This window comes from Streptomyces sp. CLCI03 (genome assembly GCF_053615355.1).
Genome location: NZ_JBSIFU010000001.1, coordinates 1 through 55,275 on the forward strand (window position 1 = coordinate 1; position 55,275 = coordinate 55,275).

General features: G+C 70.0%; 54 protein-coding genes and 5 pseudogenes. 21 read left to right on the forward strand and 38 right to left on the reverse strand.

What is annotated here, in order from left to right:
- Window positions 1-533 precede the first annotated feature (533 nt).
- The 6 genes from ACWG52_RS38665 to ACWG52_RS38690 all read right to left on the reverse strand — a co-directional run bounded on the left by ACWG52_RS38665 (window position 534) and on the right by ACWG52_RS38690 (window position 6,176).
- Window positions 534-1,130, reverse strand: a complete 597-nt coding sequence (locus ACWG52_RS38665) for a hypothetical protein (protein WP_390140266.1) — start codon at window positions 1,128-1,130, stop codon at window positions 534-536.
- Complete coding sequence (locus ACWG52_RS38670) at window positions 1,130-2,716, reverse strand: helix-turn-helix domain-containing protein (RefSeq protein WP_390140264.1); 1,587 nt, start codon at window positions 2,714-2,716, stop codon at window positions 1,130-1,132. Before ACWG52_RS38670 ends, ACWG52_RS38665 begins: the two co-directional genes overlap by 1 nt.
- Before the next feature lie 215 nt (window positions 2,717-2,931).
- Entirely contained in the window at window positions 2,932-3,396 is a 465-nt protein-coding gene (locus tag ACWG52_RS38675) for an ATP-binding protein (protein ID WP_453129116.1), read from the reverse strand.
- A gap of 57 nt (window positions 3,397-3,453) precedes the next feature.
- Entirely contained in the window at window positions 3,454-4,395 is a 942-nt protein-coding gene (locus tag ACWG52_RS38680; protein ID WP_389814606.1) for an ornithine cyclodeaminase family protein, read from the reverse strand.
- Window positions 4,392-5,525, reverse strand: coding sequence for an aminotransferase class I/II-fold pyridoxal phosphate-dependent enzyme (locus ACWG52_RS38685; protein WP_389814609.1), 1,134 nt, complete (start codon window positions 5,523-5,525; stop codon window positions 4,392-4,394). The genes ACWG52_RS38680 and ACWG52_RS38685 overlap by 4 nt, the downstream gene beginning before the upstream one ends.
- Before the next feature lie 6 nt (window positions 5,526-5,531).
- Complete coding sequence (locus tag ACWG52_RS38690; RefSeq protein WP_389814611.1) at window positions 5,532-6,176, reverse strand: helix-turn-helix transcriptional regulator; 645 nt, start codon at window positions 6,174-6,176, stop codon at window positions 5,532-5,534.
- Between the two features lie 298 nt (window positions 6,177-6,474).
- On the opposite strand from ACWG52_RS38690, the pseudogene ACWG52_RS38695 reads away from it, so the two are divergent.
- Window positions 6,475-7,134, forward strand: a pseudogene (locus ACWG52_RS38695) (sulfite exporter TauE/SafE family protein); the annotation flags it as partial.
- A gap of 314 nt (window positions 7,135-7,448) precedes the next feature.
- Complete coding sequence (locus tag ACWG52_RS38700; RefSeq protein WP_453129117.1) at window positions 7,449-7,916, forward strand: hypothetical protein; 468 nt, start codon at window positions 7,449-7,451, stop codon at window positions 7,914-7,916.
- A gap of 47 nt (window positions 7,917-7,963) precedes the next feature.
- Here the strand turns inward: ACWG52_RS38700 and ACWG52_RS38705 are convergent, their stop codons facing one another.
- Complete coding sequence (locus ACWG52_RS38705) at window positions 7,964-8,632, reverse strand: response regulator (RefSeq protein ID WP_390140262.1); 669 nt, start codon at window positions 8,630-8,632, stop codon at window positions 7,964-7,966.
- The gene (locus tag ACWG52_RS38710) at window positions 8,629-9,756 is read right to left on the reverse strand and encodes a sensor histidine kinase (protein ID WP_389814630.1); all 1,128 of its coding nucleotides are present in this window, start codon (window positions 9,754-9,756) and stop codon (window positions 8,629-8,631) included. The genes ACWG52_RS38705 and ACWG52_RS38710 overlap by 4 nt, the downstream gene beginning before the upstream one ends.
- A gap of 196 nt (window positions 9,757-9,952) precedes the next feature.
- Between ACWG52_RS38710 and ACWG52_RS38715 the strand changes: the two genes are divergently transcribed.
- Window positions 9,953-10,375 (forward strand): DUF6223 family protein, encoded by a 423-nt coding sequence (locus tag ACWG52_RS38715; RefSeq protein ID WP_389814633.1) that lies wholly within the window; start codon window positions 9,953-9,955, stop codon window positions 10,373-10,375.
- A 27-nt stretch (window positions 10,376-10,402) separates the two neighbouring features.
- Here the strand turns inward: ACWG52_RS38715 and ACWG52_RS38720 are convergent.
- Window positions 10,403-11,236 (reverse strand): annotated as a pseudogene (locus tag ACWG52_RS38720) (APC family permease); the annotation flags it as partial.
- Window positions 11,237-11,814: 578 nt separating this feature from the next.
- On the opposite strand from ACWG52_RS38720, the gene ACWG52_RS38725 reads away from it, so the two are divergent.
- The 7 genes and pseudogenes from ACWG52_RS38725 to ACWG52_RS38755 all read left to right on the forward strand — a co-directional run bounded on the left by ACWG52_RS38725 (window position 11,815) and on the right by ACWG52_RS38755 (window position 17,280).
- Complete coding sequence (locus ACWG52_RS38725) at window positions 11,815-12,918, forward strand: bifunctional DNA primase/polymerase (protein WP_389814636.1); 1,104 nt, start codon at window positions 11,815-11,817, stop codon at window positions 12,916-12,918.
- Window positions 12,915-14,429, forward strand: coding sequence for a DNA primase family protein (locus tag ACWG52_RS38730; protein ID WP_033220429.1), 1,515 nt, complete (start codon window positions 12,915-12,917; stop codon window positions 14,427-14,429). Before ACWG52_RS38725 ends, ACWG52_RS38730 begins: the two co-directional genes overlap by 4 nt.
- Window positions 14,426-14,800, forward strand: coding sequence for a DUF6009 family protein (locus tag ACWG52_RS38735; RefSeq protein ID WP_389814639.1), 375 nt, complete (start codon window positions 14,426-14,428; stop codon window positions 14,798-14,800). The genes ACWG52_RS38730 and ACWG52_RS38735 overlap by 4 nt, the downstream gene beginning before the upstream one ends.
- A gap of 251 nt (window positions 14,801-15,051) precedes the next feature.
- A pseudogene (locus tag ACWG52_RS38740) lies at window positions 15,052-15,204 on the forward strand (IS21-like element helper ATPase IstB); the annotation flags it as partial.
- Between the two features lie 49 nt (window positions 15,205-15,253).
- On the forward strand, window positions 15,254-15,940 hold the full coding sequence (locus ACWG52_RS38745) for an Imm51 family immunity protein (RefSeq protein ID WP_453129118.1): 687 nt from the start codon (window positions 15,254-15,256) through the stop codon (window positions 15,938-15,940).
- Window positions 15,941-16,138: 198 nt separating this feature from the next.
- Window positions 16,139-16,816 carry a hypothetical protein gene (locus ACWG52_RS38750; RefSeq protein ID WP_453129119.1) on the forward strand — a complete coding sequence of 226 codons (678 nt, stop codon included), beginning with the start codon at window positions 16,139-16,141 and terminating at the stop codon, window positions 16,814-16,816.
- The gene (locus tag ACWG52_RS38755; RefSeq protein ID WP_389814647.1) at window positions 16,816-17,280 is read left to right on the forward strand and encodes a protein kilB; all 465 of its coding nucleotides are present in this window, start codon (window positions 16,816-16,818) and stop codon (window positions 17,278-17,280) included. Before ACWG52_RS38750 ends, ACWG52_RS38755 begins: the two co-directional genes overlap by 1 nt.
- A gap of 243 nt (window positions 17,281-17,523) precedes the next feature.
- Here the strand turns inward: ACWG52_RS38755 and ACWG52_RS38760 are convergent, their stop codons facing one another.
- The 20 genes and pseudogenes from ACWG52_RS38760 to ACWG52_RS38855 form a co-directional block, all read right to left on the reverse strand.
- The gene (locus ACWG52_RS38760; protein WP_390168937.1) at window positions 17,524-17,946 is read right to left on the reverse strand and encodes a hypothetical protein; all 423 of its coding nucleotides are present in this window, start codon (window positions 17,944-17,946) and stop codon (window positions 17,524-17,526) included.
- Between the two features lie 73 nt (window positions 17,947-18,019).
- Window positions 18,020-18,289: a hypothetical protein gene (locus ACWG52_RS38765; RefSeq protein WP_389814653.1), complete on the reverse strand. Its 270-nt coding sequence runs from the start codon at window positions 18,287-18,289 to the stop codon at window positions 18,020-18,022.
- 84 nt (window positions 18,290-18,373) lie between these two features.
- Window positions 18,374-18,802, reverse strand: a pseudogene (locus ACWG52_RS38770) (response regulator); the annotation flags it as partial.
- A 62-nt stretch (window positions 18,803-18,864) separates the two neighbouring features.
- Complete coding sequence (locus tag ACWG52_RS38775; protein ID WP_390168939.1) at window positions 18,865-19,107, reverse strand: hypothetical protein; 243 nt, start codon at window positions 19,105-19,107, stop codon at window positions 18,865-18,867.
- A 79-nt stretch (window positions 19,108-19,186) separates the two neighbouring features.
- Window positions 19,187-19,366, reverse strand: coding sequence for a hypothetical protein (locus ACWG52_RS38780; RefSeq protein WP_033220407.1), 180 nt, complete (start codon window positions 19,364-19,366; stop codon window positions 19,187-19,189).
- A gap of 59 nt (window positions 19,367-19,425) precedes the next feature.
- The gene (locus tag ACWG52_RS38785) at window positions 19,426-20,688 is read right to left on the reverse strand and encodes an ABC transporter permease (protein WP_389814659.1); all 1,263 of its coding nucleotides are present in this window, start codon (window positions 20,686-20,688) and stop codon (window positions 19,426-19,428) included.
- The gene (locus ACWG52_RS38790; RefSeq protein WP_389814662.1) at window positions 20,685-21,569 is read right to left on the reverse strand and encodes an ABC transporter ATP-binding protein; all 885 of its coding nucleotides are present in this window, start codon (window positions 21,567-21,569) and stop codon (window positions 20,685-20,687) included. Before ACWG52_RS38790 ends, ACWG52_RS38785 begins: the two co-directional genes overlap by 4 nt.
- A gap of 44 nt (window positions 21,570-21,613) precedes the next feature.
- Window positions 21,614-22,885, reverse strand: coding sequence for a YcaO-like family protein (locus ACWG52_RS38795; protein ID WP_390140254.1), 1,272 nt, complete (start codon window positions 22,883-22,885; stop codon window positions 21,614-21,616).
- Window positions 22,882-25,392, reverse strand: a complete 2,511-nt coding sequence (gene lanKC / locus ACWG52_RS38800; protein ID WP_453129120.1) for a class III lanthionine synthetase LanKC — start codon at window positions 25,390-25,392, stop codon at window positions 22,882-22,884. The genes ACWG52_RS38795 and lanKC overlap by 4 nt, the downstream gene beginning before the upstream one ends.
- Window positions 25,393-25,405: 13 nt before the next feature.
- Window positions 25,406-27,049 carry a daptide biosynthesis intramembrane metalloprotease gene (gene mpaP / locus ACWG52_RS38805; RefSeq protein WP_453129121.1) on the reverse strand — a complete coding sequence of 548 codons (1,644 nt, stop codon included), beginning with the start codon at window positions 27,047-27,049 and terminating at the stop codon, window positions 25,406-25,408.
- Window positions 27,050-27,235: 186 nt separating this feature from the next.
- Window positions 27,236-27,388 carry a daptide-type RiPP gene (locus ACWG52_RS38810; protein ID WP_167745545.1) on the reverse strand — a complete coding sequence of 51 codons (153 nt, stop codon included), beginning with the start codon at window positions 27,386-27,388 and terminating at the stop codon, window positions 27,236-27,238.
- Between the two features lie 75 nt (window positions 27,389-27,463).
- Window positions 27,464-27,619 (reverse strand): daptide-type RiPP, encoded by a 156-nt coding sequence (locus ACWG52_RS38815; protein ID WP_167745544.1) that lies wholly within the window; start codon window positions 27,617-27,619, stop codon window positions 27,464-27,466.
- Window positions 27,620-27,679: 60 nt separating this feature from the next.
- The gene (locus ACWG52_RS38820; RefSeq protein ID WP_350934537.1) at window positions 27,680-27,829 is read right to left on the reverse strand and encodes a daptide-type RiPP; all 150 of its coding nucleotides are present in this window, start codon (window positions 27,827-27,829) and stop codon (window positions 27,680-27,682) included.
- 168 nt (window positions 27,830-27,997) lie between these two features.
- Window positions 27,998-28,153, reverse strand: a complete 156-nt coding sequence (locus ACWG52_RS38825) for a daptide-type RiPP (RefSeq protein WP_167745542.1) — start codon at window positions 28,151-28,153, stop codon at window positions 27,998-28,000.
- A 90-nt stretch (window positions 28,154-28,243) separates the two neighbouring features.
- Complete coding sequence (mpaC, locus tag ACWG52_RS38830; protein ID WP_389814677.1) at window positions 28,244-29,443, reverse strand: daptide-type RiPP biosynthesis dehydogenase; 1,200 nt, start codon at window positions 29,441-29,443, stop codon at window positions 28,244-28,246.
- A gap of 4 nt (window positions 29,444-29,447) precedes the next feature.
- Window positions 29,448-30,716 (reverse strand): daptide-type RiPP biosynthesis aminotransferase, encoded by a 1,269-nt coding sequence (mpaD, locus tag ACWG52_RS38835; protein WP_389814680.1) that lies wholly within the window; start codon window positions 30,714-30,716, stop codon window positions 29,448-29,450.
- A complete protein-coding gene (mpaM, locus tag ACWG52_RS38840; protein WP_390168941.1) occupies window positions 30,713-31,525 on the reverse strand; it encodes a daptide-type RiPP biosynthesis methyltransferase in 813 nt (270 codons plus the stop codon). The genes mpaD and mpaM overlap by 4 nt, the downstream gene beginning before the upstream one ends.
- Window positions 31,522-32,559, reverse strand: a complete 1,038-nt coding sequence (gene mpaB / locus ACWG52_RS38845; RefSeq protein ID WP_389814686.1) for a daptide biosynthesis RiPP recognition protein — start codon at window positions 32,557-32,559, stop codon at window positions 31,522-31,524. The genes mpaM and mpaB overlap by 4 nt, the downstream gene beginning before the upstream one ends.
- A gap of 91 nt (window positions 32,560-32,650) precedes the next feature.
- Window positions 32,651-33,631 (reverse strand): LLM class flavin-dependent oxidoreductase, encoded by a 981-nt coding sequence (locus ACWG52_RS38850; RefSeq protein WP_386194270.1) that lies wholly within the window; start codon window positions 33,629-33,631, stop codon window positions 32,651-32,653.
- Window positions 33,632-33,674: 43 nt separating this feature from the next.
- On the reverse strand, window positions 33,675-33,980 hold the full coding sequence (locus ACWG52_RS38855) for a hypothetical protein (RefSeq protein WP_389814689.1): 306 nt from the start codon (window positions 33,978-33,980) through the stop codon (window positions 33,675-33,677).
- A gap of 301 nt (window positions 33,981-34,281) precedes the next feature.
- On the opposite strand from ACWG52_RS38855, the gene ACWG52_RS38860 reads away from it, so the two are divergent.
- Entirely contained in the window at window positions 34,282-35,283 is a 1,002-nt protein-coding gene (locus ACWG52_RS38860) for a helix-turn-helix transcriptional regulator (RefSeq protein WP_453129122.1), read from the forward strand.
- Between the two features lie 259 nt (window positions 35,284-35,542).
- Here the strand turns inward: ACWG52_RS38860 and ACWG52_RS38865 are convergent, their stop codons facing one another.
- The 3 genes from ACWG52_RS38865 to ACWG52_RS38875 form a co-directional block, all read right to left on the reverse strand.
- Window positions 35,543-36,436, reverse strand: a complete 894-nt coding sequence (locus ACWG52_RS38865) for an IS982 family transposase (RefSeq protein WP_389816087.1) — start codon at window positions 36,434-36,436, stop codon at window positions 35,543-35,545.
- 168 nt (window positions 36,437-36,604) lie between these two features.
- A complete protein-coding gene (locus ACWG52_RS38870; RefSeq protein WP_389814693.1) occupies window positions 36,605-37,330 on the reverse strand; it encodes a DUF4241 domain-containing protein in 726 nt (241 codons plus the stop codon).
- Window positions 37,331-37,436: 106 nt separating this feature from the next.
- A complete protein-coding gene (locus ACWG52_RS38875; protein WP_390140242.1) occupies window positions 37,437-38,369 on the reverse strand; it encodes a hypothetical protein in 933 nt (310 codons plus the stop codon).
- Window positions 38,370-40,509: 2,140 nt separating this feature from the next.
- Here ACWG52_RS38875 and ACWG52_RS38880 point away from each other — a divergent pair.
- The 4 genes from ACWG52_RS38880 to ACWG52_RS38895 all read left to right on the forward strand — a co-directional run bounded on the left by ACWG52_RS38880 (window position 40,510) and on the right by ACWG52_RS38895 (window position 42,719).
- Window positions 40,510-40,641: a hypothetical protein gene (locus tag ACWG52_RS38880; protein WP_389814703.1), complete on the forward strand. Its 132-nt coding sequence runs from the start codon at window positions 40,510-40,512 to the stop codon at window positions 40,639-40,641.
- Window positions 40,638-41,375, forward strand: a complete 738-nt coding sequence (locus ACWG52_RS38885; protein ID WP_389814705.1) for a dienelactone hydrolase family protein — start codon at window positions 40,638-40,640, stop codon at window positions 41,373-41,375. Before ACWG52_RS38880 ends, ACWG52_RS38885 begins: the two co-directional genes overlap by 4 nt.
- Before the next feature lie 348 nt (window positions 41,376-41,723).
- A complete protein-coding gene (locus ACWG52_RS38890; RefSeq protein WP_389814708.1) occupies window positions 41,724-42,263 on the forward strand; it encodes an NUDIX domain-containing protein in 540 nt (179 codons plus the stop codon).
- A gap of 273 nt (window positions 42,264-42,536) precedes the next feature.
- Window positions 42,537-42,719, forward strand: a complete 183-nt coding sequence (locus tag ACWG52_RS38895) for a hypothetical protein (protein ID WP_389814711.1) — start codon at window positions 42,537-42,539, stop codon at window positions 42,717-42,719.
- Here ACWG52_RS38895 and ACWG52_RS38900 read toward each other — a convergent pair.
- From ACWG52_RS38900 to ACWG52_RS38915, 4 genes are all read right to left on the reverse strand, one after another.
- Window positions 42,713-43,093 (reverse strand): STAS domain-containing protein, encoded by a 381-nt coding sequence (locus ACWG52_RS38900; protein ID WP_390140241.1) that lies wholly within the window; start codon window positions 43,091-43,093, stop codon window positions 42,713-42,715. The two genes, ACWG52_RS38895 and ACWG52_RS38900, sit on opposite strands and share 7 nt — an antisense overlap.
- Before the next feature lie 288 nt (window positions 43,094-43,381).
- Window positions 43,382-43,579 (reverse strand): hypothetical protein, encoded by a 198-nt coding sequence (locus ACWG52_RS38905; protein ID WP_389814716.1) that lies wholly within the window; start codon window positions 43,577-43,579, stop codon window positions 43,382-43,384.
- A 192-nt stretch (window positions 43,580-43,771) separates the two neighbouring features.
- Window positions 43,772-43,969: a hypothetical protein gene (locus ACWG52_RS38910; protein WP_389814719.1), complete on the reverse strand. Its 198-nt coding sequence runs from the start codon at window positions 43,967-43,969 to the stop codon at window positions 43,772-43,774.
- Window positions 43,970-44,142: 173 nt separating this feature from the next.
- Window positions 44,143-45,201, reverse strand: a complete 1,059-nt coding sequence (locus ACWG52_RS38915) for a helix-turn-helix transcriptional regulator (protein WP_389814721.1) — start codon at window positions 45,199-45,201, stop codon at window positions 44,143-44,145.
- Between the two features lie 613 nt (window positions 45,202-45,814).
- Between ACWG52_RS38915 and ACWG52_RS38920 the strand changes: the two genes are divergently transcribed.
- The 4 genes from ACWG52_RS38920 (at window position 45,815) to ACWG52_RS38935 (ending at window position 50,555) form a co-directional block, all read left to right on the forward strand.
- Window positions 45,815-47,200, forward strand: a complete 1,386-nt coding sequence (locus ACWG52_RS38920; RefSeq protein ID WP_389814723.1) for a cytochrome P450 — start codon at window positions 45,815-45,817, stop codon at window positions 47,198-47,200.
- Window positions 47,197-48,471, forward strand: coding sequence for an MFS transporter (locus ACWG52_RS38925; RefSeq protein WP_389814725.1), 1,275 nt, complete (start codon window positions 47,197-47,199; stop codon window positions 48,469-48,471). Before ACWG52_RS38920 ends, ACWG52_RS38925 begins: the two co-directional genes overlap by 4 nt.
- Before the next feature lie 17 nt (window positions 48,472-48,488).
- A complete protein-coding gene (locus tag ACWG52_RS38930) occupies window positions 48,489-49,511 on the forward strand; it encodes an aspartyl/asparaginyl beta-hydroxylase domain-containing protein (protein ID WP_389814727.1) in 1,023 nt (340 codons plus the stop codon).
- Window positions 49,512-50,036: 525 nt separating this feature from the next.
- Window positions 50,037-50,555: a pyridoxamine 5'-phosphate oxidase family protein gene (locus ACWG52_RS38935; protein ID WP_453129183.1), complete on the forward strand. Its 519-nt coding sequence runs from the start codon at window positions 50,037-50,039 to the stop codon at window positions 50,553-50,555.
- 30 nt (window positions 50,556-50,585) lie between these two features.
- Here the strand turns inward: ACWG52_RS38935 and ACWG52_RS38940 are convergent.
- Window positions 50,586-51,068: pseudogene (locus tag ACWG52_RS38940) on the reverse strand (ATP-binding protein); the annotation flags it as partial.
- Between the two features lie 729 nt (window positions 51,069-51,797).
- Between ACWG52_RS38940 and ACWG52_RS38945 the strand changes: the two are divergent.
- Together ACWG52_RS38945 and ACWG52_RS38950 are read left to right on the forward strand one after the other, a co-directional pair.
- The gene (locus ACWG52_RS38945; RefSeq protein WP_390140233.1) at window positions 51,798-52,982 is read left to right on the forward strand and encodes a ParA family protein; all 1,185 of its coding nucleotides are present in this window, start codon (window positions 51,798-51,800) and stop codon (window positions 52,980-52,982) included.
- Complete coding sequence (locus tag ACWG52_RS38950) at window positions 52,979-54,076, forward strand: ParB/RepB/Spo0J family partition protein (RefSeq protein WP_389814733.1); 1,098 nt, start codon at window positions 52,979-52,981, stop codon at window positions 54,074-54,076. The genes ACWG52_RS38945 and ACWG52_RS38950 overlap by 4 nt, the downstream gene beginning before the upstream one ends.
- Before the next feature lie 284 nt (window positions 54,077-54,360).
- Here ACWG52_RS38950 and ACWG52_RS38955 read toward each other — a convergent pair whose 3' ends face one another.
- Entirely contained in the window at window positions 54,361-54,717 is a 357-nt protein-coding gene (locus ACWG52_RS38955; protein WP_389814735.1) for a DUF1330 domain-containing protein, read from the reverse strand.
- Between the last annotated feature and the right edge of the window lie 558 nt (window positions 54,718-55,275).

The following is a 55,275-nucleotide window of genomic DNA, read 5'->3' on the forward strand; positions in this document are numbered from 1 at the left end:
CAACCATTGCTCCAGCTGGCAAGGGAACGGAGGCCTGCTGTGGTCCATGGCTTAATTGAGAGGCAGGAAGGCTTTGATGGGCTGTCAGGAATTCTGTAACGGTGCTCCAGGAGCGAATCCGGGTGTGGCCCCTGCGAGACTGAGGCCGGCAACCGGTCGCGCTGCGCGCTCCCTCTCCGTAGCAGTATGCCCTGTCGGCTGACCCGTCCACCCACCCACACCCCACTACACAACGTAACAACCACACCCCACCCCCAACAAGATTGGTCTAAACCACAAAGATCGCTGACAGAAAAGAAAACACACGATTCCCGACCCCCATAAACAGCCGAGCGTCAAATACCAAACCCGAAATACCCTCATCCGGATACCAAATCTGCAACGACTCCGATCGATGCATCAAAACCACCGTTGTGTAGCATCCGGAATTCTGCCCCACTCCCGCCTGGAAAACCCGCGAGAACAGCCCTTGAACTTGAACATGACTGTGCCCCGGCCTGTTCGGCCGGGGCACGGTTCGCAGCGTCAGGAGGTCAGGCGCCGATTCCGACGGAGGAGACGTAGGCGTAGGCGGCGTAGTCGGAGTCGAGGTCGGTGATGACGTCGTCCCAGATCTCGTCCACCATCGCCTCGTCCCGGGCGGCCCAGGCCTGGACGAGGTCCGGCCAGATGTACCGGACGGTGATGGAGCGGTCGCTGAGGGGCCGGCTGTACTTGGAATCGACGTGGGTCTGGTCGACGGGGTAGATCTCCATACGGCTGCCGCGGCCGTCGTTGTCGAGGTGCCGGACGAGCCATCCGGAGCGGATCAGGTTCTCCCGCCGGCGCCACCAGTACGCCGCGTCGATCCGCTCCCTGGACGCCGCCGAGGGCGTGGCCTTCCCCCGCGTCCACGAACGCAGGGAACGGGTGCTGACGCCTTGTTCGGCCAGCGCCTCGCGGCCGGCTGGGCTGTCGAGGTAGCGCAGGCGTGCGGCCAAGCCACGGCGGGAGGTGACCGGCGAGACGATGCCGGAGGAGTGCACGATCCGGTTGAGCTCCAGGATCAGGGCCTCCCCGCCCTTCATCCCTCGGGCGTCATGCCTTCCCCAGTCGCCCCAACGGGCCCACAGATCCTCGGAACCTGCCATCAGCCCTTACCCCCCAGAAGGTAGGTCAGCTTTTCCTTCACCTGATTCAGGTCCCTGCCCTCCGCGAACACCGACCGCCAGTCACCGACGACGTGCAGTTCGTCCGTGCCAGAAATCTCCACGACCTGCAATCCGGCCTTATGCGCCTTATTGGCCTTCATCCACAGATTCGCGAACGCTTTCGCCCGGATGATATGCATCCAATCCGGGCGCCGCAGCTCACGGTTCGCCGTCGATTCACCCACTGTCGATACCAATTTAGAATACATGGCTTTCACGTAGGCGACGGTCAATTCGTCACCCTCGGCAAGTGCGGTCTTCCTTGTTTCGGCCAGAGCACGACGAAGTTTTTCCAGCAGGCCCTCGGTGCCGCCGGAGACGAGGGATCGGTGAATGGTCGGGGCGTCGGCGAGGTTCTGTCGGGCGCAGTCGAGGAGGAGGCGGAGGGTGGATTCGCTGACCCACAACTCCCCCGGCTCCTGGCGGTTGCCCAACGGGTTCGGGAGATCGGTGTGCTCCCAAGAGGCTGGGGTGAGCAGGTGGACGCCGGACTTCTTCGGGTCGTGTACGCCGCTGGTGTCCTCGCGGAGCTGACCGATCGGCAACCAGCACTTGAGCGCGGAGAGGTAGGCGGCGTTCATGTCCAGAGCCGTCACCTCGAACTCCTCGCCCTTCTTGGCCGCCTGGAACACAGCGGAGTTACGCCACTTCGGACGGCCCTCCCAGATCTCGTCCGCGCCCTTCTGGGAGCGCTTGCGCAGGATGTCCGCGGTGGGTGGGAACTCGGAGTGCTCGTACCGGCCACCCACCCGGGAAGCCTTCAACAAGGCCATCACGTCCGGGATCGCCGCCTTGATCAGCTCGGCCTGCGCGCCGTCGACGTCACCGGTGTGCTCGGCCAGGACGTCGTGGACTCGGCCGGTGATCCGACCGATCAGATCGTCCGAGGCGTACGTACGCGGGCTCCTCGGCCTCGCCGCGGGCTCCGCGGCCTGAGCAGGTGCTGGCGCAGCGGGTGACGGCTCGGGCTGGGCTGGCTGCACCAGCGGCTCGGTCGGCTCTACGCGCTCGGTCGGGAGCGGCGCAGCCGGGGCGGGGGGCGAGACGACGGCGGGGGCGGGGTTCGCTGCGGCGACGGCGGCCGCGCACTGCTCGGCGCTCAGGTGCTGCGGGAACCCTTCGAGTTCGTCACTGGTCGGCTGACCACACAGCACGCACAGGCCCACCGGCGCCGCAGGGGCGAGCACGGCAGCCGCCGTCGGCTCGGCGGGGAACAAGGCGGCCGGGGCCGGCTGCGCGACGGCCGCGGGCGCCGCCACGGCGTCCGCGGGACGTAGAGCGGGGGTCGAGCCGTGGAGCACGCCCACCGCGTGCGTAGGACCGGCGAGGAGGTCCAGGAAGTGCAGGCCGAAGTGCTCGGCGAGTTGGTCGACGTCTTCGAGCGACCAGTGCTGACGGCCCGCCTGTTTGCGTGAGACCTGCGCCTGGGACAGGCCGAGCCCGTCCGCGAGGTCGTTCTGACGCTCACCGGTGCGCGACATCAACGCGGCGACCGTGAGCCTGAGGAGATCCTCAACACCCATCATGCATGCAACACTAGCATTCTCAATACTTATTTCGCATATTTCATGCACAAATTGCCTGCCGTATGTGAAGTCAGTGTGCCCCCGTCCCTCTGGGCCGGGAGCGAGATGCTCGGCCCAGGGCCTCGACGCGTCGGTGAGCCTTCGCTTGGACCAGGCGTCAATGCGTCAGCGCTTGGTTCCTGCTCACCGGCGGCATGCGGCAGCCCGCCGTACTTTCACCTGGCAGCCGGGAGGATGGCCCAGTAGGTGACGGTGTGCGCCAGGATGCGGGTGCCGTGGGCGCTTGCCAACAGGGTGATGATGGTCACGCCCCGGCCGCGTTCTTCCGGTGCACAGCTCGTGGCCCAGGTGCCGTGGTTGTCGGTGGGGCCGCCGTCGTCGACTTCGATGTGCAGGGTGCCGTCGTCTTCGGCCTGGTGCAGGTGGAGGGCGAGGGGAGGTAGGGCGTGTTCGAGGGCGTTGGTGACGAGTTCGGATACGACGAGGAGTGCATTGTCGATGGTGTCGTCGTCGACGTTCCATGTGTGGAGTACGGCGCCGGCGATGCGGCGTGCGGTGCCGGCTGACTCGGGGTGGTGCGGCAGCCACCAGATGCGGGGGGCGTTGGCCTGTGCGTGGGTGGCGAGCCGTATCGGCACGGTGGGGGGAGGTGCTGTTTCCGTGTGGGGGCTGGCGTCCATGGCAGGGTCCTGCCGGTCGGGTGTGTGAGAGGTGGGGGTGGAGCCGGGCTTCGGTGGTCAGCGCAGGAGCTGGTCGAGGACGGTTGAGGCGAGCGCGGCGTCGAGTGCGCCCACCCCGGTGAGGTCGGCGACCGTGATGGCTGTTTCGGGGCGGTCGAGGGGTGCTTTGAGGAGTTCGCCCGCCGCGATGTCGCTGTCCTCGGTGGTGGCCCCGGCACGGACGGCGTGGCCGAAATCTCCGTGGTCGATGCACTGGGCGTGGTCGTCCGTCGCGATGACCTGTGCGCGGTGGAAGAGCGCGGGCGGGAGCTCGTTCTTGTGGGGCATGTCTGTTCCGATGCCCGTCACGTGTGCGCCTTGGCGTACGTGGGTGGCGTCCAGAACGGGGGTCGTGGCCGCGGTGGCGGTGATGATCATGTCGGCGGCGGCGGCGTCCTGAGCCGCTGCGGGCCGGGCGTTGAGTCCGTGCAGGTGGAGCTGTTCGCACAGGGCGTTGGTTCTGTGCAGGGTGCGGCCGTGGACGAGCACGGTGGTGACGGTGCGGAGTTCGGCCAGCCAGGTGGCCTGGAGGCGGGCTTGTTCGCCGGTGCCGAAGACGGCCAGGGTCGTGGCGTCGGGGCGGGACATGGCGTGGGTGATCAGGGCGCCCGCCGCCGCGGTGCGCCAGGCGGTCAGCAGACCGCGGTCGTCGAGGACTGCGCGTATCTGTCCGGTGCGGGCGCTGACGACGCAGACCAAGCCGTGGTTGGAGGGGATGCCGAGGGCGGAGTTGCTGTAGAAGCCGGTGGCGATCTTGACGGTGAAGTTGGGGGCGCCGGTGATCAGGCCGGCTTTCACGTGGCAGTCGCCGTCGGCTTCGGGGAAGGCCATGTGCAGCGGGGGCGGCACGCTGGTACGGCCTTCGGCGTGGGCGATCAGCCCGTCCTGGACGGTGTCCAGGACCTGCCGCGAGGTGACCGTCCGTTCGATGTCGGTCAGGTCGAAAACGGGGAGGTTCATCGGCGGGCCCGCATCCATGAGGCGAAGGCGGCCAGGCCTTCTTCCGGGTCGCGTCGGCCGATGCCGATGCGGAACCGGTCGGCGGGAGTGGCGGTGAGTTCGGAGTGGTAGATGCTCGCGGGCAGCAGCAGGACGCCGGCTTCCTCCACCAGACGGGTGCAGAACTCCTCCACCCCCTCGGCGCCGAGGTAGCGGGGATAGGCGACGCATCCGCCGTCCGGGGCCTGCCACTCGAAGTCGTCCGCGAACTCGGCGAAGAACGCCTCGAACGCGGGCAGGTTCGCCGCGATCCGGGCCCGATTGCGGTCCAGGAGCGTGGCGCGGGCCTTCAGCGCGATGCGGGCCAGGACCTCGCTGGGCGCGGAGTTGCAGATGGTCGTGTAGTGCTTGGCGCGCTCCAGACGGGAGCGCAGCTCGCGGTCGCGGCAGGTGATCCAGCCGATCCGGAGGCCTGGCAGTCCCAGGGACTTGGAGGTCACGTTCAGGGACAGTGCGCGCTCGGAGAGATCGGCGGCCTGGGGCAGGATGCGTGCCGGGTCGTGTTCGAGGCCTCGGTAGACCTCGTCGCTGAACAGGTGGATGTCCCGCTCGTCGCACAGCCGGGCGAGCGCGGTGAAGTCGGCCGCGTCGATGATCTTGCCGGTCGGGTTGTTGGGGAAGTTCACCGAGACGACCCGGGTGTTGGGCCGTATCGCCGCGGCGACCTCGTCCATGTCCAGGGCCCAGTCCCGGTCCGGGTCGAGGGCCACCCCGGTGACCTCGCACAGTGCCATCGGCACGGTCTCGGCGGCCTGGTAGTTCGGGGTCACCACCACCGCGTGGTCGCCCGCGCCGAGGAGGACGTTCATGGCCAGGTAGAGGGCTTCCTCGGCACCGGCGAAGCAGATGACGTCGTCGGCGCCGGCGCGCTCGTACGTCTGCGCAATCACTTCACGCAGTGCCGGGTCGCCGAACGTCTCGGTGTAGCCCAGGGGCAGGTTCTCGAAGGCGTCCCGGTCCTTGTCGTCGGCCAGCGCGAGGAGCTCGCCGAGCGTCATGGTCTGCACGTCGGAGGCGGTCAGGTGATGGCGGGCGGTGAACTCCCACCGCGAGAAGTACGTCTCCAGGCGGAAATCGGGCAGCCGGGTCATGGTGCATCAGTCCTTTGCGCTGGGTGTTCTGAGCTCGGCCAGCAGGCCGTAGACGGTGGACCGGGACACCCGCAGCGCCCCGGCGACGACCGGGGCGGCGCGGCGCACCGCGAACACGCGGGCCTCGTCCAGGCGGCCGAGGACGGCCAGGCGGTCCTGGCGGGTCATGCGTTCGACGGGGCGGCCCGTCTCACGGACGTAGGAGCCGATCACATGCTGGATGCGCTCGGACCAGTCCTCCTCGAACAACGGCTCGGGTCGCTCCACGACCGGGGCGCCGAAGGCGGACAGGACCGCCGCGGCCTGTTCCAGCGGGGTGCGGTCGAGGTTGATGCACAGGACCGCCGACGGCCGGTCCTGCGCATCCCGCAGGACCGCGCTCACCGAGGACAGGCGCCGGCCGTCCACCAGCATCTTCGGGTACGGCCCGTACACGTCCTGAGCCGACGGGGCGAGCGCGTCCAGCTCGCCGAGCAGCGAAGGATCTCCCGCGCGGCGGGTGGTCATCGGGTTCCAGATCTGAAGCACCCGGTCGGTTTCCGGATCGTGCAGGACCACCTCGGCATACGGGCCGAGCAGCAGCGCGACGGCCTGGCACACCGGTCCCCACATCCGAAGACGAGGATCGCGATCCGCTTCTGTTCCACTCATGTTTGAACTGTACGTCCAGTCTGGACATAATGTCCAGAGATCCATGAGGGCCGTTCCCGCAGGCCCGGAAGTGGTCGAAGAGCTGCCCCGTCCAACTGCGCACCGAACGTCGACAGCAGGCCGGAGCACTCGGCGTAGGTAGCTGCTGGGGGCTGCGGGCCTGCAGTACGTTCCAGGCGCTGTACCGGACGACCCGCTCGCCGTCGGGCATGGTGCCGGGCTCTGCGTCACGGCCGGAAGGCCCGGGGCGATCGGCTGTGGGGAACACTGGGCCGGTGATATGCGAAACGGCGGTGCGGTGAACTGGTCCCCGGGTCTGCTGGGTTTCACGGCGGGCCTGGTGATCTCGGTGGTGACCGCGCCGGTCGGCGTGTCAGGGGCCGTGTTCCTGCTGCCCGTCCAGGTCAGTGTCCTGGGTGTTCCCTCGCCGGCGGTGACACCCACGAACCTGCTCTACAACGTCGTCGCCGGACCCGGGGCCCTGCTCCGTCACGCCCGCGCCGGCCGGCTCGGCGGGCCGCTGACCCGCCTGTTGCTCGTCGGAACGGTCCCCGGAGTCGTGATCGGCGCCGTCATCCGCGTGTTCGCGATCCCCGGCCCTACCATCTTCCGTCTCCTGATCGCCGTCTTCCTGCTGCCGCTGGGCCTGTGGCTGTGCCGGCGGACCCTGCGCCCGGCCGCCGCGGAGCGGCCGATGCGTCGGCCGACGACGCGGGCGACCGGCACCCTGGCCATGGCGGTGGGCACGGTCGGAGGGATCTACGGCATCGGCGGCGGTTCACTCCTCGGCCCGATCCTGGCCGGGCGGGGTATACCGGTCGCCGAGGTGGCCCCGGCCGCCCTCGCCTCGACGTTCGTCACCTCCGTGGTGGGAGCGGGCACCTACGCACTGCTGTCCCTGACCGGCAGCAGCCGCCGTTCCGGTCAAACTTCGCTGAGACTGGTCAACGGGACAGGGCAGAATGCCCCGACTCGCCACGTCCGAGGTCTGCTGATCACCGCGGGCGTCCTGCCCTGGCGTCACGAACAGCTGGCTCACCTCGAACACTGGATCACCCACAGCATGCCCGCGCTCCTCGCACCTCACCACACGCCGGTGATCAGGCCCTTTGCCGAATGGCACGTCCTGCGTGACGCCCGCCGCCGCACCGCCCGCAGCCGCTACTCCGTTGGTGCCGCCAGTTCGCGGGCAGCTTTCTTGCCGAACACGACTGCACCCACCACCTACGCCGCTGTCTGACCGACGGCAGGCTGCCACGCGAAGTGCGGATCATGGGCGCCCTCGTCCTCCTCTATGCCTTGCCGCTCAGCCGGATCTCGGAGCTCACGACCACCCAGTTCCGGCGTACGCCGGACGGAGCGTTCCTCGCGCTGGGCCGCCACCCCGTGCTCGTCCCACCCCGCCTCGCCCTCCTGATCGAGGAACAGATGGAAGACCCTGGCACGGGATACTTCCGCCGTCAGCTCGACGACGGGACGCACTACCTGCTGCCCGGTCAGGCGCCGGGCCGCGCCCGCAACCCCCTCGGCGCCGGCGCCCTCCTGCGCTCACACGGCCTCCCCGTTCTCATCACACGCAATACCGCAATGATCGAAGCCGTCACGGACCTGCCGCCGATCATCGTCGCCGACCTGTTCGGCCTGCACCCCAGCACTGCCAACCGCTGGGCCGGCTACGCCAACGACAGCTGGACCCACTACCTGGCGGCCCGTGACAACCAGCCTCCCGCGCCTCCGTGACAACGGTATTCAGCAGCGAATGCGGTCCAGGGTGTTGCTGATGGATGTCAGGAGTTGCGTGGGGTTACCAGGCCGGATTCGTAGGCGAGGACCACGAGCTGGGCACGGTCTCGGGCGTGGAGCTTGGTCATGGCCCGGTTGACGTGGGTCTTCGCGGTCAGCGGGCTGATCACCATACGGGCCGCGATCTCGTCGTTGGACAGGCCGTGCGCGACCAGGACGACGGACTCCCGTTCGCGGCCGGTCAGCTCCTCCAGAGACTTGCCGGTGCCGCTGGAGGTGGCGGGCGGCTGGGCGACGTAGCGGTCGATCAGCTTGCGGGTGATCGAGGGCGCGAGCAGGGCGTCGCCGCGCGCTGCGACGCGTACGGCGTGCAGGAAGTCCTCCGGGTAGATGTCTTTGACGAGGAATCCGGCGGCGCCGGCGCGGAGGGCGTTGAAGACGTGCTCGTCCAGGCCGTAGTTGGTCAGGATGACGACGTGCACTCCGGCGAGGGCGGGGTCGGCTGCGATGCACCGGGTCGTCTCGATGCCGTCGAGGACCGGCATCTGGATGTCGATGAGCGCGATGTCGGGAAGGTGCTCCCTGGCAAGCTCCAGGCCTTCCTGCCCGTTGGACGCCTCGGCCACGACCTCGATGTCTTCTTCGAGGTCGAGGAACGCGCGGAATCCGCTGCGGATGAGCGGCTGGTCGTCGATCAGCAGGACACGGATCACGAGGCACGCTCCACGGGGAGTTCGGCCTGGACGGTGAAGCCGCCCTCGTTTCTCGGTTCGGCTCGGAGCCGGCCGCCAAGGGCGGTGACGCGTTCGCGCATCCCCAGGAGCCCGATGCCGGGCTCCGGCGCACTGTCCGACGTGGCTTTGCCGTCGTCGTCGATGCGGATCGCGAGGGTGTCCGGCCGGTAGTCGATGTGGACCGATGCCGTCCCGGCGTTCGCGTGACGGGCGATGTTGGTCAGCGATTCCTGAACGACCCGGTAGGCGGTCCTGCCCACTGCGGTGGGCACGTCGTGGCGCTGGCCCTCGATCGTCAGCGTCGCCTCCAGGCCGCTCTTGCCGGCCCGCTCGACGAGTTCGGTGACGTGATCGAGCCCGTGCGGCGGGGTGGTGTCGTCGTCGCGCAGCGCCTCCAGGGTCGCGCGGAGCTCGCGGGACGCCTCCCGGCCTGCCTCCCGGATCGCCAGCAGAGCCTCCGGTACCTCTTCGCCACGCTTCCTGGCCACGTGGACGGCGGCTTCGGACTGCACCTTGATGACCGAGATCTGGTGGGTGAGCGAATCGTGCAGCTCCCGCGCGATGTGCAGCCGTTCCTCGTCGGCGCGGCGCCGTGCGGTCTCCTCCCGGGTGCGTTCGGCTTCGTCTGCCCGCTGCTCGGCCTGCCGCAGGGCTTCACCGGCCGCGCCGGCGGCGATGAGCCAGGCGATTTGGAGGGCTCCCCGGGCCTGCGCGAACGCCTCGCCCGTGTCGTGCAGGCCAGAGACCAGGGCCGCGAGGGGAAGTGCCGCCAGCACGGCCACGCTCACCGCCACCGTGACGATGCGGTGTCCCGCCCGCATCGCCGCATACACCGCGAAGAGGAACGCGACGGCAGCCACATCGAACCCTGCCGCCTGGTACCCCACAGCGCACAGCCCGGTGACGGCGAGGACGGCGACCGGAGCCCGGCGGCCCGCGGCCAGCGCCAGGCCACCGACCGCCAACAGCACGTAGCCGAGCGGGCCGAGGCCCGTTGCGGGGTGATGCCCGGACAGCCCGGTGACCAACAGCGCCCCCGCCACGCCTATGGCGATCAGCCAGTCTCTGACACCGGCCCGTACGCGGAACCGTCCTTTGTTCATGCGCGCACCGTAGCCCGTGGCAGCCGCGGGCGAATCCCGCTCGCGGACTAGCCGCCGGCTACCACGCATGCAGTAGCTCCGCAGCGCTTGCCATGTCCGTGGTAGCGCGAAGTGCCTGCGGCTGCTGGACGACCTGCCACAGCCCGGCCGACATGCTCGAACCACATCCAGTCGTGGGAAGAGAAGGAGCACCCTGATGTCCACTCGTCGCCTGTTCGCCGCCGTCCCGGCCGCCCTGCTCGCCGGGATCGGTCTTGCCACACCAGCAGCAGCGCACGCCTCGCTCCAGCCGCTCGCCGCCAGTGTCACCGACTTCAGCCCCGGGCGGCTCGTCGCCGCCACTGGCGGGCTGCTGGGGCTGGCCGCCCTGATCATCGCCGTGCTCGCGCTGAAGCGACCCGCCGGTCGGCTCGGCACCGCCAACGGGTCGCTCGGGGCCACAGTGGCCGTGGTCGGGGGGCTGATCGCCATGGCCCTCGGCGGGCTGGTCGCGGCCACCGCCGACAGTGGGATCGGCACCGGCAACGGGAGGGGCGGCGCCTACGTGGCCCTGCTGCTCGGGCTGGCCGGCACTGCGTTGGGCGGGCGGGCTTGGAACCGCTCCCGCCGCACCCGTTGACCACAGCGGATACGTGTTCTGCCGTGGTCACGCCCTGCGGGCGGTCACCGCGCGACGTACCGCGTACGCAGCGGCTCCGGCGGCCAGCACAGCGGCGCCGGAGATCACCGACGAGGTCGGCAGGGCGAACGCGAGGACGAGGCAGCCGGCCAGCCCGACGGCCGGGATGATCCGTGTCGGCCGGCCCTCGTCCGGGGCGAGGGTCCAGGCGGAGGCATTGGCGATGGCGTAGTAGGCGAGCACCCCGAAGGGGGAGAACCCGATCGCCGCGCGTACGTCGGTGGTCGCGGCGAGTGCGGCCACGACGGCGCCGACCACGAGTTCGGCCCGGTGCGGCACCTGGAACTTCGGATGGACGGCGGCCAGGGCGTGCGGGAGGTGGTGGTCGCGGGCCATCGCCAGGGTCGTGCGCGAGACCCCGAGGATCAGGGCGAGGAGCGAGCCGAGCGCGGCCACCGCGGCGCCCACCCGCACGACCGGCGCCAGCCAGTCCGCGCCTGCGGCCCGTACGGCATCCGACAGCGGAGCGGTGGCCTCCGCTACCCCCTGCGGGCCCAGCACGAGCAGGACGGCGACGGCCACGGCCGCGTAGACGACGAGTGCGATGCCGAGGGCGAGCGGGATGGCCCGCGGGATGGTGCGGGCGGGGTCGCGGACCTCCTCCCCCAGCGTGGCGATGCGGGCATAGCCGGCGAAGGCGAAGAACAGCAGGCCCGCCGCCTGGAGCACCCCGCCGAAGGTCGCATCGTCACCGACGCCGAGCCAGGCCGCGTCCGCGTCACCGGAGGTGACCGCGGCGACCACCGCCGCGGCCAGCACGGCCAGGACCACGGCGACAATGACGCGGGTCAGCCGTGTGGAGAGAACAGCAGGTCAAAAGCCACCAGACCGCACTTCAGCGACTGAAGCGACTCAACTTCGGAGTCGGACTCATTCGACTGCATCAACCGTTTCCAAAAAGACTACTGGCCGCGCTGCGCCCTGCTGGGCCTGGCCTGGGGGCCTGGAGCAACGAGCGAGATCGTGGAGCCCGAAGGCTGAGGAGTGACCTTGCGGAGTTGAGTCGCTTGCTTGAGTCGCTCCGTAAAACCGCAGGTCAGATGCTGGACAGGAACCCCTTCAGCGACTGAAGCGACTCAACTTCAGGTATATGAGGACATTCCTGTGTGCGCGTGTGCGTCATATATAGGAGGCTTCAGTCGCTTCAGTCGCTGTATGGAGGGTTCCAGGCTCTTGACCTGCAGGTTCTTTGAGAGCGACTCACAGCGACTGAAGCGTTCGGTCGCTCCGGTCGTCCCGTCAGTCGCTTGCCGGCTCCCTGTGGGTCGGGAAACGACACGCCGGGCCCAATGGCTCCGACACGCTGCACACGGTTCCTGGCTGACTTCGCTAGTCTGTGTTCGTCGTTGAGTCGCTTCAGTCGCTGTGAGGGGAAGTACATGCCTTCTGAGCTGCGGTTTTCTCGCAGCGACTCAGGGCAGTCGACCTCTGAGCGCTCGGTCGCCGGTCTGAGGCTGGCGCGGTGGTGTGCCAGCAACGGCTGGCCCGTTCACCCGCTTGCGCCCGGGCGCAAGACGCCCACGGCCAATTGCCGAGATTGCGCCGAACCCGGCCACACTCACGCCGACTGTCCCTGTCTGCAGGCCGGCCGCTGGTGTCACGGTTTCCATGCCGCGACCTTGGACTACTCGCGCATCGAGGACTGGTGGACCGGCACCCCGGCCTTGGGCGTCGGAGTTGCTTGCGGGCCCGCGGACCTGGTCGTCATCGACATCGATGCACACACGAGTGAACTGCCGTCCCGTGACCGACTCCTCCCTGGGATCCCGGTAGGGGACGCTGTCGATCTGAGCGGCCTACGGACGGGCTTTCACTCCTTGGCCGTGCTGGCGGCTCTCCGCGGTGAGACCTCTCCCGCCGAAGACGACTCGACCCTGCGTGTACGGACGCCCTCGGGCGGCATGCACGTCTGGTACCGGGCCACCGACGGTCGTCAGTGGCAGTGCTCCACCGGATCCGGGAAGAGGGCTCTCGCCTGGCAGGTCGATGTCCGTGCGCACGGCGGCTACATCGTCGCACCGGGCACGAGCACGTCCATGGGGACGTACAAGCCGCTGGGGAAGGTCCGGCAACCGGCCCCACTGCCCGCGTGGCTGGCGCAGGAACTGCAGCGGACCGGTCACCTGCCGGCTCCACACATTCCCGCGCCACGCCCTGTTCCACCGCGTGCCCGCCAGGCCGTCCTCGCAGCCGGCGGAGGCCAGGACAGAACCGCACGCCTCCTGAGCGCCCTCCTCGCCGACGTCACGGCGTGCGCCGAGTTCACGGAAGGGTCCGGGTTCACCGAGAAGCTCAACAGGGCCGCGTACAGCTTGGGAGGGCTTGTCGCGGCAGGCCATCTCACCGACTCCGTCGCCCAGGAAGCCCTGAGGGAAGCTGCCGCCGCGGCCCGTCCCGGCCAGGAGCAGCGCTCGGCCCAGATCATTCGCAGCGGCATGGCCGCCGGCGCCAAGCGCCCCCTGCACCTTGGAGGCCGCCGGTGAGCCCAGCACCCGAAACCGACGGTTTCCTCTTCGACTTCGACCCTGAGGCCGTCGCCGCGCAGATTCTTGCCCAGGCCCCGCCGACTCTGCCGACACAGGGCGGTGAACGAGCACACGTAGATCACGCGACTGCCGCCGGGCTCCTGCCCGACACCCTCAGCGACCGTGGCAACGCCAAGCTCTTCGTCCGTCTGTACGCCGGGGACTACCGTCACGTCCCCGGCCTCGGCTGGTACCGCTGGGACACCACCCGCTGGCAGGTCGACGAGGACGACACGGTCGTTTGGGCCGCAGGGGACCTTGCCGAGGCCATCGCAACGACGGACCCCCGCGGCATCCACAGCAACCAGTCGCTGCAGAAGCACCGCCGCCGGGCGCTGAGCACCTCCGGTATGAACGCCATGCTCACCCAGGCCAAGTCGGCCCCCGGCATGGTCCTGCGGGCCGAGCTCCTCGACGCCGACCCGTACGCCCTGTGCACGCCCGCAGGCATCGTCGACCTGTACACCGGTCTCATCCGCGCGCCCCAGCCCGACAAGGACTTCCACTCCCGCTCGACCTCCACCGGCCCCAAGCAGCAACCGACCCCCCGCTGGGAGCGCTTCCTCACCGACACCTTCGGCGCTGACGCCGAAGGCCGGGAGATGATCGACTTCCTGCACCTGATGCTCGGCTACTCCATCACCGGAGACGTCGGCGCCCAGGTCATGCCCTTCCTCTTCGGAGCCGGCAAGAACGGCAAGTCCGTTCTCCTCGACGTCCTCATGAAACTCCTGGGTGACTACGCCGACGCCGCCCCGCCCGGCTTCCTGATGGCCCGCACCTTCGACGGCCACCCCACCGAACTCGCCGAGCTGCACGGCCGGCGCGTCATCGTCTGCTCGGAGGTGAAGCCGGGCGACAAGTTCGACGAGGCCCGCGTCAAGCTCCTCACCGGCGGTGACCGGATCAAGGCCCGCCGCATGAGGCAGGACTTCTTCTCCTTCGCCCCCACCCACAAGCTCTGGCTCATCGGCAACCACCGCCCCGAGGTCGGCACCGGAGGCTTCGCCTTCTGGCGTCGCATGAGGCTCGTCCCCTTCGAGAAGGTCGTCTCCGACGATCGGAAGATCGACAACCTCGCCGACATCCTCGTCACCGAGGAGGGCCCCGGCATCCTCGCCTGGCTCATCGACGGCGCACGCCGCTACCTCGCGGGCGAGAAAGATCTCACCGGTCCCGCCCCGGTCCGGATCGCGACCACCGCGTACGCCGAGACCGAAGACCACACCGGTCGCTTCTTCGACGAAAGCTGCACCTTCCACGCCGACCACCGGGCCGAACAAGCCCGCCTCTACAGCGTCTACCGCACCTGGTGCCAGAATGAGGGCGCGCCCACCATCTCCTCCCGCGCCTTCGCGGCCCGGGCCCGAGAGCTCGTAGGCCTCGCCTCACCCAAAGAAATGATCTTGTCCAACTCCAAGAAGTACTACCCCGGCATCGGACTGCTCGCTGAGGAGGAGAACGCATGAGCTCGCTCATCTCCGACGACGAGATCCACCACGAGGTCGACCTGGTCTGGCTCGAAGACGTCACCGAACTCGACTACGTCCGCCAGTCGCTCGACCGGCTCCCCACCCGCCGAGGCAAACCCGCCTACCACCGCGACGGCCGCCTCGTCGGCTATGCCCAGCTGGGGCCTCAGGCCAAGGCCTCCCGCTCCAGCGGGACCTTCCGCCGCCGTGTCTTCTGGCTCCTGCCCCACGATCGCGACACCGTCCCGGACGGCCTTTACGCCTCCGGCGCCCCGGCCGAAGCGGTCGACCCGACCACACTGACTGCCGGGAGCAAGGGCCGGAAGACCAAACGGTCGGAGAGGCCGGTGCAAGTTGCCGACGTATAGCGACTCCCTCTGAGACTTTGAAGACGAGAACATGAGTCCGCCCTTCGGTCGCTTCAGTCGCTGACCTTCCGCTGGAAGGCCTCTGACCTGCAATTTCCTGGAAGCGACTGAAACGGGAAGATGGGCGGAGGTTCGAATCCGGGGGGCGACAGTCCCCGAACCGAACGGCGTCCGGCGGGTCCACCGCACGGCCGGGGCCGCTCCCTGCGCGGGGGCGAGGACGGCTACGGCCATCACCTCGAGGCAGACTCGGATGGCGTTGCCTGCGAGTGGTCCCCCGTCTTTGCCTGGCCATCGTCGACCGGCTCACCTTCAACGGCGCGATCATCGAGACCGGCACCGAGTCCTACCGCCTCGCTCAGGCCGAGGCCAAGCTGGAGAGGACACACACCCGCTCGGGGTGAAGGGCCACCCGCACCAGCATCGGATCACGACCGTCTTCACCATCACCGCATGACCGACGCATCAGCCCTGGCTCCGTTCCACCTGGACGAAGACAGCGAAGCCGACGGCTCCCACTGTCTCTATCTGTTCGACAGCGACATGGAGCAGGTCGCCGATGTCTTCGAACGGCACAACGCCGAATGCCACGGCTACGGCTGGGACGGCCTGGCCCGGTCACCGGCCCACTCCCACATGCCCGAAAACGGCGACAAGATCCAGTTCTTCGGATCGGAGGCCGGCACCTTCGTGGTCACAAGCCCCGACCTCAAGGCCCTCACGGACCTGGCCGTCCTCCTGCATGCCGCCTTCCACGACCGCGAACTCCTCAGCCACTACATCCAGACGGCCGACCCACGCTTCCTCGACCGATGGAACCCACGAGCGGGGCCGGAACAGTCCGGAACCCGGAGCCACCGCAAGCCGTCCCGACGGCGAACGCACTCGCTCGGTGGAGCCACCTCAGCCCGGAAAAGTGGGGCCGACCCAAAGCGTCAAAGCCAGGCCGGCTCGCTTACGGGCGCTTCTCCATCTGCTGGACCAGCAGCAGCTCGGTGGTCTCGTCCGGGCTGCTCACGAGGAACACCGCCAGGATGCGCCGGCGCCGGCCGGCCCCGGCACGGGGTCACCTGCGCCGTGTGCACCGAGTCAGCGACACGGTGGGGGCGGCCCGTTGGGGTCCCGCCCCCACCACCGTAAAGGCGAGGTCGATGGCCGGCTGTCCGGCAAGCGTCGTGCAGGGTCATCCCGTCGTTGCCGAGCGGGGCGTCGAGCAGGCGCACGTACCTCCGCAAGGATTTTCTGCCTCCACGGGCACGGCGAGAACCGATGAACTGTCATATGCCGGTACCGCAAGTTTAATTGTCAAGTCATGAGTGACAGTTAAAACTGTCACTCATGACTTCTGGCAATGAGACCGACACTTGGGTGGACGCCAACACGATCCGTACCCCCGCCTATTCCGAGCCGACCGAGGATGACGTGCTCGCCCTCCAGGAAGGCGTGGCCGAAGCCGCCGACGCGATGGCCTGGCAGATCTCCGAACGCGCCCGCGCCCACCGGGCCGCCGGCGGGGACGCCCCCGATCGTGTCGTGCTCTCCGGCGACTACCAGCTGGCCCTGCTCCACGCGCTCCGCCAGACCGCGGCTGCCGTCGAGAAGCGGGCCGCCGCCGCCGCCAAGGTCGCCGGCCTTCAAGGCGCCAGCTACACGAAGATCGGGGAGGCCTGGGGTATCAGCCGTCAGTCCGCCCGTGTGAAGTGGCCCGACGCCGTCCCCTCCCGCGCCGACCTCCCCCAGCCGCCCGTCACCGTCCAGCACGCCGGTGGTACCGCTGCCGTCCTCCACCACCAGGCCACCGACCGCTGGATGTTCACCGCCGTCGCCGCCGACGGCACCCACCACACCAGCGCGCCCGACTACCCCACCAGCACCTTGGCCGCCGACGACGCGAAAGCCTGCCTCGCCGAGCACACCACGAGCACCATCGCGTGGACCTCCGCGCACTGCGGAGCCGAGAACGGCACCGCCCAGCCCTCCGCCTGCGCGTTCTGCAGCACCCGGCGGACCGACTGATGTGGGCCTCGGTCGTCGCCGTCCTCGGAACCCTCGCCGGAGCCCTGACCGCCGGACTCCTCCAGCACCGCTCCGCCCGCACCGCGCGCGCCGAACAGCGCGCGGACGGCCACCGCCAGGACCAGCTCGCCGCCGTCACCGAGTTCGCTGCCGCCCTCGACGCGCACCGCTCCGCGATTTTCCACCGCGAGCGCCTCACCCTGACCAGCGCCGGACCGGAACCGGAGCTGGCAGCGCAGACGCGGTCCCATGAGACCCGCGCCGCGATCACCGCACCCCACATCCGCCTGCAGATCTTGGTCCCCGAGCTGGCCGTCCCCGCCCAGCAGGCCGCAGATGCCACCTACGCGTTACGCAAGGCCACCGACCGGGCCGACCTGGACGACCGGCGGCACGCCGCGAAGGAGGCCGCCGCCGCCTTCGTCACCGCGGCCGCCGCACGACTCGGCCCCCACGCGCGTTGACAGCCGAACCCGCTCCCCGGCCCGGCCTGCGAGCCGCTCGGCGGGCGCAGGAACGCGAAGAGCCGGTGCCTGGAGCAGGCACCGGCTCTTGAGTGGTCGTGCGCCAACACGGGTCCGCGTTTTCCCGCTCATGCCGTTGCTCCGCAGCGGTCCGGCGCGGAGCCGTTGGTGTCAGGGCGAGGCGGCAAGTGTGACGCGGCTGAAGTGGTCCAGATCCGCTGAACGTGGACGAAGTCAGGGTGGTCAGCCGATGGGCCAGTGGGTGATGCCCGCCCATTGGGCGCAGTCGGTGGTGTTCTCCGTGCCCTTGCAGACCGTCAGGTGGGCGGTGGTGGTGGGCATGTAGGTCCCGCGGACGGTGACGTCGACGGTGGCGTCGCCGCACACCTGGGCCTGCTTGCGGGCCGGCATCGGGGCCATGTCGAACTGGAACCGGGTCCACACCGAGGAGCACCCCTCGCCGGTGTGGGAGAGCTTTCCGTCGACCTGGAGTTGCAGCACTCCGGTGGCGGTTCGCGCGATGCGCCGGTCGCCCTCGGCCTCGGCCGTTCCGTGGGTGACGGACCAGGGGACTCCGCCGCCGGCCGCGGAGGCAGGGGTCGCGGCGGTGACGAGGGTGGCGGCCATGGCGGCGGCCACGGCCCAGGTACGGGTTCGGGCACGCATCGGTGGTGTTCCTTTCGCTCGGGTGTCAGGTCGGGTGCGTCCGGGGCGTGGTGACGCCCCGCCCGTTCTCGCTCTACTTCTTGACGTAGAGCTCCTGGAACGGGGTGAAGGGCAGTGCCTGGTGGCAGACGTACGCGGTCCACGTGCTCTGCGTGATACCGGCCCTACCGGCCGTCTGACAGGCCGCGGCCGTGCCGTGGAAGGACTGGTCGCGGACGTAGCCCGCGGGCGGTGTGCCGAGCGTCTGCTGGGTGGTGGTCGCGGCGAAGGCCTGGGGGGCGGTGGCGGCGAGGGCGGCGGCCAGGACTGCACCCTGCAGGGCACGTCGCATGGGGCGGGTCATGTCGGATTCCTTTGCATCGTGGTGGCTGTCGTGTCGTCGGCCCCGGGATCGGAGGGCCTCGGTCTAGGTGGGGTGGGGCGCCGGCGGGCGGTCCCCGTAGGCGATGGCGTCGGCCGTGACGTCCGAGGCGATGTAGCGGCGGCCCGCGTGGACGGCGCGGATGACGTTCGCGAGATCGTGCGCGGTGACCGTTTTGGGCAGGAACCCGCGAACGCCGGCTCTCAGTGCCCGGTTGAGTTGGCCCGGCTCTCCGTATCCGGTGAGGATCACGGTGCGGCAGCCGTCGAGTTCGGCGTGCAGGGTCTGTGTGACCTCGATGCCGTCGTTGCCGGGCATCCGCAGGTCGAGCACGGCCACGTCGGGCCGGTGTGCCCGCGCCATGGAGATGGCTTCCGGGCCGGTCGCGGCCTCGGCCACCACGGTGAGGTCTTCGTTGAGTGCCAGCAGGCCGGCGAGGGCTCCGCGAATGAGGTGCTCGTCGTCTGCGAGCAGAACGCGGATGCGATCCGTCATGATCCACTCGTTTCGGGGTCGGTGGGAGTTCCGCCGGTCGTCCGCGGTACCGGGCCGACGCGTCAGCGGTCGGCCAGCTGCCAGTCCTGGAGCCCGGGTCGGGACAGGATGTCGGCGGCGATCTCGGTGGTCTGGGACGCGGTGGTTCCGGGGGGTGCCGCTATCACGAGGCGGGCGAGGTTCTCCCCCAGTTCACCGATCTCCGCATGCCACCCGGCGGGGAGGAGCGCCATGAAACGGATCGCCGCCGTCTCGGGCGGTGCCCCGGAGAGGCTGCTGATCGACACCTGGTGCGAGGAGTTCATGGGGACTGCTCCGGTTCGAGGGGGGTCCGGGGCCGGCCGCGTCGGTGAGGGCGGCCCCGGACACGGTTGAGGGAGGAGGTCAGTTGGAGGAGCGGCCCTTGGCGAGGCGGGCGATCACCACGACGATGGCGGCGACCAGGGCCGCGCCGACGCCGTAGCGGACGCCGTCGGCGGCGTCGCTGGTGATGAGTACCGCTTCGACACAGGCGAGCACGGCCAGGAGCGCAACGAGGGTGGTGTTGGTGCGGGAGACGGTCATCGGAGTTCCTTCCGGGTGGGGCGGGGTGTGGTGGGAGCGGTGGTTCCGGGTGGGGTGGGTCAGTCCGTCAGCTGCATGGCCTGGCGGAACGAGAGCTTGCGGTCGGTCTGCAGGAGCGCCCGGCGGTACACCCGGCTGCTGACTCCGACGATGAGGACCGCGGCAGCGACCGACAGGCCGAGCGCGGCGACGGGCTCCCACCAGGAGGCCTCGCCCGCCAGGACGCGGGCCGGCATGGTGACGGTCGAGGTCAGCGGGATGAAGGAGAGGATCTCCCGGATGTCGCCGGACACGGTCACGCCGACGATGAACACCAGCGCGGTGATCGCGTTGACGGGGGTGGTGGTGGACTGGATGTCCTCGCTCCGGGTGGCGAGCGCACCGGCGGCGGCGAACAGGCAGGCCAGGACCGCGATGCCCACGACGTAGAAGACGAGGAACCAGCCCAGGCCGGTGCTGATGTCCGCGAGGAATTCGGTCTCGCCGGTGAACACCAGGCCGCCGATGCCGACCAGGCAGAACATGGCCATCTGGGCGAGGGCGAGGAGCGTCGAGCCGACGATCTTGCCGACGAGCAGGGAGCGCAGGGACACGGAGCTGGCGATGAGCTCGACGATGCGGTTCTGCTTCTCCTCCACGACGCTGGTGGCCAGCGCGGCACCGAGGAGCACCGCGGCCAGGTAGAAGAGGAAGCCGAAGAAGTACGTCGTCATCCGGACCGCGCCCTCGGGCGTCTTGTCGGCCGAGAGCAGGACGTGCTCGATGTCCGCCCCTTGGCTCAGGGCGCCCAGGCTGGTGCCCGCGGCCTGTGCGTTGCGGTCCAGGGCCTGTGCCTGGACGGCGGCGCCGATCCAGGTGGCGGCGATGTCGTTCTGCCCGGTGTCGCCGAGCAGGACCCACCGGCCGTCTTCGAGGAGCAGGCCGGCCTCGGCATCGCCGGACCTCACGGCCTCGCGAACCTCGTCGGCGGAGGACTCGTCGCGGACGGTGATCTCGACGTCCTGGTCGGACCGGACCGCGAGCTGCTCGGCCTGGTCGGCGATCCGGGCGGCATCCTGGCCGGCCACGGCGACGGTGATCTTCCCCATCGAGTCGGCCAGGTAGAGCTGGAGTCCGATCGCGCCGATGATCAGGGCGAGGGTGACCAGCGTCGACAGCAGGAAGCCGCGGTTGGTGACCTTCACCGAGATCTCGCGGGCGGCGACGATCCGCCAGGCGGCCGGGGTGGCCGCACGGGACGGGGAGGCGGGAGCCGGGGGCGTGGCCTTCGGGGTGGGCGCCGGCTCGGTCCGGCGTGCGGGGGTCGAGGTCGCGGTGCTCATGCGGAGGTCATCTCCCGGTAGATGTCGGCGATGGTGGGGACGAGGGGGGTGAAGGCGTGCACGGGTCCTCGACGCAGTGCCTCGGCCAGGAGCGCGCCGGGATCGGCGTCGGCGGCCAGCTCGACCCGGGCTCCGTCGGGAAGCGTCTCGACGTCGGTGACGCCGGGTACGGCGCGGGCCCAGGGGGCCGGGGCGTCGGTGACCAGGTGGTAGCGGGGCTTGTCGCGGTGGCGGAGCTCGTCCGCGGTGCCCTTGCCGACGACATGACCGGTGGCCATGATCACCAGGTCGTCGCAGAGCCGCTCGACCAGGTCGAGCTGGTGGGAGGAGAACAGCACCGGGGTACCGGCCGCGGCGTACTCCCGCAGCAGTTCGGCCATCGTGTCGACGGCGTGCGGGTCGAGTCCGGAGAACGGCTCGTCGAGGACGAGCAGCTTGGGGGAGCCGAGCAGGGCCGCCGCGATCTGGACGCGCTGCTGGTTGCCGAGGGAGAGGGACTCCAGCCGGGACTGGCTCTTCTCGGCGAGGCCGAGGCGTTCGAGCAGGTCGAGGATGTGGTGGCGTGCGGCGCCGGCGTCCTGGCCGCGCAGCCGGGCCAGGTAGACGAGCTGGCTGAGGACGGTCTGCTTCGGGTAGAGGCCCCGCTCCTCGGGCATGTAGCCGAAGTCCCTGCGGTCGGCGGCGGTGACGGGGGAGCCGTTCCAGCGGATCTCGCCGCCGTTCGACGCCAGTACGCCCATGATCATGCGCATCGTGGTGGTCTTGCCCGCACCGTTGCCACCGACGAACCCGGTCAACCGGCCTCTGGAAACCCGGAAGGACACCCGGTCGACGGCACGGTGATCGCCGAAGTCTCGTACAAGTTCTTCCAGTTCCAGCATGTTCGTCTTCCCTCAGGTCGGTTGATCGGTGGTTCGTGTGGGGGTCAGGGCAGCGGGTGCGGCGCCGCTGTCCTCGGGTCGTCCAGGCCGGCGGGGCAGCCGGTGCGCTCGGGTGCCGACGCCAGCCGGGGCAGGTGCCAGCTCCACAGGTGGGTCTCGTCCATCCGCAGGTTCTGGTAGCCGGGGGCCACGACCTTGACGACGTGCCAGCCCATGGCGGCGACGGCGGACGGGAGACGCGGGGTGAGGTCGACGGCGAGCAGATGCGCGCCGTCGGCGTTCAGGGCCCGCCGGATCTCGGCCGCCCCCAGGTCCCGCGTGGGCGGGAGGGCGGGAAGCGGGTCCGGCTCCTGGAAGCCCGCGACCCAGTCGCGCACCGTCTCGTAGGCGGTGCGGGTCAGCATGTGGCAGAGGCGGTCGTGCTCCGTCACGACCGTGGCGGGGTGACCGCTCTCGCCCTGGGCGCGCACGGCACGCAGCGCGGCCCGTACCTGCCATGCCTCCTGGAAGGCCTTGACGGCGGCCTCGGCGGGCCGGGTCGAGGCCTTCATGCCGACGGCGGCCAGGGCGTCCGGCCCTTCCGGATCGATCAGGAAGGCGGTCATGCACCACAGTCCGGGCACGGCGGTGGGTATGCGGGCGAGCACGGGAGTGAGTCCCTCCGCGCCGGCCCGCTGCCACACCGCCCGCAGCGCGGTGTCGGCCGGCGAGGGGGTGTACGTCGGCAGGCGCAGCTGCCGGCCCCAGGCGACGGTGAGGGCGTCGCGTTCGGTCACCTCGGTCATCGCCGCGGCGAGGGCGGTCTCGAGGCTCGCGCCCGCCGCGGCCCCGGACGGGCTCGGGTCGAACAGGTCGGCCCGGCGGGCGGGCCAGTCGACGAGGTCGGCGGGGACGAGGACGGGGGCGTCCGTGTCCAGGTCACGGGCTTCGTACCAGCCCAGGACGGCCGTCTCGGCGTCCGGGTGGGACAGGGCGTGGTCCGGGTGGTGCGCGTAGAGCGTCGTACCGTCGAGGTCGGCCGCGGTGGCGAGGCGGGCGGGGTGCGCGGCCGAGGGGTGCAGGGCGCGCCGCTCGACCGCCTCGCCCGTGCCCCGCAGCAGGGCGTCGGTGCGGGAGGTGCCGCTGGCGCCGGCGAACCGGGCGGACAGCGGCAGCTCCAGGAGGGCCTCCGCCGGGCCCACGGTGCCCGTGAACCCGTCGACCGGCTGGAGTTCGACCGCGCTGCTCCACAGCGGATCGCCGTCGCCGGGCGGCGTCACCGCGTACTGCAGGGCGACGCCCGAGGCGGGGGCGAGGGTGGTCGGGATGTCGATCACAGCCGTGCCCCGGATGCCGCGGGTGCGAGGAAGGACAGGGCCGGGGCGCCGTCCCGCAGGGCGGCGAGGGCCAGCAGGACGCCGGCCGAGCCGGTGCCCAGGTCCGTGGAGAGGCGGTAGCCGTAGTTGCCGAGGAAGTCGACGCGGCCGGGTTCGGCGGCGATGGCTTCCCAGCCGAGGGCGTCGAGGTGATAGCTCAGGAGGTCCCGCTCGGCCTCGGTGTCGCCGTCCTGGAGGGCCAGGATCTCGCCGGAACGGCCGTGCAGGATGCCGCACGAGGTGGAGTAGCCGCCGCGCTGACCGGTGATCAGGCGGCTCACGGCGGACCGGATCCGCCCGTCGTCGGGGGTGTGCCGCAGGACGGCGCGCAGGGCGAGCACGATGCCGGCGGAACCCTCGAGGCCGGTGGTGAGGAAGCGGTCGTCGAAGTCGGCGCCCTCGATGACCTCCAGCTCGGCGTGGATCTCGGCCACGGCCCGCTCCAGCAGCTCGGTGCGTCTGGTGTGCTCGTGCAGGCGCAGCAGGAACAGGGCCCGGCCGCAGCGTCCGTGCAGCAGTCCGATGCGCTGGGGCGCCGGGGTGTCGCAGAGCCGGTCGGCGAGTTCGAGGGCCTGGCGCAGGCGCCGGTCGTCGCCCGTGCGGGCGGCCAGGTGCAGTGCGGTCAGTCCGAGGCCCGAGAGGCCGGTCGCCAGTGTCGACCCGACGTTGGCGTCGCATCCGGCGAAGGCCCGGTCCATGACGGCGTCGGCCGCGTCGGGGTGGCCGAGCGCGTCCAGGGTGTAGGCGACGCCGGCGAGGCCGGTGAGGAAGCCCGGACCTTCGCCGGCGACGTGCTCGGCCTGGGCGAGCAGCCACTCGACGTGTTCGGCGGGCACGTCGGCGCCGGCCCGGTGCAGGGCCCAGAGCACACCGGCCGCCCCGTAGGCGAAGGTCACACCTCCGTCGGCGACGATGAACTGCGAGACGTCGCCCGGGTAGAGGCGATCGGTCCGCTCGGGCGTGGCCGCCTGGATGATGGAGTCGGCCAACCCCGTGACGAGGTCCCCGGTGTCCGCACCGGTGGCGGGCCAGGGCACGCCGTACGCCGTCTTCGCGCCCAGCACGTCCTCGCCGAGGCCGCGTTCGATCTGGCGGACGAAGGACTCCGGGAGGGGGAAGTCCCGGACGGCCGCGTCGATCAGGGTGCGGATCTTCTCGGTGCCCCACGGCACGACGTGCGGCATGGGGACGAACATCGTCAGCCGGAGCACGTCGAGCGCGAACAGGTCGACGTCGGGGCCCCGCAGGTGGTCGGGGGCCCGGAAGCCGAGGGAACCCATGGCCTGCGCGCGCATCTCCTCGGCGGGGGTGGCGGTCTCCATGTCGATGAAGGCGACGGTGTCGTCGGGGCGGACCAGGACGTTGCCCGGGTGCAGGTCGCCGAAGACGACACCGCGCTCGTGCATGGCGGCCACGCCGTCGGCGATCTGGCCGAGGATGTGCAGCGCCCAGGCCGTGTACTGCGCCCGGGCGTGGGCCGTGTTGTCGGTGGTTCCGTAGGGGTGGCGCCGGCGTACGAGATCCGTGAGGGGGGTGCCGTCGACGTAGTCGCGGGCCAGGAAGAGGTGTTCGCTCCCCTTGCGCACGTCCCTCAGGACGGGGACGGCTGCCAGACCGGAGAGCTGGGACAGCGCCCAGTGTTCCCGCTCGAGGCGGGTGACGGCGTCCTCCCCGGCCGCGTCGAGGCCGGCGAGCGGGCGGGCTTCCTTCAGGAGGAGCTCGGTCCCGTCGCGCTTGTCGACCGCCCGGTAGACGCCGCCCCCGTTGGAGAAGTGCAGGGCCTTGTAGACGCGGAAGGGGAAGTCGGTGAGGGTGCGGGCGCGGCGCTCGGCGACCGCCTCGTCCAGGAAGGAGGGGAGCGTGACCCAGGCCGGGGGACGGAATCCGGGGCGCCGCTCGTCGGGGACGAGTTCGCCGTTCGGTGCGGTGATCGCCGGTACCAGGGAGCCGTCCTTGAGCCGGGCGGTCTTCAGCACGAACCCGCCGTAACGCACGTACAGCGGGCCCTCCTTCCAGCGCAGATCGCTCAGTACGGACGGGGCCGGGGTCCCTCCGACCAGGGCGTCCAGGGCGTCCAGGGTCTCCTTCAGAACCGTCTCGTCCTCGGGGTAGACGGTGATGAACTTGCCGCTGGCGCTGCGGTCCCCGTACTTGCTGCCGCGCCGGCTGAGCGTCTCCTCGTCGGAGATGTACTTGAACATCAGCCCGTGCTCGACGCAGTAGGGGGCCACGGCGTCCAGGAGTTCGGCGGCGTTTCCGGGGGAGGCCGCGACGTGGATCTTCCAGCCCTGGTCGGGGGTGTGGCAGTCGGGTGGCAGGCACACCGTCCACTCGCGTCCTCGGGTGGTGGTCCAGCCCTCGGGCAGGGTGCGTCCCTCGTGGAAGTCCGCGCCGACGGATTCGGCGGCGGCGGCGTCGTAGAACAGCGAGTCCGCGCGGCAGAAGTTGATGAACCGGGTGTCGAGCACGGTGTCTCCAGGGTCAGAAGGGCAGGAACGGAAGCACGTAGGTGCGGTGGAGGGACTTCCACAGGGGCACGCTGCCCAGCTCGACCTCGGCGGTGCCGGTGGCCGGCGCCGGGTTGCGGTCGAGGTCCAGCGGGAAGGCGGTCGAGTCCATGCCCACGGCGCTTCCCAGACCGACGGGGAAGTAGGTGGACACCGGGACCTCGGTCTCGGCGGCCGGCGCGGAGCCGACCCGGGCGGTGGCGACGGTGTCGTGGAGCACCAGGCCGTTCGTCTTCAGCGTCACCTGCTGTCCGGGACGTACCAGCTCGGCCGAGGAGCCCTGCGGCAGGACGAGCCGGACACCGGAGGCGTCGGTGACGTAGGCCGCGGCCACCGTCTGCTGGGTCGGCAGGAACAGCGCGGCGCATGCGGCGGCGGCCAGTACCGTGCAGACGGCTGCGACCCGGGCCCGGCCGACGCCGGCGGCCTTCACCTCGGCGGAGAGCCGCAGGGCGCCGCGGATCAGCATCCACATGATGTACATGAGGCCGGAGGCGGCCAGGAAGAGTCCGACCCAGCCGACCCGCTGGAGTGTGCCGAGCCAGGTCTGCAGGGCGGTGCTCAGGAAGTACACGGGGAAGGCGAGGCAGGCGAAGCCGTACGCGACGGTCCACCGGGTGGGCAGTTCGCGCTTGTAGGTGCCGCCGAACAGGATCCGGGCGAGCGTCCGGCGGGCGTCGGCCATGGCGCGGTCGCGCAGGTAGGGGACGTCCACGTGGCTCATCAGGGCGATGTAGCCGTCGAGCTTGATGAACGGCGTCAGGTTCAGCAGGGCCGTTCCGTAGCTGGTGACGGCGAAGAAGAGCAGGCAGGTCTTGGCGGTGCCGGCCGCGAGGGGCCAGGCCGCGAGGGCGGAGAGGGCCGCCAGGGAGGTCTGCACGGCGGGCCCGGCGAGGGCCGTGTGGACGCGCTGCTTGCGGTCCGGGAGCCGCCAGGCGTCCGAGACGTCGCAGAAGAACGCCGGCATCAGGTAGAAGAGCATGACGCCGATGCGCGAGGGACGGCCCCCGTAACGGATGAGGACGGCGGCGTGGCCCAGCTCGTGGATCGAGACGCCGATCAGCAGTGCGAGGAGCACTCCGGCGAACGAGACCGCGGAGAGCGGGCTGTTCAGCGTCACCGTGACCGCGTCCCGCTGCGCGACGAGCGCGGCGACGCCGAGCAGAACGCACAGCATCCCGGCCGCCACCACTCCCCGGGAGAAGAGACGGGCGAACACCGGGCGCATGGCCTGCATCGTGCGCCCCGGCCGCAGCACCGTGAGCTGGAGGGTCATCGGGGGGACGATCTGGAAGCGGGGGGCGACCTTGGGCGCCGGGGTCTCGCCGTCGTCGAGCATCTTGAGGGAGTCGAGCCGCGTGATGGCGCTGCTGACCCGATCGGTGTTCCAGACTCCGCCCAGCCGGGCGGCGAGGGCCTCGTGGTCGCGTTCCCCGTCGAGTTCCCGGACCAGGTCCGCGACGTGCTCGGTGATCCGTACGTAGCGGGCGCCGTGCTGGAGGACCCAGTCGCCGCCCTGTCCGTCGGCGGGCGAGTGGACCTCGGCGCTCGGGGCGAGGCGGGGCCGGCACGCGTGGGCCGGGATGGTGGGTGGCGGGGGACTCATGACAGCGCTCACTGGCGTTTCCTTCACGGGACGGCTTCGGGGAGGGGGAGAGCGCGCGGCACCCTTGCGGTGGTCCGGCCGGCCGGGGCCGGCCGGACCACCGCAGATCCTCGGTCTCACCCGAGTGGGGTTCCGAGGCGCGCAAGGGAGTCGGCTACCGCCTGTCCCTCCGCGTCAGTGCGCCCGCCTGGATCGCTCTCAGGTGAGGGTGATGGAGGTGGCGACGGAGGCGCTGATGGCCGTGCCGATGGAGACGCCGGTCCAGAAGCCGGGGGCCTCCAGGGTCTCCAGTTCCTGCATCTCCAGCTCGACGAGCTCGGCGTTCTCGAAGGTGCCCAGGTTCTCAGCCATGTCGGTTTCCTCTCGGAGGTGTTCTAGGGATGGTTTGAGTGGTGCGGGTGGTACAGGTGGTGCGAGTGGTGCGGCTCAGGTCAGGGAGACCGCGACCGAGACGCCCACCGAGACGCCGGTGGAGAAGGCGACGCTCCAGGTGCCCCAGCCCGGGGCCTCCAGGGCTTCCAGCTCCTGCATCTCCAGCTCGACGAGCTCGGGCTTCTCGAAGGTGTCCAGGTTCTCGTTCATGTCTTTCGCCTCACTCGGTCGTTCGACTGATGTCGTCGGGGGAAGGTCGTGCGGGGCGGATCAGGTCAGCGTGATCGAGACGCCGACCGAGACGCCGGTGGAGAAGGCGACGCTCCAGGTGCCCCAGCCCGGGGCCTCCAGGGCTTCCAGCTCCTGCATCTCGAGCTCGACGAGCTCGGCGTTCTCGACGGTGCCCAGGTTCTCGTTCATGTCGGTTTCTCTTTCTGCTGCTGTGCGACGGATGGGGTGGTGCTCGATCGGGGTTCCCCCGGCTGCCGCGCGGCCCCTGAGGGGGCGGGGCCGGTGCGGCAGCCGTCGGGGGTGTCCGGCCGTGCGCGGGGCACGGCCTCGTGGACCGGGCGGCCGGAGCCGGCCTGCTTAGGTGAGGCTCCAGGCGACGGAGACGATCGAGATGCCGACGCTGACGCCGACGCTGGTGGCCCAGCCCGGGGCCTGCACGGGCTCCAGCTCCTGCATCTCCAGCTCGGTGCCGAGCTCCTGCAGCTCCTGCTCGACCAGGTTGTTCTTCGCCATGACGTTCTCCTCGTGTTCCGTGCGCCCCGGCTTCTCCGGGGCGGCGTCGGTGGGTGGTGCGGGTGGAGCTGTGCTCCTCCGGGTCGGCGCTCAGGCCGCCGAGAGGGGTTCGGGGGAGCCCGCCCTGGTGGGGGTGGGCTCGGTGGCCTCGGCGAGGAGCGCGACGACGTCGTCGGCGCTCAACCCGGCGAGGGTGGGAAGTCCGGCGCCCCAGGCGCGCACGCTGCGCAGGGCGATCCGGTGGCGCAGCTGCGGGGGCAGGTGCACGGTGTGGTCGATGCCCCAGCGCAGCATCAGCTGTTCGAGGCCTTCGTCGGGCGTCGGCGCGAGCCAGGGGACCTGCCGGCGCAGGTGCTCCCACAGCCGGTGGATGCGCTCGGCGCTGCCGAAGCGGGTGTCTCCCCGCAGGGCGCGGCGCCACACGACCGGCCACAAGGCGCTGACCGCGCGCATCTTGGCCAGGCCCAGGGTGGTGGAGAGCTCGTTGGCGAGGGCCCAGCACTTCACCGCGTACGGGCTGCGGCCGATGTTGATGGCTCCGAGCTGGCTTTCGGCGCTGAGCCGGGCGACCCGCAGCCGGCCCGGTGCGGGGGCGGGCGAGCCGGCACCGATGTGTCGGGCCAGTTCGTCGCCGTCCGTGAGCAGTCGGCCCGCCAGTTCTTCGACGGCGGCGTCCTGTTCGGGCAGGTCGAGGGTGTCGCTGCTGTACGGGATGACCGTCCTGAAGATCGCTTCGAGGACGCCGTCCAGGACGAGGTGTCCCGGGAGGGTCTCGGTGGCCTCGGGCACCCAGAGGGCGGCACGGGGGCGCAGGCACTCCCCCATCGCGATGCGTTTGCCGTCCTCGTGCGGGAAGCAGGCGACCGGTCCGGCCTCACTGCCGGTGCCCAAGGTGGTGGGGACGGCGAGGACTTCGGCGTGCTCCCCCCAGGTGAGCGGGAGGGCGACGAGTCCGCTGCGCTGGCGGGAGGTGAGGTAGCGCAGGAGTTCGGGGCGGCGGCCGACGGCGGCCGAGAGCTTCGCGAAGTCGAGGGTGCTGCCCCCGCCGACGCCGACGACCAGCTCACCGGGCGAGAGCCGGGAGGCGAAGGCCGCGACGGCCGGCATCCCTCCTGCCGCCGGGGTGAGCGCGCGGGTGGGCGTGAACCCGGCCCGGACGACCTCGGCATGGACCTTCCGGGTGACGGCGTGGGCGGCCACGGCCGGGTCGGCCAGGACGGTGACGCCGGTGGGGCTCAGATCCCGCAGCAGCTCCGGGATCCGGTCGTAGGTGTCGAGGGTGGCGGGCATGGGGTCAGCTCCTCGCGGCCAGGGAGGCCACCGGCGCCGACAGGCCGGCGAGGCCCTCTTCGATGCAGGTCATGAGTTCGGCGACCTCGTCACGGCTGTACGTCAGGGAGGGCACGAGCTGGATGCCGGAGGGGCCGGGGTGGACGATGGCGCCCGCTTGCCGGATCCGGGTGATGAGATCGGCGACGTCCGTGCCGGCCAGGGGGCGGCCGTCGGGGTGGACCAGGTACAGGGTGCGGAAGCAGCCGACGCCGGTGGCACCGGTGGCGAGCGGGTGCCGCTCCACCAGTTCCGAGAGCCCCTGCTGGAGCCAGGCGGCGACGTTGCGGCCCGCGGTCACCGCGTCGAGGCGTTCCATCTCGGCGATCGTGGCGCTGATGGCGGCGCAGGCGATGGCGTTCGCGCCCTGGGTCTCGGCGTGGGCGAACATCGTGTCGTGCTCGACGAGCGCGTCGGTCACCCGGTGGGAGATCACCAGGGCGGCGGCGGGGGACGCTCCGTTGGTCAGGCCCTTGGACGTGACGAGCACGTCGGGCCGGCCCTCCCAGCTCTCGGAGGCGAAGTAGGTTCCGGTGCGGCCGAAGCCGGTGGCGACCTCGTCGGCGACCAGGAGGAAGCCGTACTCGTCGCGCAGGCGGCCCAGTTCGCCGATGTACGCCTCCTCGAGCGGGAGGGTGCCGGTTCCCAGGACGGGTTCCACGATGACCGCGGCGACCTGGTTGCCGAGCGCGGCCATCAGGCGGCCGAGTTCGGCCGTGTCGTTGGGGGTGACGTGGCGGATCAGCCGCTGGTCCACCCCGTAGACCCGCTGTCCCAGGTCCTCGCCGGTCAGGGCGAAGCCGCCGAAGGTCAGTCCGTGGAAGCTTCCGCGGAGGGAGACGACCAGGTTCCGTCCGGGCCGGCCCTCCACGGCGTGGTAGATCCGCGCCAGCTTCATGACGGCGTCGTTGGCGACGCCGCCGCCGGTGGAGAAGAGGACCCGGGAGTAGTGGTCGGGTCCGCAGACCCGCAGGAGGTCCTCGGCGGCGCGGCGGGCGTAGCTGTTCTCGAAGCGGAAGGCCCCGAGGTAGGAGGCGTGTTCGGCGGCCTCGGCGATGGCCGCGGCGATGCGCTGGTTGCCGTAGCCGATGTTCACGTTCCAGACGCCGCTGTCGGCGTCGAGGACGGTACGGCCGTCCGCGAAGGTGACGCGGTGCCCGGTCGCGCCGACGGCGCAGATGCTGTCGTCGCCGTGGCCGGACGGCGGGATGAGGTAGGGCCAGAGCGCGGTCATCGGGTGGCTTCCGTGGTCAGGAGTGTCACGCGGTGACGCTCGCCGGGCGGGGAGAGGAGTTGGCGGGAGGTGATGCTCAGGCCGGACGCGGCGAGCTCCTCCTCCAGACGGGGCAGGTCCAGGACGGCCACGCGGTCCGTGCAGACCGTGACGGGGCTGTCGTCCTGCGGCAGGGCGGCGGGCAGCAGGGTGACGGTTCGGCTGTCGGCGCCGGCGGGCCAGTGCTCGTACAGCTCGTAGACGGTGCCGCCGGCTCCGGTGACCTGTACGAACGTCTCGTCGGTGCCGTCGCTGTCGCCCCGTTCCAGGACGGTCAGGAGGAACCGGCCGCCCTCGGACAGGTGCGCCAGGACGCTGCGGTACAGGCCCGCGCGGCCGTCCTCGTCGAGGAGCGAGAGGGAGGTGGTGCCGAGCAGGACGTGCGGGAAGGTCCGGCCGAGTGCGAAGCGCGACATGTCGCCCTGCACCACGGTGCAGCGGCCCCGCATCGAGGCCGGGGCGCGGTCCAGCCCGGCCCGCAGCAGCGCCAGCATGTCGGTGGACAGGTCCAGGGCGGTGACTTCCCGGCCGGTGGCGAGCAGCGGCAGGGTGAAGCGTCCCGAGCCGGCCGCGAGGTCGAGCACGGGGCCGGGTGCCGCACGCACGGCGGTCAGCAGGGCCCGGGTCTCGGGGTCGTCGTAGGTGGCGAGGTCGTGGTACAGCGGGGCGCCGAGGGCGTCGTACAGACCGCAGACGCGTGCCCTGTCGCCGAGTTCCGCGATGCGGCGGGCGGCGAGGGTGGTCTCCACCGTGGAGGTCGCGTTGCTCATCGTGCGGCCGCCGGAACGCGCACCGGTGCGGGCAGCGTCAGGTCGTGCCGGTCGGCCAGCTCGGCCAACCGGTCCAGCTGGTCGGCGGGGACGAGGTCGCCCGTCTCGCCGGACGTCGCGAGCACGCACTCCAGGGCCTGTGCGGTCTGCCGTTCGACGGAGAACAGCCGGCTGCCGACGACGACGTACGTGTCCTGGTCCCCGTACACCACGAGCGGCAGGGTGGGGTCCGCCAGGTCGGCGCCGGCGGCGGCGAGTCCGGGGGTCAGCCGGGAGCCGAAGCCGGAGACCCGCAGACCGGTGACCCCGCGTGCCATGAGGCTGCACAGCGCGGCGACGGCTTCGAGGTAGCGCGGCAGGAAGGGGCGGGCGAGCAGGGCCGCTTCCCGTGCCTCGGCGGGCACGGCCACCTCCAGCGCGGCGGCGCCGGGTCCGGTCCGGGCGAAGCGCTCGGTGAGGGTGTCCAGGCTGTCGTGGACCGTGCCGAGCACCGCTCCGGTGGGGCTGGTGGACACCTGCCCGTCGCGGTCGGCGTACAGGCGCAGGGCGGGCCCGTCGGCGGGGGCGTGGGCACCGGTCAGTGCGGCCGGGTCGGCCAGTACGACCGAGGAGGTGATGAGGAACTCGGGGAAGACGCCCTCGACGAGCGCCCGGTCGGCGTCGGCGAGGAAGGCCTCGAAGTCGTTCTGGTCGAAGACACGCACGACGGTCGGACCGAAGACGGTCATGAAGGGGCTGGCGGCGTAGGCGTGGGTCTGCAGGAAGAAGTCCTGCCCGTTGGAGAACTCGTCGCCGGCCTCCGCGAGGCTGCCGTCGTAGCCGACGGCGGGGGCGAGGACGCCGGTCGCGTCGCCGGGTGCCAGAAGAAGCGTGCGGGGGCCCACGAGACCGGCGGATATGACGGCGGGGATGTGCGCCGGATCGGCCAGGACGAGGGTGGCGACGCCGCCGGAGCCGACGGGATCGGCGAGCGGGGAGGCGGTGGCCCAGGAGATGAGGTGCTGCTTCAGACGACCACGATCTGTCGTGTCCATGCCAGAGATTCCTTTGCTGGTCTGCTTCCCCTTCTGCCTCGGGGCAGCAGGGAATCGAGTGCGGCGAGCGGGTTCGGCTACGGGCGTTCGGTCAGCGCGGTGCCGTGACGGACCGCAGGATCTCCGAGAGGTCCGCGAGGGACTCCCGGGCACCGAACAGCTTGTGAACGGCGGTGGTGTTCAGGACGATCTCGTCCACCCCCACCTCTTCGTAGGCCCGGAGGGCCTTGACCACCTGCGGCAGATCGCCTCCCGCGAACGCGCCGGTCTCCACGACACCGCGCGCCACGTCCTCGATCCGCCCGGAGCCGACGTCCACACCCGCCCGGCCGAGCATGTCCAGGTAGTGCGGGGCGCCCATGTGCGCCGCGTTGCCGGCCACGGCGAGCCGTTCGGGCTCGTCGCCCGCCCGCTCCTCCTTCTCCAGCCCCGTCGGCACCATGGCCACGATGCGGGGCAGTGACGTCCGCCCGGCCCGTTCGGCGCCTTCGGCGACCGCGGGCAGGATGACGTCCCGCAGGTATCCGGGCGGTGTCAGCCACGTGATCACGACGTCGGCCACCTCGCCCGCCAGTCGGGCCATCGCCGGCCGCAGCACACCCAGGCCCACATCGACCCTGGGCGCGGCGACCGGGGCCAGCTGTCCCCGGAACCTCAGGTGCGGACCGTCCATGACGACCGTCTCGCCGTCGAGCAGGCGGCGTACCGCCGACACGTACTGGCGTGCCACCTGGAGCGGCTTCTCGTACGGCGCTCCCAGGATGTTCTCCTGGAAGGCCTTGGCTCCCGGGCCGAATCCCGCGATCACCGGTTCCCCGGTGGCCAGGGCCACGGACCGCGCCTGCAGGGCGGCTTCGTAGGGGTGGCGCAGGGGCATCAGCGTGACGCCGAAGCCGGTCGGGACCCGGAACCCCGCCCCGGCCAGACCGGTGAAGGTCTGGTGGGGCTCCATCACCATGGCCTGCCCCTGCCACAGGCGCTTTGCCTCGGTCCACCGGACCAGTCCGGCGAAGGGGAGGGCCTGCTCCAGGCGGCGCGGGACGCACGGAAGAAGCACGGAGTAGTCGGTCATGGTGTCGGGTTCTCCTCGGTCGTGGTGATGGTCTGGCCCCGGACTACTGCCAGTCGGTGTTGTCCTTCTTCGGCGTCACCACGTCGGAGATCACATCGCCGACGGTCTCGAGCCACGCGACGGTCTCGAGCCACGCGATGGGGTCGATCCCCGGGACGGACAGCGTCACGTTCCCGGTCCGGTCCGCCGCCACGGTCGTCGCCGCCGTCCGGCTCTCCGCCGGCTGCTCGGCGGCGAAGGCGGTTCCCTGGCCGGCCAGGGCGATCATTCCCGCGGTCAGCAGGCCGACGACGGCGGCCTGTCCACGACGACGGGACGAAAGCGGGCTGCGGAACGTGGAGCGGCTCACGGGTATCTCCCCCATACTCGGCGCGGCTTTCACTCTGCGCTTCTGCTGTTTCCTTGCGAGAACGACTTTGCCGTCTGGGGGAGGCCGTCAGGAGGCCGTGCGCGCGCAGCTTGTTGCACACCCTGTTTCCTCATCCTGCAGCGTCTTCCCGCCACCGCTGACGCACCGTCACCAGGCCCGATGTCCGGCAGCGGAAATCAACGCCGATTAGCAACATCAGGATCGGTCGTTGACACTCGGGTACGGGCGTCTGAGGATTCCGAGGACTGCTCGTTGATCGACCGTCAACAGGGGGACATGGATGGGCAACCTGCTCGCTTTCTTGGGCGTGAACGAGGAAGAGGAGCGGTTGTACCGCACTCTCCTGCGTCGCGAATCGCGCGGGCCGACGCCCGACTCCCAGGGGCCGGATCCGGACGCGCACGCGGCGTCCGAGGAGCCGGGCCTGGAGAGGCTGGTGGTACTGGGGCTCGCCACCCGGAACTCCCAGGGCGCGTTCCGCCCCGTCCCTCCGCCCCGGGCCGTGGACGCCCTGATCGACGGCCGCCTGCGCCGCCTGCGGGAAGACCTGGAGAGCGAGGCGGCGCGGCACTCGGTGATCGAGTCCTTGTTCAGGGAGCGCTGGACGGCCGAACCGGCACCGCGTACGAGCAGCGACGACGAGCAGATGATCACGCAGCTGCACGGGATCGAGGCGGTCCGCGAAGCCATCGACCGACTGACCTTCTTCGCCCGCGCCGAGGTTCTCACCACGGAACCGGTGGGTGTCATCTCCGAAGAGTCGATCGCCGTCTCACGCCCCATCAACATGCGGCTGCTGCGCCGGGGCGTGCGCCTTCGCATGACCATGGGTTCGGCCATCCTGCAGGACGAGGCCACGCTCGCCTACATGCGCGACCTGGTCCAGCACGGAGCCGAGGTACGGGTCTCCCAGCATCCGATCGAGCGCATGATCATCGTCGACCGGTCGGCCGCACTGACCCCCATCGACCCCACCCGCACCCCTCTGGGGGCCCTCCTCGTACGCGAACACGGCCTGGTCGCCACCCTGGTCACACTCTTCGAACGCATGTGGGCGGCGGCGGAGGAACTCCCCAGCGAGGACGCGGACATGCCCTCCCCCATCGAACGCAAGATCCTCACCATGCTCAGGGAAGCCGACAAGGACGAAACCGCGGCACGCCGTCTCGGAGTGTCGGTGCGCACCTACCGTAAACACCTGGCCCTCATCATGCGCCGCCTCGGCGCCGCCAACCGGGTGGAAGCGGCCCTCCTCGCACACGAGAAGGGCTGGCTCAACTAGGAGCCGGCGCACGAACGGGAGCTCCGGCCGCCACGCGAGGGTCATCGCCCTCCCTCGGCCGGTCGGCCGCCCCTCGGGGCGACCGACCGGCCGAGGGAACGAGTCGGCCGACCGCGGAACGGCTTCTCGCCGGAGGGCGGAGCCCGTCGGCCGGCGGGCCGAGCGCAAGAAGGCAGCACACGCACCGGTCACCCGACTCCACGGCGAGCCGGTCGCCGAGCAAGCTCCCGTCACCTAGACGAGTAAGTCCGAAGCTCGGTCAGTGGTCGTAGGCGATGAGGGATCTGGTCAGCGGTGTTCCGTTGGCCCGGTTGTGCCAGATCGCCGCGGTCAGGGCTAGGATCCGCTGCCCGACGCGGGCCAGGACTCCGGCTGGTGTTCTGGCTCCGTGGCGTTCGAGGTCGAGCTGGCCTTTGAGGGTGTCGTTGACCGACTCGATCAGCTGCCGGATCGGCTTGAGCAGGTGCTCGCCCGGCCGTGGCTGCCGGTTGCGGTAACTGGGCCGCAACAGCGTCAGACCGTAGTCGGCCATGAAGGCGTCGAGGTGCTTGGAGACGTAGCCCTTGTCGCCGATGACCGTCTGCCCGGGGTGGGTGGCCAGCAGGCCGGGGTCGCCGGTGAGCATGCCGGCGAGCACTTCACGTTCATCCGCTTTCGGGTTGGCCAGGGCCCAGGCGACCGGCAGCCCGCCCGGTGTGCAGAGCAGGTGCAGACGCAGCCCCCAGAAGAACCGGGAGTGCGAAGGGCAGTAGGAGTAGGCGGCCCAGCCGGCCAGGTCGGAGCGTTTGACCGTCGGGCGTGAGCGAGCGCATTCCACGGGTGTGGAGTCCACGATCCACACGTCGTCGTGCCACAGGTCGGTGTCCCGGGCCAGCGTGCGGATGAACCGGCTGATCAGCGTATTCGCGGCCCGTAGACGCTTGTTGTAGCCGGACTGCCCGGGCAGGTAGGGGAACTCGGCGGCCAGGTGGCAACGGGCGAACCGCAGCCAACGCGCCTCGGAGACGAAACCGAGCACGGCCTGCATCACCGCAAGCGTCAACAGTTCGGCATCCGTCAGCCTCGGTGGACGGCCCGACCGCCGCGTTCCTGCCAGAGAGTCATCGATCCTCACGTACAGTGCTGTCGCGAGGGTCTCCAGGTTTGTCGTCACACACAAACCAACGAGACCCTCGTTTCATGCACCCGGAGACTTCGGACTTACTCGTCTAGGGCATGCATCGCCACCTTGCGCGGGGCTCCATCCGTAGCACTGCCATGGCCGCCGACGGTACGGCAGGTGACCGGCCGGCTCACCTGACAGGGAGAGACGGCAGCGACGTCATGCTTTGGCGTCGGCCATGCCACTGGTGACGACGATCGAGGCCACGTCGCCGGTTTCGGTCCGCCCCAACCAGACAACGCCGCCTGACAGTGCCGTGAACGTCACCAGATCGGCTTGTTGTGACTCGTCGCTGACCCGCTCGCAGCCGTCCGGCAGCTGTCCGATGTCACGCGGCTCCCAACGGCCATCCACAACGGTGCGAAACGGTGCGGACAACGTCGTCCATGCGCCGGCGTCGGCGAAGCAGCCGACATTGTGGTCAGCGCCGAACCGGGGACGGTCGCCCGGCGGGAGCCGGTCGATGTCCTCACCGACGCCCAGGCCCATCTCCCACCCGACCACAGCAGCGTCATTGACGCGCAACCGGGTCGCCGCGCACTCGACGCCGTCGAAGTGTTCGCCGATGAACTCGTACGGGCCTGCGGTCCACGCGATCTCCACTCGGTAGACGCCCGGGGGAATGCGCACCGCCAGTTCCCGCGGGGGCCCCGTCGGCAACCCACGCTCATATCTCCAGGTGTCGTCATCGTCCCACGGTGCATCCACCACGAGGCGGCCGCTGGGTACACGGATGGTCGTCACCTCCTCGACGCTCGTCACGACGATGGGTGTTGTCGGATCGTCGTACACCGTCCCCAGGTGAGCACCGGGCGTGAAAGCCGTCTCCAAGTACCAGGTGGCTTCAGGCCCGGCTGCCAGCCGCGCATCCCCTACCCACTTCATGTCTCACCCCTCCTCGCCGGCCGGCCAGGCGGTCAACCGAAAGCTACGTGGGCCCGCTGACATCGAGACTTCGCGGACAGTGGCCATGCCCGGGCCCGGAAAGCTCTCAGGGGCCGCCCGGAGGCCGGCACGGGGCCTCCTCGGACTGCTGACGGCCACCCGTCGGCCAGGCACCGACCGGAACGGCACGAGCGGCCGGGTCGCCGGCGTGCGCCCCCTGTCGGCGGGCGGCCCTCCAGGCGGCCATGTGGCTGCGGACCGCGTCGTCCAGGGCGGTGCCGCGCAGCCCCTCACGCACGAGCGCGGCACGGGCCGTCTCCTCCTCAAGGGCCCGACGGCCTCGCCGGCCGGCCGAGGCGTAGCCGGCTTCGCCTTCCCTGGGCCGGGGGATCAGGGCGGAACGGGCGGCGGCCAGTTCCGGGTGGTCCTGGGCCAGTCGCTCGCGCAGGCGGGCCGTTTCCTCGGCCTCGGCGGCCGCGACGACGCGAGCGGCCCGGATCCGGTCGTACGCCGCGTTCGCGGCCACCGCCTCGTCGTACAGCGCGTCGATGACGCTCCGGCGGTCCACGGCAGCCCCGTCACGCTGCTGCTGCAGCCGCGCCCGGTGTTCCGCGTCAAGGCGCTTCGACTCGGCGAGCCCGATCCGTTCCACCTCCCGGTAGCGGCACAGCCGGCATTCCTCGCCGCTGTCCAGGTGGACACCCATCTCGCACTGCGGCAGGTCGCATTCCTGCTCGATCAGGAGCGTGGCGAGGTAGCCGGCCGGGCGCAGGATCCTGTCCGGGCCGTCGTACTCCGGGTGGGCGCGGTCAGGGCCGTTCGTGATGTGCCACTTCCAGTTGATGCGCGTCGCGGCGTGGGCGGGAGTGCGGGGGTACATGTCGAAGGCGGTCGCGCGGGTGTCGGGGTTGTGCCCCAGGTACGCACGGACCGCGCGACGCAGGATCTTGATGCGGGACGCCGGGGCGTCGAGGATGCGCAGGCTGTCCAGCAGGCGGTAGACCTCGTCCTCCCCCGCCACCGGCACCAGCTCGCTCACCGGCTGCGCGGACCGCCTCCCACGCCGCCGCTGCTTTCCCGTACCGACATCTTCCTGGTTCGCGGCGGAGCCGCCCGGGCCGGCCTGAGATTTCGCGCCGGCGCCCTCGCGCGCGCCCGCGGGCGCGAAACCACCCGCACTTTGGCCTAAGGCCGAACCGAGGGGGTTCTTCTCGGATGGTGACTCGGAAGGTGACTCAGAAGGTTGGGGGACTTGTAGTCCCGGGGGTGGGGACTGCAAGTCCGGGGGGTGGGGACTTGCAGTCCCCACCCCCCCTGTCTGGGTGTCCCTTTTGCCCCGGGGACTGTCAGTCCCCGGGGTGGGCGCCGAAGAGGTCGTCCCCGAGCGCTTCACGCCCTTGTCGGACCTGGTCCTCTTGGGAGGGGCCGCGGCCAGCGGCGGCCGGTTGTCAGGGGTGAGCGCGGCGCGGCCCAGGCCCGCGCGCTGCTCGTTGATGGACTCCAGCTGTGCGGCGCTCCACCACTCGGCCGGGATCATGACCTCCCAGATCACGGGCCGCTGCTCCTTGGGAATGGAAAGCCACGTCCGTGACTGGTGCTTGGTCTGGCGGCGCAGGATCCCCCGGGACTCCATCGCACGACATCTGCGGCCGGCGGTCTTCGGGTCCACCCGCGCCGCGGCGGCCAGGGTGGGGTACGAGCGGAAGCAGTTCATTCCGTCGAAGTCGCCCTTGACCACCAGGGCCACCAGGATGGCGCGCTCCTCGGCGTCGTTGACCGGGGCGTGATCGATTGCCCACAAGACGGGATACAGGCTCACCTGGCACCACCCACGACCAAGGCCGCAAAGGTGCCGGGTGCCCGGCGGGTCGGTACGTAGACGTGCAGGTCAGACACGGGATGGATCTCCCCGGTAGGAGAGCCGTGAACGGCAGTGTGACCAGACAGGGGCCCGGAATGGTGGCCTTCGATTGTGAGGGCCCCTATTCTGGGTATCGGTGACCACGCGGGCCGTAGGCCCACGAGCACCACCCCCGGCGAGGTCACCTCACCGGACACGACTCGGGCTCCGCAAAGTTGGCGAGTCGGTTGCTGTACGAGGCCGTTCCTGTTGGCGCAGGGACGGCCTCAGCAGTTCTACGGGCTTGTCGTGGCGACAGGGGGGTGGAGCAGGCTGTCGAAGGAGCCGCCGTAGGCCTTTCGTCGGACGCCCACCGCGGCTGCGACCTGCTGCCGATTCAGGCCGGCAGCACGGCGTGCGCCCCGGTCCTGCAGGGCCGGCGGCGAGGCCGCCTCTTGAGGCCGGTCTTCCACCCTTGCAAGGCAAGTTTGATTGCGCATCAGAATCACTCCCCCGTACCTGATGATCGAAGAAGATACACACCGGCCGCGAGGCTTGCTGCGGCTATGGGGATCGTAAAGCCGCCTGTGAACGCGAGCGAGGAGTGCTACTCGGCCGCAGGGCGGGCAAACGGCACCAATCGTCGGTGCCGGAGGATTCGCTCCGCAGCCCGTTCGTCCCCGGCGGATTTCGCGGGGCGAGTGGGATTCGACGGCGGGAGGTGTCTTCAATTGAAGACATGCCGGGTCGAGACACTGGGTCCTGCGGTGAGGGCGTCTTCAACGTGTGCGGCGGCCCCCCCCGTACCCCTCGGGCGAGGGCGTCGCCGAGCAGTCGGCGCGGGGCACCGTCCGGGTGCCGGTGGAGAATCTGGGCGCGTGAGTGCACGAGTCCGCTCCGGTGGGCGGGTGGTAGCCGGTCGTGGACGGCGCCGGCCATCGTGGCGGCCGCGCCGGGATCTCCGTCGACCCGCAGGCACGCGGCGGTGTCCATGGCGATCAGCGCGCGGGTCATGACCGATGGCGAGGACGTCAGGGCCAGGGCGTCGTCCTGGGCCCGGTACGCGGCGCGGGTGTCGCCGAGCAGCGTGTACGCCTGGGAGAGGTGGACGCGGTGTTTCTGGGCGGGGTAGCCGAACCAGGTGTCGGCCGACTCGGGGCCGTCCAACTGCTCGGCCGGCGTGCGGACGTCGTCCACCGCGCGGTGGTCGAACGGAACCGGCCGGGACAACGCCTTCAAGGGCTCCCCCTCCGGCCGGTCCCGCACGTGGCGCCCGCCTTGCCTGGGGGCGGCGGGCGCCGTCCGGCGCTCCATCCGACACGAGAGGAGGAGACACGTCATGAACGGTCTGATCCTTGCCGACCGCTCGATCAAGGGGCCGCGCCTTCGAGGCCGGATACCCGCGCTGTTCCGCCGGCGGCAGAACACCGGCCGGACCGGGCTCGGTGATCACTACAGTCGAATCCCATGACGACGATCACGACGCGCACGGTCGAGTATCCGGCCGACGGTTTGACGATGATCGGGCACCTCGCCCTCCCCGCCGGTGTCGACCGCCGGCCTGCGGTACTGCTCGGACCGGAGGGCACAGGTCTCAGCGACGTCGAGCGCCGCCGGGCCGATGCTCTTGCCGAGCTGGGGTACGTAGCGCTGGCTTTCGACCTTCACGGCGGGCGCTATTTGGGTGACCCCGAGGAGATGCTGGCCCGTTGCCTACCGTTGCTCGCCGATCCCGACCGGATGCGGAGCATCGGCCATGCCGCGCTCGACGTGCTGCGCACCGAACCACGGACCGACCCCGACCGGATCGCCGCCGTCGGCTACGGCACCGGGGGCGCCATCGGGCTGGAACTCGGGCGCGACGGCGTCGACCTGCGCGCGATCGGAACGGTCAACGCGACGACCACGGGCCGGCCGGGCGAGGCGGCGCGCATTCGCTGCCCGGTCTGGGCCGGGGTCGGGTCGGAAGACCCGATCATGGCACCCGCGCAACGGAACGCGTTCACCACCGAGATGCAGGACGCAGGCGTCGACTGGCGCCTCACGGTCTACGGCGGCGCCTTGCACGCCTTCCACCACCCGCCGGTCGACCACCCCACGGTCCCCGGCGTCGGCTACCACCCACAGCACGCACAGCGAGCCTGGCGCGACGTCGTCGACCTGCTCGCCGAATGCCTGCCCGTGACGGATGAACCTGGGGCATGACCCAGGTATGCATGCCGGCTCCGGGGACTGACAGTCCCTTCCTCCACAGCGAAGCCACTCAAGGCATGGCCCCTGAACGCCTACCTGCCCCTCGTCGGCGCCGGGCCCCGACCACTTCGTCCACGCCCCCCACACCAAGGACTCGACCTCTCGATCTCGAGGCCCGCGTCGAAGTAGCCCCGCTGAGTGCAGCCGGTACGGCCACCCCTCACCCCCGGCACGCCACCCGAAACAGACTCGGTCGGAGGCTGCGGTCTTGCTCGCCTGACGACGACACCTGTGCCACGACAATCGCCACCGAGCTCGGCGCCACCTGCTCCACGGCCCTGGTCCCGAATACTGGCGGCCATGACGAACACTCCTGCCGCACCCGTCCCGTTCTCCCGGATCAAGATCCGGACCGGGGCGCTGGTGTTCTGCGGCCACGACGTCGCCCTCATCCGCCGCGACCGCGCCGACTCCACCCACTACACCCCGCCCGGCGGCAACGTCGAACACGGCGAAGACCTCACCCGCGCCCTCGCCCGCGAGCTCGCAGAAGAACTCAGGCTGGACACGGCGGCGGCCGAGGGCGGGGACCTGATGTGGGTCGTCGACCAGCGCGTGACACGCCCCGGCCCCACCCCGCCGCCGCGCAAGCTCCACCTCATCTACCGCTTCCACATCAGCCCCGACGTCCGGGCGACCCTTGCCGGGCAGGAACTGGACGAGCTCCCCGACGGCAGCCACGAGGTCGGCGTCATCGAGTGGATCGACTACCGCAACACCGCCGAACTGCCCATCTTCCCGCCCATCGGCCCCGCCCTCGCCGCCCTCGCCGATCCTCACGCCGCCGTCACCGACACGGCGCTGGACGCCGTCACCGACGCGAACTACACATGGGTGTAGCGCTCACACGCGTCAAGGCCGGATGCATCCCACGCCCCTCGCAGGCCGGGGCCGGGTCCGCCCGGGACGCAGGCACGGCCAGGCGGTGCGCTTCCACACGGCGGTAGCCGTCCGGCGGTGTCCTGCGCGCCCCACCGGCGCGGGGCGCAGGGCGCGGACGCAAGCCTCCACCGCGCACGGCGACCTCCACTACGGCAACATCACCTGCAGCCCGCCCTCCTGGACCGGGAGCGATGGTGCCGCGCCCCGTGCGACGACGCCGCCACCCTGTAGGTGTACGCCCTGCTGTCCCGAGACGGCCGCCCACTCCGGACCCGGCCGGCCCCCGTCCTGGACCGGCCCGAGGCCCGCACCGGCCTGCTGACCGTCTGCGCCCAGGTCCTCCAGGCCCAGGACCGCGTCGACTTCTACACCGAGCTCGCCGACCCCGTACGCGAGCAGCCGGCCCGTCAGTAGCCACGGCCGCGGGCTTCGGGGTCCCGACCCCCGCCTTGACGGGGCCTGCACGAGCCGGCAGGGCGGACAGGCGGTCGGCGTCCGGGCGAGGTCGGGCGGGACGAGGCGTACAGGGATCCCGACAACGTGCGGCGCAGGGGGTCGGTCGGCGTCGTGCGGTCGCTCGCGTGGGACCAGGTGGCGGTGACGTGGTCGATGAGCTCCAGGAGACGCAGCGGCCGGCGCTGCCAGTTGTCGGCGAAGAAGGCGATGCCGCGTCTGTCGAGGTGGGCGACGAGGTCGACGAGGAGTTCCAGCCCGGCGGCGTCGAGGAAGGTCAGGCAGCGTATGTCGCAGGCCACCAACGCGGTGTGGTCGTCCAGGGCCGTCCACACCGGGGCGAATGCGGGGCCCGAAGTCGATGTCCAGTTTGCCGGCCGGGGTCAGGTGCAGGGTCGGACCGTAGCGTCGGATCGTGATGTGGAAGTCGCTCGGCATGCTGTCCCAGCTCGCCACCACACCGCCCTTGATGCGCCGGCGGGCCGGATGACGGCCCGTTTCGATCGTCGCCCTGCCCTGAAGCCGGCCGCAAGCGGAAGCCTGGGTCGCATAACAGACCCGGCCGAGGTGACTACCGGCCCGGCCGGGTCCTGCCTGCGTGGGCGTGACGGCTCTGACGGTGGTCAGAGCTCTTCGTCGCGCATCTCGTCCCGCTCGCGCTCGCGGAACATCTCCTCCTCGCGGCGCCGCTCGAGCTCCTCGGAGCTCAGGCCCCGCTCGCCTTCCCGGCCCGCGCCGGCGTGAGTCTGGCCCGGGCGCATGCGCTCCCGCTCCTCGCGGCCCTTGCCCGGTTCCTGACGCTTGTCCTGCATACCGCCCATGACGGCCACTCCTCTGAGATGCGTGGAAGGACTCCTCCCCGCCCACGCTGCCACCCGAAGTCACATCACGCACCATTTGCATCACGGGCCGTGATGGGTGAGTGACGGCCCAGGGGCTTGCGGGCGGCGTCGGCGAGCGGCCGGTCCCGCCCGGTTGCCCACATCAGACCTGACAGAGGCAACCGGAGTGACTCAGCACAGGAGACGCCGTCGGCTCTTCAGCAGCAGCGGATCCAGCGGACGGCGGCAGCACATGGTCAATTGCTCATGCTCGGGCAGGTCCAGGTCGGTGATCCGGCCCTCGGGTATCACTGCGGCCAGTTCCCGGGCCTCCTGGGCGCTGCGCGCGAAGGTGTGCAGGCGCACGATTCCGGGTGATGCGGCGACCAAGCCGGGGCACCCCGATTCCCCCCACCCTGGGGGTGCATCGCCCGGCCACCCGTCGTTGGTTCTCCGTGCCGCGGTCACCGGCAGCCGGCGAGCATGCAGAAGGCCGCCATCTGTCGAGGTGACGGCCCCGGCCTTCGGACCGGTCTACGGGGCGGGGGTGGACTCCACGCCGTTCAGGAGGGTGAGGAGCAGGTTTCGGAGATCACGCGGTCGAGGTCGGGGCCCTTGCCGGGCTCTCCGAGGCGTGCGCGGATGAGGTAGCCGAGCTGGAAGCGACTCTCTGCGCTGAAGTGCTCCATGATCTCCGCGATGTGTTTGCGGCAGGTGCGTAGGGAGATCCCTAGGCGGCGTGCGATCACCTCGTCCTTCATGCCCTCGGTCAGCATGCGGGCGATGGCCTGCTTGGCTTCGTCGCCCAGCGTGTATGTCCTGTGCTGTCCCGGTTGATAGGGCGTGGCCAGCATCCAGGCGTGGTCGAAGGTGGAGCACAGGTACTCGACGACGGAAGGGTCGCGGATGATGACCGCGCCGTCCGGCTCGGTACGGTGCGGGATGAAGGCGGTCGACCGGTCGAAGGCGATCATCCGTCCGAACAGCTCCGTGAGCGTACGCACGTGGGCACCTGCTTCGACGAGCTTGTCGATGTACTGCTGGGTGACGGTGTGCCGCCTCGTCGAGTGTTGGTAGAGGGTGCGAATCTCGACCCCCCGCCGAAGCATCGCGAGATCGCGCACGTGGGTGCGTTCGACCAGCTCGGCCGGCTGTTCCCGGCTGGGCTCGCAGACGAGGACCTGGTGCCGACAGGACGCCATGGCGTCGTCGATGAGATCGAGCACCGTGGAGAGCTCGACCACCTCGGTCAGCGGAGTCCGGGCCTGCTGGCGCGCCTGGCTCTCGGCGTAGAGCGGCCGCAGCAGATCGAACTCGCCGCGGAGCCGGAGTATGTGGTCCAACCGGTCACGCAGCAGGGTCTCCATCGGGGTCACGGTGCCTGCTGCTGCGGTGTCGGGTGCGACCGTGACGAGGCGGGTTCCCCCCTCCGACGCGGGCGCCGGCCGTAGCAGTCCTCGACGCTCCAGCTCGCTGATGGCCATCCTCAGCCCGTCCGGCGAGAATCCCAGCTCCTCGGCTGCCTCCTCCATGGCCAGTTCGCCGTGGACAACGGCCCACCGGTAGGTCTCGATCGCGTTCTCGCTCAGAGGATCCGGTATCTGTATGCCCGATATTTCCATATGTGCCCCCCGGTTGTTTAGTGCATGCAGCTTACTGCGGGTCGATCACCCTGGACCGGGCATCGGGCTGATCGGCAGTCTTCAGGTGCAAGGACAACTCCCAAGGGAATCGGCGGGAGTTGAACAGAACGCCAGTAGTCATTTCCGGTATGGGATGGCTCGATCTCAAGGAAGAAGGTGCTGACGATGGCTCTCATCAAGACCGCCTCGTACGCGATCGCCCGCCGCACGAAGATGACCGCTCTCGCGGGCTTCTACAAGTACTGATAGGCCCGCAGGTCCGTAATCGAAGGACCTCGTCCGGGGCCGGGACAGGCGTATGGCGCCTCTCTTGCTCCCGGAGGACGCACGATCTCGCACGTACACCCGGTAGTCATTTCCGGTATGGGATGGCTCGATCTCAAGGAAGAAGGTGCTGACGATGGCTCTCATCAAGACCGCCTCGTACGCGATCGCCCGCCGCACGAAGATGACCGCTCTCGCGGGCTTCTACAAGTACTGATAGGCCCGCAGGTCCGCACTTGAAAGACCTCGTCCGGGGCCGGGACAGGCGCATGGCGCCTCTCTCGGCCCCGGAGGGCAAACAATTTCGGACACACATGCGAGGGATCTGATGAACCGACCTCCAGGCCCGCCCGGAACCCGACTGGCCGGCAACGGACCGGCATATGACAAGGACCGCCTCGGTTTTATGACCGAGATGTCCCAGCGATACGGAGGCATTTGGTCCTTCGACCGGCACATCGTCGTCATTGCGGACCCCGCCCTGGCGGGGGAAGTCCTTCTCCGTACGAACAAAGACTTCGGTGGAGAAGTCGATTTCCTCCACCAGAAACAAAAGGAGGACGATGCCACGATGCAGCAGTGGGCGTCCTCCCGGGCTGCCCGCATGCGGGGAATGCGACCCTCCGCGATGCAGGACCGGATTCCTCTGATCGCCGCCGAGATGGGGCGCGAAATCCCGAAGTGGATGACAGCCGGAAACGTCGACGTTGTCGACCGGATGCGCGCGCTCACATCATGGCTCGGGTCCTTGATCTGCTTCGGTCCGGATGCCTCTCTCGCGCACGGCCTGGAACAGGATCTCTTCGACGCACTGCTCCCCGTGATCCGCAGCACCATCGTCTGGCCTTCCTGGATGCCGCTGCCCCGCCACCGCCGCGTGGTGCGCGCCAACCGCGCACTGGAGAACGGAATCTCCCAGGTCATCACGGCCCGCCGGAGTCAGGACCGCACTGACGCCGCCGACCTGCTCGGAGTGCTGATGAAGCCCACCGGCCGGCACGGGGAACTCTCCGACCGCATCCTGCGCGAAACGCTGGCCGCGACCCTGCTGGCCGCACAGAGCGCCCCCTCCTCGGGCTTCGGCTGGACCATCCACGAGCTGGTCAACCACCCCCACATCCAGCAGCGCGTAGCCGCCGAAGCCGCTGCCGTGCTTCCCTCGACGGGCCCCATCACCAGCGACCACTACACGAGACTGGAGTACACCGCCCGCGTCGTGAAGGAGGCCATGCGGCTGTGGCCGCCGAACTGGGTATACGCCCGTCACGCCCTTCACGACACCGAACTCGGCGGGTACACACTGCCCCGCGACACCAAGGTGATGGTGCCCTCGTACGTCATCCAGCGTGACGCGCAGTGGTTCCCGGACCCCCTGGTCTTCGACCCCGACCGCTGGCTGCCCGAAGGCTCCGGTACCAAGGCCGTGCCGCACGCCTACCTGCCCTTCGGCGCGGGACCCCTGGTGTGCATGGGACTGTCGTGGAGTCTGATCGAGATGACACTGGGTGTTGCCCTGCTGATGCGTGACTTCACCGTGGAGCGGGCCCCCGGCACGAACGTGGTGCCAGACCCCGCTCGCGAGCTGACCCCCGCCGGGCTCATGGTCCGCCTGAGTGAACGCCAGAGGCCCACCCACAGCTCACCCGACGAACCCCTCCGCCGTATCCCCGCCCCGAACTCGGGCTGCCCCATGGCGGCAGGAGTACCGGTATGACCGCTCCTCCCACCTATAAGTCGCTTCTGCGGAACCGTGAGTTCAGTGGCCTCTTCGCGGCGCACACAGTGTCCATCCTCGGGGACGTCCTCACCAAGATCGCCCTCTCGGTCCTGGTCTACGACCGCACCGGGTCGTCCCTGACCGCAGCCCTCGCCTTTGCCCTCGGCTTCGTTCCGCAGATCCTCACCGCGGCGTTCCTCTCGTCCCTCGTGGACCGCCTGCCTGCCCGGCGGGTCATGCTCGTCGGTGACATCGCCCGGATGGCGTGCGTCTTGCTGATGACCATCCCCGGCACACCCATCTGGGCCCTGCTCGCCCTGGTGACGGTCTCCGGTGCGCTGACGCCGGCCTTCCGAGCGGCCCGCCAGACCATGCTTCCCGAAATCGTCGGCATGCAGAGCTACGCCCTGGCGCGCTCGATGTTCTCCGGGACCATCCAGATCGGCCAGACCCTGGGCTTCGGCCTCGGAGGCCTGCTCCTCCTACTGGTCACACCACGCACAGCGCTCTTCATCGATGCGGCCTCGTTCGCCGTCGCGACCACCGTGGTGTTCCTCACCGTCCAGGCCCGCCCGGCCACCGCCTCGGCCCACAAGGACAACGCCGGCGTAGTCCGCGCCACCTGGAACGGCAACCGGGAGATCCTGGCCACGCCATTGCTGCGCCGTTTGCTTCTCCTCCAGTGGCTGCCCACTGCGCTGGTCGTCATGCCCGAGGGACTCGCGGCCCCCTATGCCCAAGCCTTGGGCGCAGGCCCCACCGCGGTAGGACTGCTCCTGGCCGCACCGGCCACGGGCACCGCGCTCGGCGAAGCGGTCATCGCCAGATTCCTCGGCACCCACCGCCGCGCGGCCGGAGTTCCAGCCCTTCTGGCCCTCGCCACTCTCCCGCTCGTCGGTTTCGCTTTCGAGCCCACCCTTCCCGTCGCACTGGCCCTGCTGCTGCTCAGCGGTGCGGGAACCGCCTATGCGCTGCCCCTCGACCAGGCCTTCATCGAGAACACCCCACTGCACCTGCGGGGCAGGGCCATGACCCTCGCCGGTACCGGCTCCATCACCACCCAGGGCATCGCCCTGACCGCCGGCGGACTCCTGGCCGAATGGATCTCCGCACCCTGGGTGTTCGCCATCGGCGGCGTCAGCGCGCTCATGGCGGCCGCCGCCACTGGCAGAAGCCGCCCATGGCGACCGCAACCGGTCAGCCCGACTGACCGCCCCGTGCCCGCCGCAGACGAGACCGCAACGCACGATCCCACCCCGACCCAGTGACCCGGTAAGGAACCGACATGCCGTCCGAGACCATCACCTCGGTGGCCCATGCCACCTGGGAGCACCTGCCGCCCGCCGTTCCCATGAACTTCACGGTCGACGCCGCCCGACTGGCTGAGGAAGCCGCCGGCCTGACCGGACTCACCTGGCTCCCCAACCGCCCCGTGAGCCAGAACGGCCTCGGAGCGGAAGACACCTTCGACTGGAAGATCATCCCGCTGCGCGGGCCCAGTGGCAGCCTGGCCCGCACGGATCCAGGCGGCGCCGGACTGGAAGACCACCTCGACACTCCCGCCATGGCACGAACCCCCTACCACGCCGAGGTCCTGGCCCGAATCCCCGCTCCACTCCACAGCGTGCGCCTGATGGCACTGGGACCGGGAGCAGAGACCCACGAACACCGCGACGGCCGCACCAACTTCCCCTGGGGCTCGCTACGCCTGCACATCCCCATCGTCACCCAGCCCGGCGCGGAACTTGTCGTGGGCGGCGAAACCCACCACTGGGAAGCGGGACAGCTGTGGTACGCGGACTTCGACCGCCTACACATCGCCCGCAACCACAGCAGCCGACGACGCATACATCTGGTCATCGACTGTGCGCCCACGCCCGAGCTGATGGCACTCTTCCCGGACAGTTACCGCGCAACGCTCCCCTGGAGCGAGGTCCTCTTTGCGCGCCCCGAGATTCCGCTCGGGTCCGTCGAGCAGGACGCACTGCGCTGCACCGTGGAAGTGCCCGCCACCTTCCCCGACTGGTCCGACGACTCCGACTCCGATCCGGCCGGCAGCCTTCCCGGCAGGATCGACCTGGTCGACGGACGCCTGGCCCTCTTTGTCGACGGCGCACCCCGGTTCGGCCTGGTCCACATCGGCAACGCCGAGTTCCGTCTGCAGGGCTGGACCGACGAACGCACGGTGTGCCTGGACCTCGACCGGCCGACGCCCGTCGCACGGTTTCGGGTGCGATGCGGCCGTCAGATGACCGAAGTCGTTCGTCCTGCGCACACGCTCGCCACAGTCATGGGCGCGGCGGCATGAGTACGGCGGGGACCGCACGCCGGGATGGCTCAGCAGCCCACCCGGTCCATGCGCCGGTGCGGCCGATTGCGCTCCGGGTGGGCACCTGGGCTGCTGTCGCCGCAGGCGTCGCGGTGGGAACCCTCGTCACCCTTACCGCTCAGCACTACCTCGGCCAGCGGCGGCCCGGAGCGATTCCTTCGCTGCTGAAGCAGGCGGTATCCGAGCCGCTCGCGGTTTCGGCGACGAGCCGCCGCCCCCCGGTGTGGTGACGGAAGTCCGAAGCGACACCGGGCCCCAGAAGCCGAAGCGCGGAAGGCCCTGACCGGGCTGGAGGTCAAGCTCCTGCAGGCCAGGGTACGGCGCGGCCTCGGCCTTCATTCCCACTGGCTTCTACTCCGCCTCGTGATCCCAGGACCGCGCAGGCCTCCAGAGCGGCGACGCCACTCCGCATCCCCCGCGGCTAGGTCGTCGCCGTGCTCACGGACAAGACCAAGCACTCGGTCCACCACACGAAGATCCGCTAGGTGCATGAGATACTTGATCATGCCTGTGACTAACCCGTGGCTGGCCGGACCGTCACCGAAGAAGCGTCTCGATCGAGATCGTTTGGAAGAGCGGATACTCAACCTGCTGTCGTCGCAGAACATGTGCGTGCTCGCAACGGCAGGGCCGGAAGGGCCTCTGGCGACGCCGGTGCGGTACTTCCACCTCGACTTCGCGGTGATGTTCTCCACGGCTCCCGGTTCACCGAAGATGAGGAACCTCGCCGCTGACCCAAGGGTGTCGGTGGGGATCTTTGCACCGCTGGTCGGACAGGCCAGCAGCCGAGGTGCTCAGCTCTTCGGGCGGGCTCGCGTGCTGTCCGAGAACGACCCCGATTTCGAGCACTACTGGCCGGCGTTCCGCTGGCAGTCCGACCATGTCGAACGGTCGCGTTCTCTCGATGAACCAGCATCGGGACCTCTCGTGGTGATCGAGGCCGAGCGGATCGTTTATACCGAGCACTGGCTGCGGCGCGAGGGTTTCGCGCCGCGTCAGTTCTGGACCAAGCCAGGCCGGTAGTCCGGCATCCCTGGTCGGCTGTCTGGGCGGTCAGCCCGCCTTGGCCGATTCCTCGGCTCGGGCTCGTGTGCCGGCGAGGCGGTAGGAGTCGGTGCCGGTCTCGATGATGGTGCCGTTGAAGGTGAGGCGGTCGACGATGGCCGCGCAGAGGCGGGGGTCGGTGAACGTCTTGGTCCAGCCGCCGAAGGACTCGTTGGAGGCGATGGCGACGCTGTTCTTCTCCTCACGTTCGGTCAGGAGCTGGAAGAGGAGTTCGGCGCCGCGGCGGTCGAGTTCCATGTAGCCGAGTTCGTCGATGCAGAGCAGGTCGACGCGGCCGTAGCGGGCGATCGTCTTGGAGAGCTGCTTCTCATCAGCGGCCTCGACGAGTTCGTTGACCAGCCTCGTCGCCAGGACGTACTTGACCCGGTAGCCAGCCATCGCCGCCTCGGTTCCCAGCGCGATGAGCATGTGCGACTTGCCCGTCCCGGAGTCGCCGATCAGGCAGAGCGGCTGGCTCTTCTTGATCCATTCGCAGCCGGCCGCAGTTCCAGCAGCGTGCCCTGGAGGTGCTCACGGCCGCTGTCGAAGCCGGACAGGCGCCTCGTCGTCATCTCGCCCACCTGACCGACAGGTGTCTGGTCGGGGCCGGCGAGCCGCAGGTGTACGGGACGCAATACGTCAGCGGCCTGGACGGTACGGGGTTGAGGCTGCACCCGTCGCCGATCCGGAGGGTCTCGGTTCCCGGCGTGAGGCCGTAGGTCTGGAGCCGTCGGCGGTGTACGACCGTCGGATGCGCGGCCTGGAGTAGCGACCGGCGGATGAGCGGCTCGCACCCGGTACTGCCCGGGGCGTGAGTGCGGCTGGTGGAGGGTCGGACGACTGGTCCTTCGCCGGCCACCCAGGTGGCTGCCTCGCCTCCCCCGGTGCTTTTCCGCAACGTTCCCGGTGGATGCATCGACGTCATCGACGGTCCCGGGTTGGAGGCTCGCGGCCTTCTGCCCGTCTGAGCCCTCCGGGTCTGATGAAGCCGTTCAGTGCGCCCTTCCCCTGCTTCGGCCGGACCAGGTTTGCGTCAATTGCCTGGCCGGGCGCGGTGCTTCCCAGGCTGCTACGTGGGTCGGTGTCAGTCATCTGGTTGCCCTGTTGTTGCTGTCTGGGTGCTAACGCCGTTAGCACCCAGACAGCAACTAACGCGGAAACTAGGCAAAACGCACCTAACGTGTGGTCTGAAACTATGCTGGCGGCAGTATGCTGCCGCCTATGTCATCTCCCATCTCGGGAGGTGAGCGGGAGAAGATCGTCTCCAAGCTGCCCGCTCACCTCCAGCAAGCTCTCAAGGTCCGCGCGGCGCAGCTCCAGACCGACATGCAGGATGCCGTCGCCGGTGGCATCCAGGCCTGGCGGGACTGCACGGAAGAACTTCCCGCCGTCAACACCGCCGGCGCCGACTCGTTCGGTACCTACCTCCCCGAAGGCCTCTACGAGGACTTCAAGGCCGACTGCCGCGAGCGTGGCGTCTCCTACATCCAGGGGTTGGCCCAGTCCGTGGTCCTGTGGCTGGCCGACCACCCCGCAGGTGTCCAGGCCACGACCCGGCGGATCATCGTCTGCAACCAGAAGGGCGGTGTCGGCAAAACCGCGGTATCCGCCGGTCTTGCCCAGGCACTTGCGGAAGACCCGGCTGCCGTCGGCGCCGCGGCCGGTGCGGGTATCGGCGGCCTGCGGGTCCTTCTTGTCGACTACGACCCGCAGGGGCACCTCACCCACCAGCTCGGCCTCACCGCGATTCCCGCCGGCGAGGAAAGCCTCATCACGCACATGCTGCACCGGGAGCAGGCCAAGCAGTCGCTCCTCGACCTGACCATCGCCATAGACGGTGACCGGTTCGGCGGCCGCCTCCGGATCCTGCCCGCCGCGTTCGACGCGTTCCTCCTGGACTCGGGACTCACCGTCTTCCGCGGCCCCCGCCACGCCGCTCTCGAACGCGCCCTCGCCTCCCTCGAGGACGAATTCGACGTCATCGTCGTGGACTCACCCCCCAGCCTCGGCCTCGCCATGGACGCAGCGCTCAATTACGGACGCCAGCGCGACGACGAGAAGCCGGGCGCCTCCGGCCTCGTCATCCCCGTCGAAGCCGAGGACACCTCCGCCCAGGCGTACGGCATGCTCATCCAGCAGATCGACTCCCTCTCCCGGGACTTCGACATCGCCATCGAGCAGCTGGGCCTGGTCGTCAACAAGTTCGACAGCCGGCGCGGGTACATCGCGACCTCGTCACTCGACAAGTGGAAGTCCCTGGGCACTCCCCCGGTCCTCGCCGTGGTGCCCGATGTGAAGGAGCAGCGCGAGGCCGTCCGTAAGCAACGCCCGCTGCTGGACTACGCACCCGATTGCGAGCAGTCCCACCAGATGAGGCAGATCGCCCGGGGGGTGAAGACGCCGTGAGCAAGGCGGACATGCTGGGGGACTCCCCCACCTTCAACGCGGTCGCCCAACCCATGAGCAGCCGCGCGGCTTCCTTCGCAAGGTTCTCCGGTCAGGACAGCCCCGCCGCCGAACAGGCGGCCGCGGGCCAGACCGGGACGCTGCGCGTTGCCGTGGGCACCCTGGCCCACAACCCCTACAACCCACGCGAGGAACTCAAGTCCGTCGACGACCTCGCCGACAGCCTCACGGCACGAGGCGTCATTCAGCCTCTTACGGTCGTCACCCGTCAGGCCTTCCTTACGGCCCACCCCGGCCAGGAGGACAGGTTGGGAGAAGCCGCCTACATCGTCGTCGACGGGAATCGTCGCCTGGCGGCGTCGAACCTCGCCGGCCTGGATGACGTTCCCGTCCACGTCGACGACTCCCTCGCCCAGGACGCCGACACCCTCCTGGAAACGGCCCTCACCGCAGCCGTTCAACACGAGAACCTCGACCCGTTGGACGAGGCGAAGGCTCTCCAGCGGCTCGTCCATGTCCACGGGTCCCAGCGTGCTGTCGCCAGAGCGTTGGGCAAGTCCAGTCCGTGGGTCACACAGCGCCTCGCGCTCCTCAAGCTCACTCCGGAGCTCCAAGAGGCGGTGGAGGACCGCAGCCTCCCCGTGGAGATCGCCCGTAACGTCGGCCGGCTCCCCACACAACAGCAGCAGAGCGCCGCGGAGGAAGCCCTGGCCAAGCGAGCGGCTGCCAAGCAGCGGAAGCAGGTAGGCGCCACGAGTGCTAACGCCGTTAGCACTCCCCCCGCTGCCGAAACGCGCGAGCAGTTCGCACCAAGTGCTAACGCCGTTAGCACCCCTGCCCCTGCCCCCGCTCTCGCTCCTCCTCCTGCTCCGGTAGGAGACACCGGCGACAGTTCGCGTTCCGAAGCGGAGCCCGACGACCAGGTGCCGGCCGCTCCGGCAACGGACGAGCCCCACCTCGTCGACATCCTCAAGCTCCCCCGCGTGCCGTGGCACGACGGCAACGGAGTTGCCGATCTGATTTTCGAGAAGATGGATGAGGCGCAGCGCGAGGTTCTCCTTGAGCGGCTCCTCACCGCCCACGGCAACGGGTAGCTCTCCTTCGAGCGCGCAGTGCGGAGCCCGCTTGGCCATCTGGCCGGGCGGGCTCCGGTGCGTTGAGGGGGTGGGTGCTAACGGCGTTAGCACCCGCTCGCAGCAGTGGCGGTGCTGTCCGTGTCGCTCATGGTGAGCTGCCTCACCGGACGGTGATCAGACGCATCGACTTTTGACGACTGCCCCTTTCGGTACATCGAAGATCGACGGCCCTGTGAATCAGGGGCGCTCCCATGGCCGCCTGCCTCGCCACGTCGTCCCCGTACCTGACCGGCGCCCATGACCTACTGCCGGCTCACACGGCGTGTTTCTGCTCGTAGCTTGCGAGCTCGTTCAGCCGGCTGGTAATTCGGCCCGACACCTTCGATCAGCAGTAGGTTGCCTTGGATGTGGTCGGTACGCAGGTGCAGGATGGTCCGGTAGGCGGGGGAGTCGTACCAGGCACGGGCTTGGGTAAGGCTAGGAAACTCGATCAGCACCATGCTGCCGGGCCAACTGCCCTCCACGACTTCGGCCGGCGGACCGTGGATGAGGAAGCGACCTGCGAACGGGTCGAGGGTCGCCTGAATGCTCTCCAGGTACTCGATGACGTCGGAGTGATTCCGGCGGCTGCGGAGATGAGCGAAGCCGTAAGCGGGCACTATGAGGCCCCCTTGTTCCGGTGGGGAGTGAGTGATGACCGCGAACGTAGCTGAGGGCCCTTGAACGGTGCGATGACCCCGGAGGTAATTGCCGCGAGGTCGAGGAACCACTCGAGGTCGTCTGCAGGCCACCGCTCTGTTTCTCACGCCAGAAGCCAACTTCGTGACCGAACCAAGCCGTGGCTACCGCAACAGGAGACCGAGGCGAGCAGTCGTTCGAAAGCGGGGGAGGGGCGAGGGAGCCGACCCACTGACCACGCCGGACGCTGCAGAAGCGCTACAGGAGGCTCACCTCCCCGGATCACAGCCAGCAGTACGCCGGCTCTTGCGTCACTTCCGGCTGTGCCACCCAGCGCTCCGCGCCGCGCAGACTCACTCAAGAAACACAGGCCGCGATGGAGAGCCAAGCCCCCCAGCTGAGGACCGTCCGACAGGTTGGGCAGCTGCCTGGATCGCGGCAGGCTTGCAAGAGGGAGCTGCGGCCAGGCGCTTGGCGACACAAAGCGCCCGCGGGTGCTAACGCCGTTAGCACCCCACCATCGAGCGTCATGGCGCAGC

Excerpts from the sequence above, each read along its gene's own strand:
- ACWG52_RS38665 (WP_390140266.1), bottom strand. The coding sequence starts at position 1,130 with ATGGCAGGTTCCGAGGATCTGTGGGCCCGTTGGGGCGACTGGGGAAGG.
- ACWG52_RS38670 (WP_390140264.1), bottom strand. The coding sequence starts at position 2,716 with ATGATGGGTGTTGAGGATCTCCTCAGGCTCACGGTCGCCGCGTTGATG.
- ACWG52_RS38675 (WP_453129116.1), bottom strand. The coding sequence starts at position 3,396 with ATGGACGCCAGCCCCCACACGGAAACAGCACCTCCCCCCACCGTGCCG.
- ACWG52_RS38680 (WP_389814606.1), bottom strand. The coding sequence starts at position 4,395 with ATGAACCTCCCCGTTTTCGACCTGACCGACATCGAACGGACGGTCACC.
- ACWG52_RS38685 (WP_389814609.1), bottom strand. The coding sequence starts at position 5,525 with ATGACCCGGCTGCCCGATTTCCGCCTGGAGACGTACTTCTCGCGGTGG.
- ACWG52_RS38690 (WP_389814611.1), bottom strand. The coding sequence starts at position 6,176 with ATGAGTGGAACAGAAGCGGATCGCGATCCTCGTCTTCGGATGTGGGGA.
- ACWG52_RS38700 (WP_453129117.1), top strand. The coding sequence starts at position 7,449 with ATGGGCGCCCTCGTCCTCCTCTATGCCTTGCCGCTCAGCCGGATCTCG.
- ACWG52_RS38710 (WP_389814630.1), bottom strand. The coding sequence starts at position 9,756 with ATGAACAAAGGACGGTTCCGCGTACGGGCCGGTGTCAGAGACTGGCTG.
- ACWG52_RS38715 (WP_389814633.1), top strand. The coding sequence starts at position 9,953 with ATGTCCACTCGTCGCCTGTTCGCCGCCGTCCCGGCCGCCCTGCTCGCC.
- ACWG52_RS38725 (WP_389814636.1), top strand. The coding sequence starts at position 11,815 with ATGCCTTCTGAGCTGCGGTTTTCTCGCAGCGACTCAGGGCAGTCGACC.
- ACWG52_RS38735 (WP_389814639.1), top strand. The coding sequence starts at position 14,426 with ATGAGCTCGCTCATCTCCGACGACGAGATCCACCACGAGGTCGACCTG.
- ACWG52_RS38745 (WP_453129118.1), top strand. The coding sequence starts at position 15,254 with ATGACCGACGCATCAGCCCTGGCTCCGTTCCACCTGGACGAAGACAGC.
- ACWG52_RS38750 (WP_453129119.1), top strand. The coding sequence starts at position 16,139 with ATGACTTCTGGCAATGAGACCGACACTTGGGTGGACGCCAACACGATC.
- ACWG52_RS38755 (WP_389814647.1), top strand. The coding sequence starts at position 16,816 with ATGTGGGCCTCGGTCGTCGCCGTCCTCGGAACCCTCGCCGGAGCCCTG.
- ACWG52_RS38760 (WP_390168937.1), bottom strand. The coding sequence starts at position 17,946 with ATGCGTGCCCGAACCCGTACCTGGGCCGTGGCCGCCGCCATGGCCGCC.
- ACWG52_RS38765 (WP_389814653.1), bottom strand. The coding sequence starts at position 18,289 with ATGACCCGCCCCATGCGACGTGCCCTGCAGGGTGCAGTCCTGGCCGCC.
- ACWG52_RS38775 (WP_390168939.1), bottom strand. The coding sequence starts at position 19,107 with ATGAACTCCTCGCACCAGGTGTCGATCAGCAGCCTCTCCGGGGCACCG.
- ACWG52_RS38780 (WP_033220407.1), bottom strand. The coding sequence starts at position 19,366 with ATGACCGTCTCCCGCACCAACACCACCCTCGTTGCGCTCCTGGCCGTG.
- ACWG52_RS38785 (WP_389814659.1), bottom strand. The coding sequence starts at position 20,688 with ATGAGCACCGCGACCTCGACCCCCGCACGCCGGACCGAGCCGGCGCCC.
- ACWG52_RS38790 (WP_389814662.1), bottom strand. The coding sequence starts at position 21,569 with ATGCTGGAACTGGAAGAACTTGTACGAGACTTCGGCGATCACCGTGCC.
- ACWG52_RS38810 (WP_167745545.1), bottom strand. The coding sequence starts at position 27,388 with ATGGCTGAGAACCTGGGCACCTTCGAGAACGCCGAGCTCGTCGAGCTG.
- ACWG52_RS38815 (WP_167745544.1), bottom strand. The coding sequence starts at position 27,619 with ATGAACGAGAACCTGGACACCTTCGAGAAGCCCGAGCTCGTCGAGCTG.
- ACWG52_RS38820 (WP_350934537.1), bottom strand. The coding sequence starts at position 27,829 with ATGAACGAGAACCTGGGCACCGTCGAGAACGCCGAGCTCGTCGAGCTC.
- ACWG52_RS38825 (WP_167745542.1), bottom strand. The coding sequence starts at position 28,153 with ATGGCGAAGAACAACCTGGTCGAGCAGGAGCTGCAGGAGCTCGGCACC.
- mpaC (WP_389814677.1), bottom strand. The coding sequence starts at position 29,443 with ATGCCCGCCACCCTCGACACCTACGACCGGATCCCGGAGCTGCTGCGG.
- mpaD (WP_389814680.1), bottom strand. The coding sequence starts at position 30,716 with ATGACCGCGCTCTGGCCCTACCTCATCCCGCCGTCCGGCCACGGCGAC.
- mpaM (WP_390168941.1), bottom strand. The coding sequence starts at position 31,525 with ATGAGCAACGCGACCTCCACGGTGGAGACCACCCTCGCCGCCCGCCGC.
- mpaB (WP_389814686.1), bottom strand. The coding sequence starts at position 32,559 with ATGGACACGACAGATCGTGGTCGTCTGAAGCAGCACCTCATCTCCTGG.
- ACWG52_RS38850 (WP_386194270.1), bottom strand. The coding sequence starts at position 33,631 with ATGACCGACTACTCCGTGCTTCTTCCGTGCGTCCCGCGCCGCCTGGAG.
- ACWG52_RS38860 (WP_453129122.1), top strand. The coding sequence starts at position 34,282 with ATGGGCAACCTGCTCGCTTTCTTGGGCGTGAACGAGGAAGAGGAGCGG.
- ACWG52_RS38870 (WP_389814693.1), bottom strand. The coding sequence starts at position 37,330 with ATGAAGTGGGTAGGGGATGCGCGGCTGGCAGCCGGGCCTGAAGCCACC.
- ACWG52_RS38880 (WP_389814703.1), top strand. The coding sequence starts at position 40,510 with ATGAACGGTCTGATCCTTGCCGACCGCTCGATCAAGGGGCCGCGCCTT.
- ACWG52_RS38885 (WP_389814705.1), top strand. The coding sequence starts at position 40,638 with ATGACGACGATCACGACGCGCACGGTCGAGTATCCGGCCGACGGTTTG.
- ACWG52_RS38890 (WP_389814708.1), top strand. The coding sequence starts at position 41,724 with ATGACGAACACTCCTGCCGCACCCGTCCCGTTCTCCCGGATCAAGATC.
- ACWG52_RS38905 (WP_389814716.1), bottom strand. The coding sequence starts at position 43,579 with ATGGGCGGTATGCAGGACAAGCGTCAGGAACCGGGCAAGGGCCGCGAG.
- ACWG52_RS38915 (WP_389814721.1), bottom strand. The coding sequence starts at position 45,201 with ATGGAAATATCGGGCATACAGATACCGGATCCTCTGAGCGAGAACGCG.
- ACWG52_RS38920 (WP_389814723.1), top strand. The coding sequence starts at position 45,815 with ATGAACCGACCTCCAGGCCCGCCCGGAACCCGACTGGCCGGCAACGGA.
- ACWG52_RS38925 (WP_389814725.1), top strand. The coding sequence starts at position 47,197 with ATGACCGCTCCTCCCACCTATAAGTCGCTTCTGCGGAACCGTGAGTTC.
- ACWG52_RS38930 (WP_389814727.1), top strand. The coding sequence starts at position 48,489 with ATGCCGTCCGAGACCATCACCTCGGTGGCCCATGCCACCTGGGAGCAC.
- ACWG52_RS38935 (WP_453129183.1), top strand. The coding sequence starts at position 50,037 with ATGCCTGTGACTAACCCGTGGCTGGCCGGACCGTCACCGAAGAAGCGT.
- ACWG52_RS38945 (WP_390140233.1), top strand. The coding sequence starts at position 51,798 with ATGTCATCTCCCATCTCGGGAGGTGAGCGGGAGAAGATCGTCTCCAAG.